The organism is Burkholderia sp. AU45388, assembly GCF_030481585.1.
GTDB classification, from domain to species: Bacteria; Pseudomonadota; Gammaproteobacteria; order Burkholderiales; family Burkholderiaceae; genus Burkholderia; species Burkholderia sola.
The window spans coordinates 55,176-111,645 of sequence record NZ_JAUJPV010000026.1; the positions used below are offsets into that span (position 1 = coordinate 55,176).

Annotated in this window: 54 protein-coding genes (2 of these 54 only partly in view); 23 read left to right on the plus strand and 31 right to left on the minus strand. The window is 68.1% G+C overall.

Annotated features, from left to right (window positions below; translation table 11 throughout):
- Positions 1–250 carry the 3' portion of a YciI-like protein gene (locus QZM72_RS30190; protein ID WP_089467505.1) on the plus strand. The gene continues 44 nt to the left of window position 1, outside the view, so the window shows 250 of its 294 coding nt (coding positions 45–294); its start codon lies off the left edge, out of view; the stop codon is at positions 248–250.
- Between the two features lie 7 nt (positions 251–257).
- On the opposite strand, the gene corA is transcribed toward QZM72_RS30190, so the two are convergent.
- The gene (gene corA / locus QZM72_RS30195) at positions 258–1,235 is read right to left on the minus strand and encodes a magnesium/cobalt transporter CorA (RefSeq protein ID WP_089467506.1); all 978 of its coding nucleotides are present in this window, start codon (positions 1,233–1,235) and stop codon (positions 258–260) included.
- A gap of 200 nt (positions 1,236–1,435) precedes the next feature.
- Between corA and cydX the strand changes: the two genes are divergently transcribed.
- Positions 1,436–1,582: a cytochrome bd-I oxidase subunit CydX gene (gene cydX, locus QZM72_RS30200; RefSeq protein WP_089467507.1), complete on the plus strand. Its 147-nt coding sequence runs from the start codon at positions 1,436–1,438 to the stop codon at positions 1,580–1,582.
- Positions 1,579–2,196 (plus strand): ATP-binding protein, encoded by a 618-nt coding sequence (locus QZM72_RS30205; protein WP_089467508.1) that lies wholly within the window; start codon positions 1,579–1,581, stop codon positions 2,194–2,196. The genes cydX and QZM72_RS30205 overlap by 4 nt, the downstream gene beginning before the upstream one ends.
- A 111-nt stretch (positions 2,197–2,307) precedes the next feature.
- Here the strand turns inward: QZM72_RS30205 and QZM72_RS30210 are convergent, their stop codons facing one another.
- Positions 2,308–3,408, minus strand: coding sequence for a saccharopine dehydrogenase family protein (locus QZM72_RS30210; RefSeq protein ID WP_089467509.1), 1,101 nt, complete (start codon positions 3,406–3,408; stop codon positions 2,308–2,310).
- A 501-nt stretch (positions 3,409–3,909) separates the two neighbouring features.
- Positions 3,910–4,374, minus strand: a complete 465-nt coding sequence (locus tag QZM72_RS30215) for an Lrp/AsnC family transcriptional regulator (protein WP_006481526.1) — start codon at positions 4,372–4,374, stop codon at positions 3,910–3,912.
- Between the two features lie 247 nt (positions 4,375–4,621).
- Between QZM72_RS30215 and QZM72_RS30220 the strand changes: the two genes are divergently transcribed.
- Both QZM72_RS30220 and QZM72_RS30225 read left to right on the plus strand, forming a co-directional pair.
- A complete protein-coding gene (locus QZM72_RS30220) occupies positions 4,622–5,173 on the plus strand; it encodes a Spy/CpxP family protein refolding chaperone (RefSeq protein ID WP_089467510.1) in 552 nt (183 codons plus the stop codon).
- Positions 5,174–5,300: 127 nt separating this feature from the next.
- The gene (locus QZM72_RS30225) at positions 5,301–5,732 is read left to right on the plus strand and encodes a PGDYG domain-containing protein (RefSeq protein ID WP_089467511.1); all 432 of its coding nucleotides are present in this window, start codon (positions 5,301–5,303) and stop codon (positions 5,730–5,732) included.
- A gap of 33 nt (positions 5,733–5,765) precedes the next feature.
- Here QZM72_RS30225 and QZM72_RS30230 read toward each other — a convergent pair whose 3' ends face one another.
- The 8 genes from QZM72_RS30230 to QZM72_RS30265 form a co-directional block, all read right to left on the minus strand.
- Positions 5,766–6,128, minus strand: coding sequence for a DUF3022 domain-containing protein (locus QZM72_RS30230; RefSeq protein WP_089467512.1), 363 nt, complete (start codon positions 6,126–6,128; stop codon positions 5,766–5,768).
- Between the two features lie 13 nt (positions 6,129–6,141).
- Positions 6,142–6,930 (minus strand): YhfC family intramembrane metalloprotease, encoded by a 789-nt coding sequence (locus QZM72_RS30235; protein ID WP_089467513.1) that lies wholly within the window; start codon positions 6,928–6,930, stop codon positions 6,142–6,144.
- Positions 6,931–6,985: 55 nt separating this feature from the next.
- A complete protein-coding gene (locus QZM72_RS30240; RefSeq protein WP_089467514.1) occupies positions 6,986–8,029 on the minus strand; it encodes a LacI family DNA-binding transcriptional regulator in 1,044 nt (347 codons plus the stop codon).
- A 332-nt stretch (positions 8,030–8,361) separates the two neighbouring features.
- Positions 8,362–9,327 carry an NAD(P)-dependent oxidoreductase gene (locus tag QZM72_RS30245; protein WP_089467965.1) on the minus strand — a complete coding sequence of 322 codons (966 nt, stop codon included), beginning with the start codon at positions 9,325–9,327 and terminating at the stop codon, positions 8,362–8,364.
- A 4-nt stretch (positions 9,328–9,331) separates the two neighbouring features.
- The gene (locus QZM72_RS30250; protein WP_089467515.1) at positions 9,332–10,612 is read right to left on the minus strand and encodes an MFS transporter; all 1,281 of its coding nucleotides are present in this window, start codon (positions 10,610–10,612) and stop codon (positions 9,332–9,334) included.
- A 112-nt stretch (positions 10,613–10,724) separates the two neighbouring features.
- On the minus strand, positions 10,725–11,717 hold the full coding sequence (locus QZM72_RS30255) for a sugar kinase (RefSeq protein WP_089467516.1): 993 nt from the start codon (positions 11,715–11,717) through the stop codon (positions 10,725–10,727).
- Positions 11,718–11,745: 28 nt separating this feature from the next.
- Positions 11,746–12,510, minus strand: coding sequence for a sugar phosphate isomerase/epimerase (locus tag QZM72_RS30260; RefSeq protein WP_301739905.1), 765 nt, complete (start codon positions 12,508–12,510; stop codon positions 11,746–11,748).
- Positions 12,511–12,672: 162 nt separating this feature from the next.
- On the minus strand, positions 12,673–13,566 hold the full coding sequence (locus tag QZM72_RS30265) for a LysR family transcriptional regulator (protein ID WP_089467518.1): 894 nt from the start codon (positions 13,564–13,566) through the stop codon (positions 12,673–12,675).
- A gap of 112 nt (positions 13,567–13,678) precedes the next feature.
- Here QZM72_RS30265 and QZM72_RS30270 point away from each other — a divergent pair, with 112 nt between their 5' ends.
- Positions 13,679–14,755: a YeiH family protein gene (locus QZM72_RS30270; protein ID WP_089467519.1), complete on the plus strand. Its 1,077-nt coding sequence runs from the start codon at positions 13,679–13,681 to the stop codon at positions 14,753–14,755.
- Positions 14,756–14,870: 115 nt separating this feature from the next.
- On the plus strand, positions 14,871–16,604 hold the full coding sequence (locus tag QZM72_RS30275) for a ClcB-like voltage-gated chloride channel protein (RefSeq protein WP_218828342.1): 1,734 nt from the start codon (positions 14,871–14,873) through the stop codon (positions 16,602–16,604).
- A 28-nt stretch (positions 16,605–16,632) separates the two neighbouring features.
- Here the strand turns inward: QZM72_RS30275 and QZM72_RS30280 are convergent, their stop codons facing one another.
- Positions 16,633–17,253, minus strand: coding sequence for a TetR/AcrR family transcriptional regulator (locus QZM72_RS30280; protein WP_089467522.1), 621 nt, complete (start codon positions 17,251–17,253; stop codon positions 16,633–16,635).
- Positions 17,254–17,441: 188 nt separating this feature from the next.
- Here QZM72_RS30280 and QZM72_RS30285 point away from each other — a divergent pair, with 188 nt between their 5' ends.
- From QZM72_RS30285 to QZM72_RS30300, 4 genes are all read left to right on the plus strand, one after another.
- On the plus strand, positions 17,442–18,551 hold the full coding sequence (locus QZM72_RS30285; RefSeq protein ID WP_089467523.1) for an efflux RND transporter periplasmic adaptor subunit: 1,110 nt from the start codon (positions 17,442–17,444) through the stop codon (positions 18,549–18,551).
- Entirely contained in the window at positions 18,548–21,694 is a 3,147-nt protein-coding gene (locus QZM72_RS30290) for an efflux RND transporter permease subunit (protein ID WP_301739906.1), read from the plus strand. The genes QZM72_RS30285 and QZM72_RS30290 overlap by 4 nt, the downstream gene beginning before the upstream one ends.
- Before the next feature lie 2 nt (positions 21,695–21,696).
- A complete protein-coding gene (locus tag QZM72_RS30295; RefSeq protein WP_089467525.1) occupies positions 21,697–23,265 on the plus strand; it encodes an efflux transporter outer membrane subunit in 1,569 nt (522 codons plus the stop codon).
- A 123-nt stretch (positions 23,266–23,388) separates the two neighbouring features.
- Positions 23,389–24,417: a MerR family transcriptional regulator gene (locus QZM72_RS30300; RefSeq protein ID WP_089467526.1), complete on the plus strand. Its 1,029-nt coding sequence runs from the start codon at positions 23,389–23,391 to the stop codon at positions 24,415–24,417.
- A 93-nt stretch (positions 24,418–24,510) separates the two neighbouring features.
- Here the strand turns inward: QZM72_RS30300 and QZM72_RS30305 are convergent, their stop codons facing one another.
- On the minus strand, positions 24,511–25,035 hold the full coding sequence (locus QZM72_RS30305) for a M949_RS01915 family surface polysaccharide biosynthesis protein (RefSeq protein WP_089467527.1): 525 nt from the start codon (positions 25,033–25,035) through the stop codon (positions 24,511–24,513).
- Between the two features lie 81 nt (positions 25,036–25,116).
- Entirely contained in the window at positions 25,117–26,499 is a 1,383-nt protein-coding gene (locus tag QZM72_RS30310; RefSeq protein WP_301739907.1) for a sigma-54-dependent Fis family transcriptional regulator, read from the minus strand.
- Positions 26,500–26,752: 253 nt separating this feature from the next.
- Here QZM72_RS30310 and QZM72_RS30315 point away from each other — a divergent pair, with 253 nt between their 5' ends.
- Genes QZM72_RS30315 through QZM72_RS30325 form a run of 3 tightly spaced genes read left to right on the plus strand, consistent with a single transcriptional unit; the run spans position 26,753 to position 30,156 of the window.
- The gene (locus QZM72_RS30315) at positions 26,753–27,637 is read left to right on the plus strand and encodes an MBL fold metallo-hydrolase (protein ID WP_089467529.1); all 885 of its coding nucleotides are present in this window, start codon (positions 26,753–26,755) and stop codon (positions 27,635–27,637) included.
- Positions 27,638–27,663: 26 nt separating this feature from the next.
- Positions 27,664–29,331: a bifunctional protein tyrosine phosphatase family protein/NAD(P)/FAD-dependent oxidoreductase gene (locus tag QZM72_RS30320; protein ID WP_089467530.1), complete on the plus strand. Its 1,668-nt coding sequence runs from the start codon at positions 27,664–27,666 to the stop codon at positions 29,329–29,331.
- A gap of 18 nt (positions 29,332–29,349) precedes the next feature.
- Positions 29,350–30,156: a sulfite exporter TauE/SafE family protein gene (locus tag QZM72_RS30325; protein ID WP_089467531.1), complete on the plus strand. Its 807-nt coding sequence runs from the start codon at positions 29,350–29,352 to the stop codon at positions 30,154–30,156.
- Positions 30,157–30,253: 97 nt separating this feature from the next.
- Here QZM72_RS30325 and QZM72_RS30330 read toward each other — a convergent pair whose 3' ends face one another.
- The 4 genes from QZM72_RS30330 to QZM72_RS30345 all read right to left on the minus strand — a co-directional run bounded on the left by QZM72_RS30330 (position 30,254) and on the right by QZM72_RS30345 (position 34,336).
- Positions 30,254–31,075, minus strand: a complete 822-nt coding sequence (locus QZM72_RS30330) for an ABC transporter permease subunit (protein WP_089467532.1) — start codon at positions 31,073–31,075, stop codon at positions 30,254–30,256.
- Positions 31,072–31,998, minus strand: coding sequence for an ABC transporter permease subunit (locus tag QZM72_RS30335; protein WP_089467533.1), 927 nt, complete (start codon positions 31,996–31,998; stop codon positions 31,072–31,074). The genes QZM72_RS30330 and QZM72_RS30335 overlap by 4 nt, the downstream gene beginning before the upstream one ends.
- Entirely contained in the window at positions 31,995–33,155 is a 1,161-nt protein-coding gene (locus QZM72_RS30340; protein WP_301739908.1) for an ABC transporter ATP-binding protein, read from the minus strand. Before QZM72_RS30340 ends, QZM72_RS30335 begins: the two co-directional genes overlap by 4 nt.
- A gap of 86 nt (positions 33,156–33,241) precedes the next feature.
- Positions 33,242–34,336 (minus strand): polyamine ABC transporter substrate-binding protein, encoded by a 1,095-nt coding sequence (locus QZM72_RS30345; protein WP_301739909.1) that lies wholly within the window; start codon positions 34,334–34,336, stop codon positions 33,242–33,244.
- Positions 34,337–34,697: 361 nt separating this feature from the next.
- On the opposite strand from QZM72_RS30345, the gene QZM72_RS30350 reads away from it, so the two are divergent.
- Positions 34,698–34,901, plus strand: a complete 204-nt coding sequence (locus QZM72_RS30350; RefSeq protein WP_006493160.1) for a DUF1289 domain-containing protein — start codon at positions 34,698–34,700, stop codon at positions 34,899–34,901.
- Positions 34,902–34,976: 75 nt separating this feature from the next.
- Here the strand turns inward: QZM72_RS30350 and QZM72_RS30355 are convergent, their stop codons facing one another.
- The 3 genes from QZM72_RS30355 to QZM72_RS30365 all read right to left on the minus strand — a co-directional run bounded on the left by QZM72_RS30355 (position 34,977) and on the right by QZM72_RS30365 (position 38,434).
- On the minus strand, positions 34,977–35,618 hold the full coding sequence (locus QZM72_RS30355) for an OmpW family protein (protein WP_301739910.1): 642 nt from the start codon (positions 35,616–35,618) through the stop codon (positions 34,977–34,979).
- A gap of 65 nt (positions 35,619–35,683) precedes the next feature.
- The gene (locus tag QZM72_RS30360; protein ID WP_089467536.1) at positions 35,684–36,874 is read right to left on the minus strand and encodes a nitronate monooxygenase family protein; all 1,191 of its coding nucleotides are present in this window, start codon (positions 36,872–36,874) and stop codon (positions 35,684–35,686) included.
- Positions 36,875–36,997: 123 nt separating this feature from the next.
- Positions 36,998–38,434, minus strand: a complete 1,437-nt coding sequence (locus QZM72_RS30365) for an aldehyde dehydrogenase family protein (protein WP_301739911.1) — start codon at positions 38,432–38,434, stop codon at positions 36,998–37,000.
- A 268-nt stretch (positions 38,435–38,702) separates the two neighbouring features.
- On the opposite strand from QZM72_RS30365, the gene QZM72_RS30370 reads away from it, so the two are divergent.
- Positions 38,703–39,068 carry a hypothetical protein gene (locus QZM72_RS30370; RefSeq protein ID WP_006488152.1) on the plus strand — a complete coding sequence of 122 codons (366 nt, stop codon included), beginning with the start codon at positions 38,703–38,705 and terminating at the stop codon, positions 39,066–39,068.
- Between the two features lie 115 nt (positions 39,069–39,183).
- A complete protein-coding gene (locus QZM72_RS30375; protein ID WP_089467537.1) occupies positions 39,184–39,762 on the plus strand; it encodes a polysaccharide deacetylase family protein in 579 nt (192 codons plus the stop codon).
- Positions 39,763–39,774: 12 nt separating this feature from the next.
- On the opposite strand, the gene QZM72_RS30380 is transcribed toward QZM72_RS30375, so the two are convergent.
- Positions 39,775–40,767 carry a phosphotransferase gene (locus QZM72_RS30380; RefSeq protein ID WP_179233390.1) on the minus strand — a complete coding sequence of 331 codons (993 nt, stop codon included), beginning with the start codon at positions 40,765–40,767 and terminating at the stop codon, positions 39,775–39,777.
- Between QZM72_RS30380 and QZM72_RS30385 the strand changes: the two genes are divergently transcribed.
- Complete coding sequence (locus tag QZM72_RS30385) at positions 40,766–41,455, plus strand: cephalosporin hydroxylase family protein (RefSeq protein ID WP_089467539.1); 690 nt, start codon at positions 40,766–40,768, stop codon at positions 41,453–41,455. The genes QZM72_RS30380 and QZM72_RS30385 overlap by 2 nt on opposite strands.
- Here the strand turns inward: QZM72_RS30385 and QZM72_RS30390 are convergent.
- The 6 genes from QZM72_RS30390 to QZM72_RS30415 all read right to left on the minus strand — a co-directional run bounded on the left by QZM72_RS30390 (position 41,412) and on the right by QZM72_RS30415 (position 48,145).
- Positions 41,412–42,620, minus strand: coding sequence for a glycosyltransferase (locus tag QZM72_RS30390; protein ID WP_089467966.1), 1,209 nt, complete (start codon positions 42,618–42,620; stop codon positions 41,412–41,414). The two genes, QZM72_RS30385 and QZM72_RS30390, sit on opposite strands and share 44 nt — an antisense overlap.
- A 7-nt stretch (positions 42,621–42,627) precedes the next feature.
- Complete coding sequence (locus QZM72_RS30395; protein ID WP_089467540.1) at positions 42,628–43,695, minus strand: asparagine synthase-related protein; 1,068 nt, start codon at positions 43,693–43,695, stop codon at positions 42,628–42,630.
- Complete coding sequence (locus QZM72_RS30400) at positions 43,692–44,570, minus strand: 4Fe-4S cluster-binding domain-containing protein (protein WP_089467541.1); 879 nt, start codon at positions 44,568–44,570, stop codon at positions 43,692–43,694. Before QZM72_RS30400 ends, QZM72_RS30395 begins: the two co-directional genes overlap by 4 nt.
- 1 nt (position 44,571) lies before the next feature.
- On the minus strand, positions 44,572–45,570 hold the full coding sequence (locus tag QZM72_RS30405; protein ID WP_301739912.1) for a phosphotransferase enzyme family protein: 999 nt from the start codon (positions 45,568–45,570) through the stop codon (positions 44,572–44,574).
- Complete coding sequence (locus tag QZM72_RS30410; protein WP_089467543.1) at positions 45,571–46,320, minus strand: FkbM family methyltransferase; 750 nt, start codon at positions 46,318–46,320, stop codon at positions 45,571–45,573. It lies immediately after the preceding gene.
- A gap of 232 nt (positions 46,321–46,552) precedes the next feature.
- Positions 46,553–48,145, minus strand: a complete 1,593-nt coding sequence (locus QZM72_RS30415; protein WP_006485248.1) for an ABC-F family ATPase — start codon at positions 48,143–48,145, stop codon at positions 46,553–46,555.
- A 170-nt stretch (positions 48,146–48,315) separates the two neighbouring features.
- On the opposite strand from QZM72_RS30415, the gene QZM72_RS30420 reads away from it, so the two are divergent.
- The gene (locus QZM72_RS30420) at positions 48,316–48,768 is read left to right on the plus strand and encodes a lipocalin-like domain-containing protein (RefSeq protein WP_089467544.1); all 453 of its coding nucleotides are present in this window, start codon (positions 48,316–48,318) and stop codon (positions 48,766–48,768) included.
- An 82-nt stretch (positions 48,769–48,850) separates the two neighbouring features.
- Here the strand turns inward: QZM72_RS30420 and QZM72_RS30425 are convergent, their stop codons facing one another.
- Positions 48,851–51,139, minus strand: a complete 2,289-nt coding sequence (locus QZM72_RS30425) for an AsmA family protein (RefSeq protein ID WP_301739913.1) — start codon at positions 51,137–51,139, stop codon at positions 48,851–48,853.
- A 152-nt stretch (positions 51,140–51,291) separates the two neighbouring features.
- Here QZM72_RS30425 and QZM72_RS30430 point away from each other — a divergent pair, with 152 nt between their 5' ends.
- Positions 51,292–51,990 carry an ATP-binding cassette domain-containing protein gene (locus QZM72_RS30430; RefSeq protein WP_089467546.1) on the plus strand — a complete coding sequence of 233 codons (699 nt, stop codon included), beginning with the start codon at positions 51,292–51,294 and terminating at the stop codon, positions 51,988–51,990.
- Positions 51,987–52,790, plus strand: a complete 804-nt coding sequence (gene fetB, locus QZM72_RS30435; protein WP_089467547.1) for an iron export ABC transporter permease subunit FetB — start codon at positions 51,987–51,989, stop codon at positions 52,788–52,790. The genes QZM72_RS30430 and fetB overlap by 4 nt, the downstream gene beginning before the upstream one ends.
- Before the next feature lie 411 nt (positions 52,791–53,201).
- Here the strand turns inward: fetB and QZM72_RS30440 are convergent, their stop codons facing one another.
- Positions 53,202–53,753 carry a DUF6013 family protein gene (locus QZM72_RS30440; protein WP_089467967.1) on the minus strand — a complete coding sequence of 184 codons (552 nt, stop codon included), beginning with the start codon at positions 53,751–53,753 and terminating at the stop codon, positions 53,202–53,204.
- A 163-nt stretch (positions 53,754–53,916) separates the two neighbouring features.
- Positions 53,917–54,933 (minus strand): zinc-binding alcohol dehydrogenase family protein, encoded by a 1,017-nt coding sequence (locus QZM72_RS30445; RefSeq protein ID WP_301739914.1) that lies wholly within the window; start codon positions 54,931–54,933, stop codon positions 53,917–53,919.
- 125 nt (positions 54,934–55,058) lie between these two features.
- Between QZM72_RS30445 and QZM72_RS30450 the strand changes: the two genes are divergently transcribed.
- Positions 55,059–56,009: a LysR family transcriptional regulator gene (locus QZM72_RS30450; protein WP_089467549.1), complete on the plus strand. Its 951-nt coding sequence runs from the start codon at positions 55,059–55,061 to the stop codon at positions 56,007–56,009.
- Between the two features lie 169 nt (positions 56,010–56,178).
- Positions 56,179–56,470: the 5' portion of a phosphoserine phosphatase SerB gene (gene serB, locus QZM72_RS30455; protein ID WP_089467550.1), read on the plus strand. The gene runs 554 nt beyond the window's last position; the window shows 292 of its 846 coding nt (coding positions 1–292); the start codon lies at positions 56,179–56,181; its stop codon lies beyond the right edge, outside the window.

The window sequence follows — 56,470 nt, forward strand, 5'->3', positions numbered from 1 at the left end:
GCGGCGCGACGCATTCCGTGCGGAGCATCTTGCGCTCGCGCAGGCCGCGACCGAGCGCGGCGAACTCGTGCTCGCCGGCGCGCTGGCGGAGCCGGCCGATCAGGCCGTGCTCGTGTTCGAAGGCGATTCGCCGGCAGCGGCCGAATCGTTCGCGCGCGCCGATCCGTACGTGCAGAACGGCCTCGTGAAATCGTGGCGCGTGCGGCCGTGGCGCGTCGTGGTCGGCAAGCACGCGCCGCGGCCGGCGTAAACAGGCCCTACAGCCACCCTGCCCGCTTGAAGCGCCACCACAGCGCGAGGTCGGCGATGGCCATCACCGCGATGCAGCCGTAGAACCCGTATTTCAGGTGCAGCTCGGGCATGTTCGCGAAGTTCATTCCGTAGATGCCGGCGATCATCGTCGGTATCGCGAACAGCGCGGCGAACGAGCCGAGCCGCTTGGTCACCTCGTTCTCCGCGAGCGAAATCATCCCGAGGTTGACCTGGATCGCGGTGACGACCATCTCGCGGCGCCCTTCGATCGTCTTCACGATCCGCTGCAGATGGTCGTACACATCGCGGAAGTAAGCCGCCATCCCGCTGCAGACCTGCGGCACGCGCCCGCCGGTGAGCTTCGCGAGCGGCTCCATCAGCGGCGCCGTGTGCTGGTACAGCAGCACGAGCCGGCGCTTCAGCGAATAGAGATCCTCGATGATCGCGCGCGACGACGCGGGTGTCGCCTTCGCGAAGATGCGATCCTCGAGTTCCTCGAGTTCGGCCCCAAGCGTTTCGAGGATCGGGAAATACCGGTCGACGACCTGGTCCATCAATGCGTAGAACACGAACGCCGAGCCCTCCCGCAGCAGATGCGGCTCCCGCTCGCAGCGCTTGCGCACGTCGCGGAAATCGTGCTCCGTATGGTTGCGAATCGACAGCACGTAATTCGGGCCGACGAACACGTTCAGTTCGCCGACCTTGAATTCCCCGTCGTCGTCGAGTTCGACGGTATGCAGCACCGCGAACAGCGAATCGCCGTATTCCTCGATCTTCGGCCGCTGATGGCCCTTGCGGGCATCCTCGAGCGCAAGCTCGTGCAACCCGAACTCCTCGCCCATCAGGTCGATTTCCTCGGGCGTCGGATCCTTCAGCGCGACCCATACGAAGCATTCGGGCTTCGACACGTAATCGCTGATGGCGTCGATGTCGATATCGGCCAGCTTGCGGCCATCCTGGTAAGCAGCGCAGTTGATCAGCATGTTGTCCACGATGTTGCGGTTTGCGCATCAGTTTACCGGGTTGCCGCACGAACGGCCCGGCTTGCGCGGCCCGCCGATATTGGTCATGATCGTGCTGCGTGCGCCGCGGCACGCGCGTCGGGGCACGCCGACAGGCCCGCCGGGCCTGCGTTGCGCAATGCACAACGGCCGTGCGGCCCCACCGTCAAGGAGACAGACCTATGTGGTATTTCTCGTGGATACTCGGCATCGGCGTGGCGCTCGGCTTCGGCATCATCAACGCGATGTGGCTGGAAGCGGAAGTGTTCTCGCGCGACGACAAGCGCGGCGACACGTCGCGCCGGGACGCGGGGAGCCGGTATTCGTGACGCATCTCGTGTTCTTCTGCGGTCACGCCGGCACCGGCAAGACCACACTCGCGAAGCGGCTCATCGGGCCGCTGATGCGCGCGACCGGCGAGGCGTTCTGCCTGCTCGACAAGGACACGCTGTACGGCCGCTACAGCGCGGCCGCGATGGCCGCGCTCACGGACGATCCGAACGACCGCGACAGCCCGCTCTACCTGAAACATCTTCGCGATCCCGAATACCAGGGCCTGCTCGACACGGCCCGTGAAAATCTTTCGCTCGGCATCGGCGCGCTCGTCGTCGGCCCGCTGTCGCGTGAAGTGCGCGACCGGCGCATCCTCGATCGCGCATGGCTCGGCATCGCGCCCGACGTCACGCTGACGGTCGTCTGGGTCCACACGTCGGAAGACGTCGCGCATCGGCGGATCGTCGCGCGCGCCAATCCGAACGATGCGTACAAGCTCGCGCACTGGGACGAATACCGGCAGCGCCGCTTCGTGCCGACCGGCCGCGAATGCGACGGTATCGTGATGTTCGACAACACCGCGCCGTCCGACGCGGACATCGACGCGCTGCTGTACCGCATCGTGCCGCCGCCGCAACCGGCGACGATCGTCCCGCCGCTGCCGGCCTGATCGCGCTTTCCCTTCCCGCAAAAAACGACGCCGGAAGCGCTGCTGCGCTCCCGGCGTCGTACGGCCCTCGTGCCGGAGACTGGCTGGCGAATCGTCTGGTAACGACGACAGTCAGGCAACCGCGTGCATGCGCTCCATCGTGCCGCCTTCGTACAGCTTGCCGAAACGGTTCGCCAGGAACGCCTTCAGCGACACCTTTTCCTGCGGGATGAAACCGCTCTGCGGCAGCTTCTTTTCGCGGAACAGATCGAGCACCGCGCACATCGCGCCGGCCGTCGTGATCTGGATCGCGCTCATGTGCATCCCGCACACGTCCTTCGCGAAGATCTTGCGCGTAAACACGTCCTGCACCAGTTGGCCGTCCTTCACGCCCGTCACCGTGACGAATACGAGCACGACGTCCTGCTTCGTCGACGGCACCGCGCGGCGCATGATCGACTTCAGCGTGTCGCGATCGGTCGACAGGCGCAGGTCTTCCAGCAGGAACTGGACGAGCTCGCGGTGGCCCGGGTAGCGCACCGACTTGTAGTCGAGCGTCTCGACCTTGCCCGACAGCGTCTCGCACAGCGTGCCGAGGCCGCCCGACGTGTTGAACGCTTCGTATTCGGTGCCGTCGAGCGAGAAGTGCTCGAGGCCTTCGAGCGGCTGCACCCACTGCTTGCGGCCGTCGCGGATCGCCTCGCACGGCTGGCAGTATTCGTTGATCAGGCCGTCGACGCTCCACGTCAGGTTGTACTTCAGCGCGTTGGTCGGATATTCCGGCAGCGCGCCCACGCGCATCTTCACATCGCGCACTTCGCTGAAGCCGTTCACGAGCTCGTGCGCGGCGATGCCGATGAAGCCCGGCGCGAGGCCGCACTGCGGCATGAACGCGCGGTCGGAGCCGTCGGCCAGTTCGCGGATCGCATGGGTGGCGCGCACGTCTTCGGTCAGGTCGAAGTAATGAACGCCCGCGGCCTTCGCGGCGGCGGCCACGTTGACCGCGAGGTAGTAAGGCAGCGCGTTGACGAGCGCATCGAAGCCCTTCACCGCTTCGCGAATCGCATTCGCGTCGGCCGAGTCGACCCGTTGCGTCGCGATGCCTTCGCGCGACAGCTTCGCGAGCGCATCCGCATCGCGATCGAACGCGACGACTTCGTAGTCGCCCGTTTCGCGCAGCATGTGAGCAATGGTGTGGCCGATCAGACCTGCGCCGACGATGGCGATTTTCATGCGCTTATCTCCTGATGATGGGTTGGTGTGGGTGTACGGCGTCGAGCCATGAACACAGTGTAGGGACGCTCAAAATCAGTTCCAAGACGAAGAATGATGCGAAACGACCTATAGTTTCGACGTTATGACGATATATTTCGACGAAACGACCAATCCATCTAGAAATCGCGTGGCAAGGCTGTCGCAAACCACCCGTTGGCGGACGGTTGTGCATTGCATGCGCGAAGACGACGTACGGCGTGGTTCCGAACGCACGAACTGCTCATGCGTCAGGTGCGACACGCCGGTAGAAGCGGAATACGGAAGGCGATTCGGGAGAGACGCGTGAAGTACGCGAAAGAATGGCGACGGGCGCCCGTGCCGATCATGATGTCCAGCGAAGGCCGATGCGAATACGTGCGGGCACCTACGCGACATTGATCCCGGCGCCCGTGACGCAACGAAGCCTGCGCCGCGCATGCGCTCGCGCCGTTCGTCATGCGCGGCGCGACGTACAACAACTCAGCCGCCGATCGTCCCGCGATCGATCTTGCGCGACAGGATGATCGACGTCGTCGTGCGCTCGACGCCTTCGAGCGTGCCGATCTGGTCGAGCAGATCGTTGAGCCGTTCGGGCGAATCGGCGCGCAGCCATGCGACGTAGTCGTACTCGCCGCTCACCGCGCACAGCAACTGGACTTCCGGCATCCGGTCGAGCTTGCGCAATACGTCCTTGCCGAACTTCGGCGTGAGGATGATGCCGACGTACGCATAGATGCTCGCGTCGAGCACGTCCTGCCCGAGCCGCACGCTGTACCCGGCGATCACGTTGGTGCGTTCGAGCCGCGCGATGCGCGCGACGACCGTCGTGCGCGCCACGTCGAGCTGGCGCGCGAGATCCGCGACGCTCGCGCGCGCGTCGGCTTGCAGCAGCGCGACGAGCTGCCGGTCGAGATCGTCGAGTTGGTCGAGGCGGGGTGGACGCATGACGCTGGGCCGGCACGCACGTGCCGACGGAGTGGAAAGTGACGCGATGATAGCGCCGAACGCGTGCACGCCCAACCGGTATGGCCCGGCTTCGACGCTTCGATTTCGATTCGTATCGGATGTAAGCAAGTGTCGCATTCACTGCCGCCCTGCAGGCAACGTGCTACTAATAATGGGCGACGCGAGATCCGCGCCGGCGGCGATGGCCGCCGCGCCCGCTCGCAAGACACCACCCCGGGAGCCAACCATGAAGAAAATCTCGCTCACCCTCGCTACGCTCGTCGTTGCAGCCAGCGCATTCGCGCAAACCCCGGCGCAGCCGCAAGCACCCGCCCAGGCGCCGGCCACGACGGTCGCGGCGTCGGCACCGAGCGCCGAGCAACGCGCGGCACGCCACGAAGCGCGCATCGAGGAGCGCATCAAGTATCTGCACGACCAGTTGAAGATCACGTCGGCGCAGGAGCCGCAATGGAAGACGTTCGCCGATACGATGCGCGACAACGGCGCCACGATGGGCCGCCTCTATAGCGAACGGATGGCCAAGCGCGACGTGTCCGCGCTCGACGACATCAAGCAGTATGCGGAACTGTCGCAGGCGAACGCCGACGGCGCGAAGAAGCTCGCCGACGCATTCGCGCCGCTCTACGAGAGCTTCCCGGCCGAGCAGAAAGCGCTGGCCGACACGACCTTCCGCAACTGGCTGCATCACGGCGGCGAGCACCGCGGCAAGGGCAAGACGAAGGGCAAGGAAGGCAAGGCGGCCGCCGCGCCGGCCGCGAGCGCGCCCGCGCAGCCCTGACGGCCTCCCTGCCGGCGCCGTGCGGGCCCGCCCGGGCCGAACGGCGCGATCGGCGACGGCGCGTCACACGGCGCGCCGAATTCGGGATAAGCTCCCGGCTTTTCCCGGTTTCCCGCCCTTCCCCGCCATGCTCGAACTCAAGCAACTCGATCTGCATACCGATCCGCAGGCCCGTCGCGTCGTCAAGGACGAAACCGTCGCCGTGTCGTTCGCGGATGCCGACGGCGAACTGATGAGCCTCGAAGGCCCGAACCGTTATGTCGCGGGCGACGCGCTGATCACCGGCTCGACGGGCGACCGCTGGGTCGTGTCGCGCGCGCGCTTCGACGCCAAATACCTGCCCGCCGATCCGGCGCTCGCGCCCGGCACGCCGGGTGCCTATCGCAATCGGCCGGCCGTCGTGCTCGCGCGCCGGATGGACGAACCGTTTACGATCGCCCGCTCGGAAAACGGCGACACGCTGCGCGGCGTGGCCGGCGACTGGGTGATGCAGTATGCGCCCGGCGACTACGGCGTCGTGCAGGCGCAGCGCTTCGCGCAGGTTTACCGCGACGCATAATGCACCGCGCCGGCCCGATGCCGGCGCCGCCGCTCACGCAAAATCTTCGTCGAGTTCGAGTTCCGCGTCGCGCTCGACGGCCTCGCCCGCCGCGTGCCGTTCTTCGAGCGACCCGAGCATCGCTTCCGTATACGCATGCAGCACCGCATGGCTGCGCGCGCGCTGCATCGGCTTGAGCGCCAGGTAGCGCGCGAGCGCGGCCGGCACGATCCGGATGTCGAGCGTCATCCGCTTAGGCACCGCGCCGAACCGCATCGCGAGCCAGTGCACGGACAGGAAGCGCCCGCGCGCGTCGCTGCTTTCGGCGAAGCGCGTCTGCTCCGGAAAGAGATCGCAGATCACGCGCGCGAGCGCGTCGAATTCCGCGCTCTGGCATTCGATCAGATAGTCGTCCATTCCGTCTCTCCCGTCAGGCCGCCGCACGCGACGGCCGGCACGTCTTCACCAGCACGACCACCAGGACTGCGGCCAGCACGAAATACGCGGCCTCGACCCACGCGGCCGGCAGCACGCGCACCTGGTACAGCAGCGTCGGCGTCGCCGCGAGCGCATGCAGCACAATCGCGAGCGGCAACACGGCGATTCGGCCGGCCTGCACGCCGCGCCACACCAGCACCGACAGCGCCAGTTGCACCGCGAACGCCGCGCAGCGTTCGAGCAGCAACAGCAAGATCGACTGGGCCGACAGCGTCGCGAGCATCATGTGCAGCCGCACCACGGTGTCGACCGGCAGGTCGGCCAGCTGCGTCTCGAGCTGGCCGCGGCTCGCGAGCCACGCGAGATACGACCACTGGCCCCACACGAGCACGCCGACGAACCACGCTTCGGCGCCGCCGTGGCCGATTCCGTAGCCGATCCCGCGACCGTCGCCGGCCGATGCGCCGTACCGGCGGTTCAGAAAACGCATCCCGAGATAGCGGCCGACTTCCTCGAATACGGCGGACGCGAGCGCGCCGTACGCGACGAACGCGAGCGGCTGCGTCAGCCAGCCGTCCTCGGGCGTGTGGCTCAGCACGAGCCCGTGGAATGCGCGCTCGAGGATCATCGCGAACAGCGTGAAGACGGCGACGCCGACGATCGTGTCGCGGCGGTTGAGCGCAAGCGGCTTGCGCAGGAAGCGGTAGAGAACGAGCGGCAGCAGCGCGATGATCAGCGTGGCGGCGATCAGCGCCGCCAGCGTGACGGGAGCGACAGTCATGTATTTCCTTGGTTCGAGGCAGCGCACCTGACGCGCCGCGTGCCCCGAATGATACTCAGCTTGCGGTCGACGCGCGCGCGATCAACTCGCCGGGCAGCATCGCGACGCGCACGTCGCCGGCCGCGCCGTCGATCCGCTCGTGCACGAATTCGACGGCCTTGTAGCCGATTTCATAGGTCGGCTGACGGATCGTGGTGATGCCGATCAGCTCGGCCCATTCCGGATCGTCGATCGACAGCAGCGCCGCCTGCTGCTGCCATGCGGCGCCGAAGCGCGCGCGCAGATGGCGCGCGATCGCCAGCGCGACCGGCGCATTCGCGGCGAACAGCGCGGCGCGCACGCCGCGCCGGGCCGCATCGTCGATGCGGGCATCGACGTCGGCGAGCGCCGCCGCGGCCGCGTCCGCTTCGTTCAGATCGAGCACGACCGTCGGCGGCGCCGGCAGCCCGCGCGCCGCCAGCGCCGCGCGGAACGCGGTCTCGCGCACGCGTCGCGAACTGACGTGCTCGAACGGCTGCACGACGAAATGGATCGCGTCGAAACCGTGTTCGACCAGGTGCCCGAGCGCCGTCTCGATCGCATCGGCGTTGTCGAGGCCGATCAGGTCGGCCTCGAAGCCCTCGACCGTGCGGTCGACGAGCACGGCCGGAATGCCGGCGCCGCGCAGCGGACGCAGCACGTCTTCCTCGGCACCGAGCGCGTTGACGATCAGCCCTTCGACGCGGTAGGTCGTGAGCAGTTGCAGGAAGCGGCGCTCCATCTCGACTTCGTTCGCGGCGTGACAGATGAGCGGCATATAGCCGAGCGCATGGCACGCGGCCTCGACGCCCTGCAGCACTTCGACGGTGTAAGGATTGGTCAGGTCGGCCGCGAGCATGCCGAGCAGCCGGTTGCGGCCGCGCTTGAGCCCGCGCGCCATCTGGTTCGGCCGGTAGTTGAGCCGCGCGATGGCCGCCTCGATCCGCTGGCGCAGATCGACGGACAGCACATGCGTCTCGCCGTTCAGATAGCGCGAAACGCTGGTCTTGCCCGTGCCGGCCTCGCGCGCGACGTCGCTGATCGTCGCCGGACGCGTCGTGGAAGGTTGCGAATCGGTCACTGTCGTGCCTCGCGACGTACGATCCGCGCCGCTTCTCGAGCAGACGGACCTTTGTTGTTGGAAACGTAAGCCAACCAGCGGCCTCCCCTGTCCTGGCGCGTGGGCGCCTGTACCGGCCCGGCGCTGCGCCGTCGAGCCGCGCCCGTCAGCCGCGCGCTACGGCAGCCGGCCGCACCGGACCTGGCGCGGATGCCCGTCGCGCGACGCCGCCGGCCGCGTGGCCGGCCGTCGATACGACGAGCGCGGGCGATCATAACGCAGCCAGCCCTCCGGCACCAAGATCATCGATTCTAACGGCGCCTGCGCCGCGTCGCGCCGGTTGCGGCGACGACTCAGGCGTGCGCCAGCGCATCCGGATTGACGAGATTCGTGCGCAGCGTGCCGGCCAGCGCGCCGACCAGGTTTTCCGCGGCGCAGCGCGCCATCGCATGGCGCGTCTCATGCGTCGCCGAGCCGATATGCGGCAGTGCGACGACGTTCTTCATCCGCAGCAGCGGCGAATCGGCCGGCAGCGGCTCCTTTTCGAACACGTCGAGCCCCGCGCCGCGGATCGTCCCCGCGCGCAGCGCATCGACCAGCGCGGCTTCGTCGACGACGGGCCCGCGCGACGCGTTGATCAGGATCGCGCCGCGCTTCATCTTCGCGAATTCGGGCGCGCCGATCAGGTGGCGCGTGTCGGGCGACAGCGGCACCTGCAGGCACACGAAATCCGATTGCGCGAGCAGCGCGTCGAGCGTCACGCGCCGCGCGCCGTACTGTGTCTCGGCCTCGGCATGCGTGGACCGGTTCGCGTACAGCACCTGCATGCGGAAGCCGAGCGCCGCGCGACGCGCGACCGCGCCGCCGATCCGCCCGAGCCCGACGATGCCGAGCGTCTTGCCCTGCACGTCGGTGCCGTACAGGTCCGGGCCGATGCTGCGATGCCAGTGGCCGGCCTTCACCCACTCGGCCAGTTCGACCACGCGCCGCGCGGAGGCCAGGATCAGCGAAAACACCGTATCGGCCGTCGACTCGGTCAGCACGTCCGGCGTATGCGCGAGCACGATGCCGCGCCGCGTGAGATCGGCGACGTCGAAGTTGTCGTAGCCGACCGAGATCGTCGACCACGCCTTCAACCGCGGCGCGCGATCGAGCATCTGCGGCGTGACCTTCAGGCTCGCGCCGATCGCGCCGTCGGCGTCGCCGAGCGCGGCGGCGAGCGCGTCGGCGCCGTCGGCCTGCACGACGTCCGCATGCTCGCGCAGGTACGCGAGAACGTCATCGGGCAGCGGCTTGTACGCGACGATACGGGGCTTCATCGTTTCATTTTCCTTGCAGCGGCGCGGCGAGCGGATGCGCATCGCGCGCCTGGGGTTTGACGGACAGCGTGAGGATCACCGCGGCGACGAGCGCGGCGCTCATGAACGCGTACGACGCGACGGGCGACCCGGTCGCGCCGTTCAAATAGCCGACGAAATACGAGCCGACGAACGAGCCGAGCGCGCCCATGCTGTTGATCAGCGCCATCGCGCCGCCGGCGACGTTCTTCGGCAGCAGTTCCGGCACGATCGCGAAGAACGGGCCGTACGGCGCATACATCGCGGCGCCCGCGACGACCAGCAACGCATACGAGATCCAGAAATGCGACGAGCCGAGCGCGTACGACGCGGCGAACGCGGCCGCGCCGACCAGCAGGAACGGCCACACGAAACCGCGACGCGAACCGACCTTGTCGGACGCCCACGACGCCGCGAGCATCGCGATCGTCGCCGCGAGGTACGGCAGCGCGGACAGCCAGCCGGTCGCGACCATCCCGAGGTCGGAGCCGTTCTTCACGATCGACGGCAGCCACAGCACGAAGCCGTACACGCCGATGCTCCAGCAGAAATACTGCGCGCACAGCTTGATCACGGCCGGCGAGCGGAATGCCTCGCCATAGTTGCGCACCGGCTTGATCGCCGCCTGCTCGGCCGCGAGCGCGGCGTCGAGATCGCGCTTTTCCTGCGCGCTGAGCCACGGCGAATCGGCCGGCTTGTCCTGCACGAGGACCCACCAGCACACGGCCCAGATGACGGCCGGCACGCCTTCGGCGATGAACATGTGGCGCCAGCCGAATTCATGCACGAGATAACCGGACACGATCGACATCCACAGCACGGTGACCGGGTTGCCGAGAATCAGGAACGTGTTCGCGCGCGAGCGCTCGTTCTTCGTGAACCAGTTGCTGATGTAGATCAGCATCGCCGGCATCACGGCCGCCTCGACGATGCCGAGCACGAAGCGGATCGCCATCAGCGACGGGATGTTGCTGACCACGCCGGTCAGCGCCGCGCAACCGCCCCACAGCACGAGGCTGACGAACACGAGCCTCTTCACGCTGCGGCGTTCCGCATAGATCGCGCCGGGGATCTGGAAGAAGAAGTAGCCGAGGAAGAACAGCGCGCCGATCAGCGACGACAGGCCCTTGCTGATGCCGAGATCCTGGTTGATGCCGGCCGCCGCCGCGAACCCGTAGTTCGCGCGATCGAGGTAGGCAAGACTGTACGTGATGAAGACGATCGGCATGATCGTCCACCAGCGTCGAGCTGCGAGATTGGCTGCCATCAGAGTGTCTCCTGAGTAGACCGGCATCGGCGCATCGTTGCGTCGTCCGGTCTCATGCAAAACCGTGCATGAAGCACGAAATGGATCCGCGGATCGTGCCGTGTCCGGCCTCTCATTGCGCGGTGACGGTTTCCTCTAGGCGATCGGCGCGATTGCTGACCTTTTCCAGCCGGTCGAGCGCGTCGCGCGTCGGCAATCCTTCCGAATCGCCGATCACCTGGATCGCGAGCGCACCGATCCGGTTGCCGCGCGCGACCGCCTGCTCGACGCTGCGCCCTTCGAGCAGCGCGCTGACCACGCCGACCGCGAAGCCGTCGCCGGCGCCGACCGTATCGACGACCTTGTCGACGCGCTCGCCTGCGATCGTGCCTTCGCGGCCGTCGGCCGTGCGGAAATACGCGCCTTGCTCGCCGAGCTTGATCACGACGCCGCGCGCGCCCTGCGCGAGATAGAAGCCCGCGATGTCGGCCGGCGTGTCGTGCCCGGTGAGCTGCCGCCCTTCGGCCAGACCCGGCAGCACCCAGTCGGCGAGCGTCGCGAGCGCATTCAGCGTCTTCGCCATCACGTCGGCGGACGGCCACAGCGTCGGACGCAGGTTCGGGTCGAACGAGATCGTCTTGCCGGCCGCACGCATCTCGCGCGCGAGCCGGAATGCGAGTTCGCACGACGTCGCCGAGATCGCCGGCGCGACGCCCGTCAGGTGCAGGTGACGCGCGCCGAGCACGTAGTCGGCCACGTAGTCGTCGCACGACAGGTAGCTCGCCGCCGAGCCCTTGCGGAAATATTCGACGGTCGGGTCGCTGCCGTCGTCGTTGCGCGACTTCAGCTGGAAACCGGTCGGGTAGCGCGGATCGACGGTCACGCACGACGCGTCGATGCCCTCGCGCGCCAGCGTGTCGAGCACGTAGCGCCCGAACGAATCGCTGCCGACCCGGCTCATCCAGCCGACCCGGAAGCCGAGCCGCGACAGGCCGATCGCGACATTGAGATCGGCGCCGGCGATCCGCTTCGCGAATTGCCCGGCGTGCGCGAGGTGGCCCGGCTCCGTCGCGACGAACATCGCCATCGCTTCGCCGTAGGTCACGACATCGAGTGCTGCTTTCATGACTGAACTCCTCAGGATCCTGCCGCCGTTACGCGGTCGCGAGCCACGCGACGCGCCGGCACGCATCGCCGGCCAGGTCGGCCGCGTCGAACGGGAACTCGATGCCGCGCGGCGCATGCTGCGGCAGCGCCGCGAGCACGCCGGTCACGAGCGGGTCGTTCGGCGCCGGCGCGGCGGCGAAACGACGCGCGCCCTCGCCTTCGGTGGCCTTGCAATGAATGTATTCCACATGCGGTGCGAGCACCTGCGCGCAATCGAGCGGCGCTTCGCCGCGCCACTGCCAGTTGCCGATGTCGAACGTCATGCCGAGCGCGTCGGGCAGGCCGGCATCGGCGAGCGCGTCGAACAGCCCGCGGAACTGCGCGAACGCGCCGCCGACCTCGAGCTGGCCGTTCTCCACCACCACGCGGGCCCGCGCGCCGCGCGACAGCGCGTCGATCTCCGCCGCGTGCGCATCGCCGGCGAAGCCGCCGAGCTGGAATTTCACGAAGCGCGCGCCGAGCGCGTCGGCTTGCGCGAGCGCGTCGCGCAATGCGTCGGCATCGAGCGCCCCCGTTTCCGTATACAGCGAATCCTGCGTCGAATAGACCGACCACAGCCCGTGGCCGGCGATCTGCGCGCCGAGCGCGGCCAGCGCGCCGGGCGCCGTGTCGTCGTCCGACGCGAACAGTTCGCGCCGCACTTCGAAACCGGCCGCGCCGGATGCCGCCACGGTCGCGATGAATGCACTGTGGCCCTCCTGGCGCACCCGGTCCATTCCGAATGCGCTCGCCACGATCACGATGTCTGCCATATTGCCCTTTTTCACCGGAATGGAACCGGTTCCATTTGCTTGAGACGGATGGTGCGCTTCGCTTCGGACACACGCCATAGAGGAAATCCCTAAGGCTCTGTCGTGACGCGAATACGCGCCCCGGCCGTATGCAATGCATGTTCCCGGCGCGGCTTCGAGCGCCTACGCGAGATCCTGCGCAAGACTCATTTCGAGGAATTGCACGGCGACCCGCGACGGCGCGCCGCCATGCGGTACGAGAATGGAAAAGTGCCGCGTGAGCGGCGCGGGCGCCAGCGAGCGCGGCACGAGCGCCGCATCCTCGTGCCGCAGCGACATCGCGGACACGAACCCGACGCCCATCCCCGCGCGCACGGCCTCCTTCACGGCTTCGACGCCGGCGATCTCGAACGCGACACGCATCGGCGCGCCGCCATGCGCGAACGCGCGCTCGACGAGCTGCCGCACGGCGGAGCCCGCCTCGCGCAGCACGAGCGGATGCATGGCCAGCGCAGCGAGCGTCACGCCCGCGTCGTGGCCGGGCGCCGCGAGCGGATGGCCAGCCGGCACGATCGCGACGATCTCGTCCTCGTGCCATGCATGCACGGCGGTGCCGGGCGGCAGCGCCTCGCCGGGCGGCCCTTCGATCAGCGCGATGTCGAGCGACGGCAGCGCCGCGACCACGTCGGCCGTATTGCCGCTCATCGTCTGGATCGCCACGCGGGGCGCACGCGGCTGGAACGCCGCGATCAGGTACGGCAGCAGATAGCTCGCGGGCGTCGTGCTCGCGCCGATGCGCAGCGTGCCGGCTTCCAGCCCGCGCACCGCATCGCGAAACGCACGCGCCTGCGCGAACGTATCGCGCTGCGCCTTCGCGTACTGCGCGAGCTGCTCGCCGACCGGCGTCAGGCGGATGCCGCGGCCGTCGCGCTGGTACAGCGGCTCGCCGAACTCGTCCTGCAGCAGCCGCAACTGGCCCGACACGGCCGGCTGCGACAGATGCAGCGCGACGGCGGCGCGGCTGATGTTCAGATGCTCGGCGACGGCGGCAAACGTTATCAGTTGATCCGGGGTCATGGGCAGAAATTATCGGCGTTCCTGATACTTTACGTCACAAATCACAATTTTTCATATCGATATAACGAAATTAGGATTACACCATCGCCACACGGTCCATCACGGTGCTTCCATGTCTACTGCTCCGACTTCCCCTATCAGCCACGCCGCGCCGTCGATGCGCGGCCAGTTGAACGGCGTGCTGTTCGTCGCGCTGTTCGCCGCCGCCGTCACGAGCCTGTCCGAGCTTCCCGCGATCGCGGGGCTCGGCCTGTCGCCGCTGATCGTCGGCATCGTCGCCGGCGCGCTGTACGGCAACGCGCTGCGCGACGGCATGCCGGCCAGCTGGGCGGCCGGCGTCAATTTCTCCGCTCGCAAGCTGCTGCGCATCGCGGTCGCGTTCTTCGGCTTGCGCGTGAGCCTGCAGGAAATCGCGCAGGTCGGGCTGCCGGGCCTCGCGGTATCGGCGCTGGTCGTCGTCAGCACGCTCGCGATCGGCACCTGGGTCGGCATGAAGCTGATGAAGCTCGACCGCGACGCCGCGCTGCTGACCGCCGCCGGCAGCGCGATCTGCGGCGCGGCCGCCGTGCTCGCGTTCGAATCGACGCTGCAGTCGAAGCCGCACCAGAGCGCGATGGCCGTGGGCAGCGTCGTGCTGTTCGGCACGCTGTCGATGTTCCTGTATCCGCTCGCCTATCACGCCGGGCTGCTGAACCTCGATCCGGCCGGCCTCGGCCTGTTCTTCGGCGGCACGATCCACGAGGTCGCGCAGGTGGTCGGCGCGGCGAGCGACATCAGCCCGCAGGTCGTGCACGTCGCGACGATCGTGAAGATGACGCGCGTGATGCTGCTGGTGCCGGTGCTGCTCGCGCTCGGCTGGTGGCTCGCCCGTTCGGCACGCTCGGCGCACGACGCGGCCGGCGGCACGCAACGCCAGCGCAAGGTGGCGGTGCCGTGGTTCGCGCTCGGCTTCCTCGGCTTCGTGATCGTCAATTCGCTGAACGTGCTGCCCGCGGACGTCACGCATACGCTGAACGTGCTCGACACCTTCGCGCTGACGATGGCCATGACCGCACTCGGCATCGAGACGCGCGTCGCGCAGATCCGCGCGGCCGGCCCGCGCGCGCTGATGACCGGCCTGATCCTGTACGTGTGGCTGATCGCCGGCGGCTACGCGATCACCTGGGCCGTGCAGCACTGGCTTGGCTGAGCCGCACGTCCGCGACGGTTCGCGCGCCGCGCCCTACGGGAAGCCCGACGGGGAAGACCCGCGGGCGCGGCGCAGTGCTATGCTTCGCGTCGTTTTCCATCGCCCCCTTTCAGCCGTGCTCTCGTTCCTGCTGAAGCTGCGCACTCGCGCCCGAACGCTGCTCCGCCTGTCGGACGCCCATACGATGCTGATCTGGTCGGCCATCGTCGGCGTCGGCGGCGCCTTTGCCACGATGGCGTTCCGCGAGGGCATCGACCTGATGCAGCGGCTGATCTCGGGGCACAGCGGCAGCTTCGTGCAGATGGCGAAAAGCCTGCCGTGGTACGTGCGATTCTGGATGCCGGCCGCGGGCGGCTTCCTCGCCGGCTGCGTGCTGCTGCTCGCGACGCGCGGCGACAAAGCGGCCGCCACGACCGACTACATGGAATCGGTCGCGCTCGGCAACGGCGTCGTGCCGGTCCGGCAGAGCCTGTGGCGCAGCGTGTCGTCGCTGCTGACGATCGGCAGCGGCGGCTCGATCGGCCGCGAAGGCCCGATGGTGCAGCTCGCGGCGCTCGCCGCGTCGCTCGTCGGCCGCTTCGCGCACTTCGACCCGCCGCGCCTGCGCCTGCTGGTCGCGTGCGGGGCGGCCGCCGGCATCACGTCCGCGTACAACGCGCCGATCGCCGGCGCATTCTTCGTGTCGGAGATCGTGCTCGGCACGATCGCGATGGAGAGCTTCGGGCCGATGGTCGTCGCGTCGGTCGTCGCGAACATCGTGATGCGCGAATTCGGCGGCTACCGGCCGCCGTACGAGATGCCGGTGTTTCCGGCCGTGACGGGCGCCGAGGTGCTGCCGTTCGTCGTGCTCGGCGCGCTGTGCGGCGTGCTCGCGCCGCAGTTCCTGCACCTGCTCGACGCGTCGAAGACGCAGTTCAAGCGGCTGCCCGTGCCGTTGCCCGTGCGGCTCGCGCTCGGCGGCCTCGTCGTCGGCGTGATCTCGGTGTGGATTCCGGACGTGTGGGGCAACGGCTACAGCGTCGTGAACCACATCCTCCATTCGCCGTGGACCTGGCAGGCGCTCGTCGCGGTGCTCGTGTTCAAGGTGATCGCGACCGCCGCGACGGCCGGCTCGGGCGCGATCGGCGGCGTGTTCACGCCGACGCTGTTCGTCGGCGCGGTGTTCGGCTCGCTGTTCGGGCTCGCGATGGGCGCGCTGTGGCCGGGCCATACGTCCGCGTATTTCGCGTACGCGATCGTCGGGATGGGCGCGTTCATGGCAGGCGCCACGCAGGCGCCGCTGATGGCGATCCTGATGATCTTCGAGATGACGCTGAGCTATCAGGTCGTGCTGCCGCTGCTGGTGTCGTGCGTGTTCGCGTATTTCGTCGCGCGCGCAACGGGCACGACGTCGATGTACGACATCACGCAGCACCACCACCAGGACGCGCAGGAGCGGCAGCGGCTGCGCACCACGCAGATGCGCGAGCTGATCCAGCCCGCGCAGACGGTCGTGCCGCTCACCGCGAGCGTCGCCGACATGACGCGCGTGTTTCTCGAATATCCGGTGAAATACCTGTACGTGACCGACGACACCGGGCGCTTTCGCGGCGCGGTCGCGTTGAAGGACATCACGTCCGATTTGCTCGACAAGCGCGACACGACCGACAAGACGGCCGCGCACTACGCGCACACGCCGTTTCCGCTGCTCACGCCCGACATGCCGCTCGCGACCGCGCTCGAGCGCTTCATGGCGTTCCAGGGCGAACGGCTGCCGGTGATCGAAAGCGAAGCCGAGCCGACGCTCGCGGGCGTCGTCTACAAGACGTCGTTGCTCGACGCGTACCGGCGGATGACCGGCGAGCGCTGACGCGCATCGCCCGCGCCGCCTGCCGTGTTCAGTCCGGCGCGCGCCCCAGCACGACCCGCGCGAAGAACCCCGCGAGCACCGCTTCGGCCACGTCGGCCGACACGTGCTGCGGATCGGCCGTGTAATACGACTGCACGCCGTCGCACAGGCACATCAGCCCGAACGCGAGCGTGTCGGCCGGCAGCAGCAGCGGCGTGCCCGCCCGTTCGGCGAAGCGCTCGATGAATTCGGCCATCTGCACGCGCTTGCCGTGCAGGAACTGGTTGAAGCGCACGCGGAACTTCGCGTCGCGCGCGGCCTGCAGCTTCGCCTCGCCCCACAGCAGCGAGTATTCGTCGTCGCGAAACAGCGTCCGGTAATACGCGAGCGCCATCGATTCCATCTGCTCGCGCGTGCCGCCCCCTTCGAAAATCGCCTCGAAGTCGGCCCGCACCTCCTCGTGGTTGCGCTCCAGCAATTCCAGCAACAGATCGGACTTGCTGCGGAAATTCGAGTAGAACGCGCCGCGCGTATAGCCGGCCGCCGCCGCGATGTCCTCGACGCTCGCGGCCACATAGCCTTTCTTCAGAAAAATGCGATGCGCGGCTTTCAGCAGACGTTCGCGCGTCTGGTCCCTGCTCTGCTCGCGGGTTAAGCGCTGTGGTTTCATGCCGCGCAGTCTAGCATCCCTTCCCTTTCGGATTCATCTTTGCATTCAAATACAGGCGTGTATTAGAATCCGCCACAGTTTCCGAAGATGTCGTTCGTCTGTCCGTGTGCGCCGCTGCCGGCGCCACTTGGGGCAAGCGCCCGCCGCGCTTGCCGGCCTCGTTCCGCTCCACCTCACCTGGGGGTTTCGTGAATCGCTCCGGTTCCCGCGCCGCGCTGCTGATCGGCGCCGCGCTCGTCCTTGCCGCCTGTCATCCGAAAGAATCCGCGCCGCCCGCCCCGCGCCCCGTCGTCGCGCTGCCCGCGCGGGCCGACACCGCCGCCGCCGCGCGCACGTTGCCCGGCGACATCCAGCCGCGCTATGCCACCCCGCTGTCGTTCCGCATCGCCGGCAAGCTCATCGAGCGCCGGGTGCGGCTCGGCGATACGGTGAAGGTCGGCCAGGTCGTCGCGCTGCTCGATCCGTCCGACGTCGAAAAGAACGCCGCGAGCGCGCAGGCGCAATTCGATGCCGCGTCGCACAGCCTCGCGTTCGCGAAGCAGCAGCTCGACCGCGATCGCGCGCAGGCCCGCGAAAACCTGATCGCCACCGCGCAGCTCGAACAGACGCAGAACAGCTACACGTCGGCGCTCGCGCAGCGCGACCAGGCGCAGCAGCAGCTCGCGCTCGCGAAGAACCAGCTCCGCTACGCGACGCTCGTCGCCGACCATGCGGGCACCATCACCGCCGAACAGGCCGATACCGGCCAGAACGTGTCGGCCGGCCAGCCGGTCTACCAGCTCGCGTGGTCGGGCGACGTCGACGTCGTCAGCGACGTGCCCGAGGCGGCGCTCGCGTCGCTCGCGCCCGGTCATGCGGCCACCATCACGCTGCCGGCGCTGCCGGGCCGCCAGTTCTCCGCCAAGGTGCGCGAAATCGCGCCGGCCGCCGATCCGCAAAGCCGCACCTATCGCGTGAAGCTCACGCTCGGCGTGCCCGATCCGGCGATCCGGCTCGGGATGACCGCGGACGTCGCGTTCGACGGCGCGCCGGCCGCCGGCAATACGCAGCCGATCACGCTGCCCGCGACCGCGCTGTTCCACGACGGCGCGCAACCGGCCGTGTGGGTCGTGCGCACGAAGGACGACACGCTCGAGCTGCGCCGCGTCGAGGTCGCGCGCTTCAACGAGCGCACGGTCACCGTGTCGCACGGGCTGCAACCGGGCGAGCGCGTCGTGCTGCAAGGCGTGCACACGGTCAGCGCGGGCGAGAAGGTGCGGGCGATCGCGCCGCTGCATCCGGAGGACTTCGCATCGTGAGCGTCTCCCACGAAGAAGGCCGCTTCAACCTGTCCGCATGGGCGCTGCGCCACCAGGCGCTGGTCGTCTACCTGATCGCGCTCGCGACGCTCGCGGGCATCCTCGCTTACACGCGGCTCGCCCAATCCGAAGACCCGCCGTTCACGTTCCGCGTGATGGTGATCCGCACCTTCTGGCCCGGCGCGAGCGCGCGGCAGGTGCAGGAACAGGTGACCGACCGGATCGGCCGCAAGCTGCAGGAAACGCCGGCCATCGACTTCCTGCGCAGCTATTCGCGCCCCGGCGAATCGCTGATCTTCTTCACGATGAAGGATTCGGCGCCCGTGAAGGACGTGCCCGAGACCTGGTACCAGATCCGCAAGAAGGTGGGCGACATCGGCTACACGCTGCCGCCCGGCGTGCAGGGCCCGTTCTTCAACGACGAATTCGGCGACGTCTACACCAACATCTGGACGCTCGAGGGCGACGGCTTCACGCCCGCGCAACTGCACGACTACGCGGACCAGTTGCGCACCGTGCTGCTGCGCGTGCCGGGCGTCGGCAAGGTCGACTATTTCGGCGACCCCGACCAGCGGATCTTCATCGAGGTCAACAACGCGCAGCTCACGCGCCTCGGCCTCTCGCCGCAGCAGCTCGGCCAGGCGATCAACGCGCAGAACGACATCTCGTCGGCCGGCGTGCTGACGACCGCCGACGATCGCGTGTTCGTGCGGCCGAGCGGCCAGTTCGACAACGTCGACGCGATCGCGAATACGCTGATCCGCATCAACGGCCGCACGTTCCGGCTCGGCGATCTCGCGACCGTGAAGCGCGGCTATGACGATCCTCAGGTCACGCAGATGCGCATGAACGGCAAAGCCGTGCTCGGCATCGGCGTGACGATGCAGCCGGGCGGCGACGTGATCCGGCTCGGCAAGGCGCTCGACGCCGAATCGAAGGAGCTGCAGGCGCAATTGCCGGCCGGCCTGAAGCTGACCGAGGTGTCGAGCATGCCGCACGCGGTGTCGCATTCGGTCGACGACTTCCTCGAAGCCGTCGCCGAAGCGGTCGCGATCGTGCTGGTCGTGAGCCTCGTGTCGCTCGGGCTGCGCACCGGGATGGTCGTCGTGATCTCGATCCCGGTCGTGCTCGCGGTCACCGCGCTGTTCATGTACCTGTTCGACATCGGGCTGCACAAGGTGTCGCTCGGCACGCTCGTGCTCGCGCTCGGGCTGCTCGTCGACGACGCGATCATCGCGGTCGAGATGATGGCCGTGAAGCTCGAACAGGGTTACAGCCGCGCGCGCGCCGCCGCGTTCGCGTACACCAGCACCGCGTTCCCGATGCTGACGGGCACGCTCGTCACGGTGTCGGGCTTCCTGCCGATCGCGCTCGCGAAATCGAGCACCGGCGAATACACGCGCTCGATCTTCGAGGTATCGGCGATCGCGCTGATCGCATCGTGGTTCGCGGCCGTCGTGCTGATCCCGCTGCTGGGCTATCACATGCTGCCCGAGCGCAAGCGGCACGCGCACGAGGCGCACCTGCCCGACGATCACGAGCACGACATCTACGACACCCGCTTCTACCGGCGGCTGCGCGGCTGGATCGACTGGTGCATCGAGCGGCGCTTCGTCGTGCTGCTGATCACGGGCGCGCTGTTCGTCGTCGCGATGATGGGCTTCTCGCTGGTGCCGCAGCAGTTCTTCCCGAGCTCCGACCGGCCCGAGCTGCTGGTCGATCTGCGGCTGCCCGAAGGCGCGTCGTTCGCGGCGACGCTGCGCGAGACCGAGCGGCTCGAGAAAGCGATCGACAAGCGTCCCGAGATCGACCATGCGGTGAACTTCGTCGGCAGCGGCGCGCCGCGCTTCTACCTGCCGCTCGACCAGCAGTTGCAACTGCCGAACTTCGCGCAGTTCGTGATCACCGCGAAATCGGTCGAGGATCGCGAGAAACTCGCGACCTGGCTCGAAACCACGCTGCGCGACAGATTTCCGGCCGTGCGCTGGCGCCTGTCGCGGCTCGAGAACGGCCCGCCGGTCGGCTATCCGGTGCAGTTCCGCGTGAGCGGCGACAGCATCGCGACGGTCCGCTCGATCGCCGAGAAGGTCGCGGCGACGATGCGCGGCGATGCGCGCACGGTCAACGTACAGTTCGACTGGGACGAGCCGGCCGAGCGCTCGGTGCGCTTCGAGCTCGACCAGAAGAAGGCGCGCGAGCTGAACGTCACGTCGCAGGACGTGTCGAGCTTCCTCGCGATGACGCTGTCGGGCACGACCGTCACGCAGTATCGCGAGCGCGACAAGCTGATCGCGGTCGACCTGCGCGCGCCGCGCGCCGACCGTGTCGATCCGGCGAAGCTCGCGGGCCTCGCGCTGCCGACGCCGAACGGCCCCGTGCCGCTCGGCTCGCTCGGCCGCTTCACGCCGACGCTCGAATACGGCGTCGTGTGGGAGCGCGACCGCCAGCCGACCATCACCGTGCAGTCGGACGTGCGCGCCGGCGCCCAGGGCATCGACGTCACGCATGCGGTCGACGCGAAGCTGAACGCGCTGCGCGCGCAGCTGCCGGTCGGCTATCAGATCAACATCGGCGGCTCGGTCGAGGAAAGCGCGAAGGCGCAGACGTCGATCAACGCGCAGATGCCGCTGATGGCGATCGCCGTGTTCACGCTGCTGATGATCCAGCTGCAGAGCTTCTCGCGCGTGCTGATGGTCGTGCTGACCGCGCCGCTCGGGCTGATCGGCGTGGTCGCGACGCTGCTGCTGTTCGGCCAGCCGTTCGGCTTCGTCGCGATGCTCGGCGTGATCGCGATGTTCGGGATCATCATGCGCAACTCGGTGATCCTGGTCGACCAGATCGAGCAGGACATCGCGGCCGGCCACGGCCGCGTCGACGCGATCATCGGCGCGACCGTGCGGCGCTTCCGCCCGATCACGCTGACGGCCGCGGCCGCGGTGCTCGCGCTGATCCCGCTCTTGCGCTCGAACTTCTTCGGGCCGATGGCGACCGCGCTGATGGGCGGCATCACGAGCGCGACCGTGCTGACGCTGTTCTACCTGCCCGCGCTGTACGCGACGTGGTTCCGCGTGAAGCGCGACGAACGCGACCCGCAGGACGGGCCGCCGCCAGGCGCCACGCCTGCCGCGCCGTCGGGAGTCTGACCATGGATCGATCGATGACCCTGAAAAAGAAAGCCGTGCGGGCGCTCGCCGCGGCGAGCGTCGCCGGCCCGCTCGCGGGTTGCGCATGGTTCGCGCCGAGCGGCGAGCCGCCCGCGATGCCGTCGCCCGCGCACTACGGCGCCGCGCCGCAAATCCAGCAGACCGTATCCGCGCAAGGCGTCGCGCAGCAGTTCGAAGTTGGCGCGCAGCCGGTGCCGGACTGGTGGAAACAGTACCGCTCCGACGCGCTGAACGCGCTCGTCGACGAAGGGCTGCGCAACAGCCCGACGCTGAGCGCGGCGTCGCATTCGCTGGACGCCGCGCGCGAACAGTTGCGCGGGCAGATCGGCAGCTCGATGCTGCCGTCGATCGACGCGGTCGGCCAGGCCACGCGCCAGCGCGCGCTCGGCGTGCCGATTCCCGCGCTCGGCGCGCCGACGCTGCTGTACGACACGTTCGTCGGGCAACTGCAGGCGAGCTATACGGTCGACCTGTTCGGCGTGTCGCGCTTCGCGAACCGCGCGCTCGCGAAACGCGTCGACGTCAGCGCGTTCCAGCTCGAATCCGCGCGGCGCGCGCTGGCCGCGAACATCGTGACCGCGTCGATCACCGTGTCGGTGCTCAATGCGCAGATCGACACGACCGAGCGGCTCGTCGCGCTCGCGAACGACCAGGCGCACGACGCCGAGCGCCGCCATGCGCTCGGTTCGGCCTCGCGCAGCGACGCGCTGAATGCCCGGCAAAGCGCCGACACGTTCGCGGCTGGCTTGCCCGCACTGCGCCAGCAGCGCGACTCGGCGCGCCACGCGCTCGCGGTGCTGGTCGGCCGCACGCCCGACCGGCCGCCGGCCGATCTCGCGCTGACCGATCTGCACCTGCCCGAGCAGGTGCCCGTCGTCGTGCCGTCCGATCTGCTGCAAAGCCGTCCGGACATCCAGGCCGCCGACGCGGGGCTGAAGGCCGCCGCCGCCGAGGTGGGCCTCGCGACCGCGCAGATGTTTCCGCAACTGTCGCTGTCGGCGGCGATGGGCAAAGGAGGCTTCAGCTGGCCGGCGATGCTGTCGGGGGCGGGCGCGATCTGGAACGTCGGCGCGTCGTTGAGCCAGCCGATCTTCCACGGCGGCGCGCTGCTCGCGCAGCGCCGCGCGGCGAAGGCGACCTACGAGGCCGCGGTCGACCAGTACAAGCAGGCGGTGCTCGGCGCGTTCCAGAACGTCGCCGATTCGCTCGCGGCGCTCGAGCACGACGCGGAGGCGCTCGATGCGTCGTCGCGCGCCGCGCTGTCCGCCCGTGGCGCATACGACGACGCGGCCGCCCGCGTGCGGCTCGGTGCGCTGCCGCCGTCGGCCGCGCGCGCGAGCGAGTTGCAGTACCGCAATGCACGGCTCGACGAGATTCGCGCGACCGGCGCACGGTTCGCGGATACCGCGCGGCTTTACCAGGCGATGGGCACGCCGCCGGCCGGCAACGGCGACACGTCCGGTAAAAACGCCCAAGCCGCCGGCGACGGCACGGCCAGCACGCAGGCCCGTGCCGCCGCGCCCGCCCCTTCGGCGCAATCACCGCAGTAACCACCCCTCCGATCGGACGCGCGTGCGAACTTCCGCCACGCCCGTCCGATCGCCGATCTTCCGCTTGACCCTCACGTAGCGTAACGTTCGAGACTCCAGTGTGCGCACCGAACGGAGGAACGAATGCGGCTGAAAGTGGGAGACCTGGCGAAACGCAGCGGGCTGACCGTCCGCACGCTTCATCACTATCACGCAATCGGTCTGCTGACGCCTTCGGCGCGCGCCGACAACGGCTACCGGCTGTACGACCGCGACGACATCGCCCGGCTCCACCAGATCCAGGCCCTGCGTCGCTTCGGACTGTCGCTCGCCGAAATCGGCGACTACCTGAACCGGCCCTGCACGCCGCTCGTCGATCTCGTCGCGAAACAGATCGCGTCGCTCGACCGCCAGCTCGCGCAAACCGCGCAGCTGCGCGAGCGGCTCGCGAGCCTGCATGCACAGCTCGCGGCGGGCACCGAGCCGGAACTGGCCGATTGGCTCACCACACTGGAGTTGATGACCGTGTACGACAAATATTTCTCCGAGGAAGAACTCGCGCGCCTGCCGATGTACCGGAAGAGCCAGGCCGGCGACGCGGAATGGATCGCGCTCGTCGACGAGGTCCGTACGCTGCACGAGGCGGGCGTGCCCGCCGAGGACGAACGCGTGCGGGCGCTCGCCGCGCGCTGGATGGCGCTGCTGGTGCGCGACACGAACAACGATCCGCGCTTGCTCGCGAAGTTGAACCTGATGCACGCGCAAGAGCCGTCGATGCAGTCGAAGATCGGCATTTCAACCGCGTTGCGCGACTACGTGCTGCGCGCTTCGGCGGAAACGAAAATGCGGATCTTCGAGCAGTACCTCGGGCCGGACGAGATCCGTTTCATGCGGGCGCACTACCGGGAACGGGCGATGGAATGGCCGCAACTGATGGCCGACGTGCGCGACGCGATCGATGCGGGCGCGCAGCCCGATTCGCCGCGAGGCCGCGCGCTCGCGCAACGCTGGCTCGAGCTGTTCCGCAGCTACGCGGGCCACGATCCGGCCACGCACGCGAAATTCCGCCAGGCGCTGATGAACGAGCCGGCGCTGACGAAGGATTCGTGGACCGACGAGACGCTGCTCGGTTTCATGCGCGAGGCGATGGCGCAGCTGGCGCCGGCGCGCTGACCGCATGATTCCCGGGCGGCACGCGGGTTTCCCGTGCGCCGTCCGTTTCACCAAGGGCAGCAGGAATCTCACGCCCAATGGCCAAGCGCCCGCCTAGTCGTTACGCAGGCTGATCCCGCGCCAGCGCTTCATCATGTAACGCAGAAACGCGGGCTGCCCCTTCAGGTCCGCGTTCGGCACGGGCGCCGCGCCGCCGTCGACGAACTTGCCGTTGATCGTCACGGTTTCCTCGCCGCGCAGCACGTATTTCGTGCCCGCGTCGATCAGGAAGTACTTGACCTGATCGGCGCTCACGTCGCCGCGGCAACCGATCTTGTACGCGAACAGGAACTGCTTGCGGCCGTTGCCGAGCAGGTCGCGCATTTCGATCGACTTCGGCACGACGTCGAGAATCACGTCGACCGGGCATGCCTTCACGTAGTCGCGCACCATCCAGTCGGGGCGGCCGTCGAGCGTCGCGGACACCTTGAGTTCGACGTCGTCGCCGGACTCGGTTCTGGCGAGCGTCACCGCATGCGCACCGGCCGCATCGGTCCACGTGTAGTCGGCGGCGTGCGCCGGGCTGGCCAGTGCCGCGGCTGCAAGCAACAGGCAATGCAAGAGGGCATGTCTTTTCATCGGCGATGGAGAAAACGGGAATCGAACGCGCCATTATCGACAAAGCCGCCCGCCGCCGCCAGCCGCGCGCGCGACGCCCGCTCAGCGCTCGCGCGTGCCGAGCCCGAGCGCCTTCATCCGGCGATACAGCGTCCGTTCGCTCAATCCGAGCTGCGCGGCCAGCGCCTTGCGCGTGCCGTCGAACGCGCGGGCGACCCGGACGAGCTCCGCGTCCGACACGCCGCGCGCATCCGCTGCCGGCGAGTGCGGCGCCGCCGCGGCCGCGACGAGCTCGGCCGGCAGATGTTCGACGCGGATCGTGCCGTCATCGGCGAACAGGCACGCGCGTTCGAGCACGTTGCGCAGCTCGCGGATGTTGCCGGGCCATGCATACGCGTCGAGGCACGCCCGCGCGCGCTCGGTCAGCGTGAACGGCCGGGCATTCGCGTCGCCCGCCTTGCCGCGCGCGTTCGCGATCCGCCGCAGGATCGATTCGGCCAGCAGCGCGACGTCGCCCTGCCGTTCGCGCAGCGCCGGCAGCGGAATCGGAAACGCGTTGATCCGGTAGTAGAGATCCTGCCGGAACCGGCCGTCGTCGATCATCTCGCGCAGCGGCTTGTGCGTGGCCGCGACGAGCCGGAAATCGGCGCGCAGCGCCTCGACGCCGCCCACGCGCCGGAACGTGCCCGATTCGATCAGCCGCAGCAGTTTCACCTGCATCGGCAGCGGCACGTCGCCGATCTCGTCGAGAAACAGCGTGCCGCCCTGCGCGGTTTCCACGAGGCCCGGCTTGCGCTGGTTCGCGCCGGTGAACGCGCCCTTCTCGTAGCCGAACAGTTCGCTCTCGAACAGCGTCTCGGCGATCCCCGAGCAATCGACGACGACGAACGGCCCCATCGCGCGATCGCTCGCCTCGTGCAGCGCGCGGGCGAACAGCTCCTTGCCCGTGCCCGATTCGCCGAGCAGCAGCACCGGCAGCGTCGAGGGCGCCACGCGCTGCAGCGCGCCGAGCGCCGCGTTGAACGCGTCCGAGCCGCCGACGAGCCCTTCCGCGCTCGGCTGCGCGGACGCGCTGCGTACCGTCGTCAGCCGCTCGACGTACGCGATCACGTTGCCGTGTGCATCGAAGATCGGCCGCAGCTCGACGTCGACATGCTCGGGGCCGCGCGGCGTGTGATGGATGTGCAGCACGCGGTTCAGCCCGCGCGATTCGAGCGCCTGCTTCATCGGGCAATGCTCGCCGGCCTGGTCGCACGGCACGTCGTAGTGATGCGATACCTGGAAACAGTGCCGGCCCACGTGCTCGACGCCCGCCACGCCGAACTGGCGCCGGTACGCATCGTTCGCCGCGAGGATCCGGTAGTCGGGGTCGACGACGATCATCGGCAGCGGGTCCTGCTCGAGATACGCGACGAGCGCGCGGACGTCCGGCATCGCGTCGCGGCGCGGGACGGGGACGATCGGAATGGTGTCGTGCGGATTCATGCGGCGGCTCGCTCGGCGAAGGGGCGCCCGGACGGACTGCCAGGCTGACTGCCAATTCTGCCACGACACTGCCAGTTGTGGCAGCCCCCGTCCGCCACCGGATGTCGCCGCCGCCTTCTCGACGCCGCCAATGCGCCGAAAACCCGAGCCGAATCAAGTCGTTGCCACATCAACCGGTGCCGCGCCGCCGGCTGGCATGCTTCTTGAGGTAAAGATCGCGATTGCAGATGCAGAACCCGATCGAGGACACCCCGTGAGCAACGCCCCCGCCCTGGCGGTCGAAGGCTTTTTCGACCCGGCCACCCACACCGTCAGCTATCTCCTGCTCGATACCGCGAGCCGCGCGTGCGCGCTGATCGACAGCGTGCTCGACTACGACCCGAAATCCGGCCGCACGCGCACCGCCAGCGCCGACCGGCTGATCGCGCGCGTCGCCGAACTCGGCGCGACCGTGCACTGGCTGCTGGAGACGCACGTGCACGCCGACCACCTGTCGGCCGCGCCGTACCTGAAAGCGCAGGTCGGCGGCCAGATTGCGATCGGTTCGCACGTGCGCCGCGTGCAACACGTGTTCGGCACGCTGTTCAACGCAGGCCCCGGCTTCGCGGAAGACGGCCGCCAGTTCGACCGGCTCGTCGACGACGGCGACACACTCGCGCTCGGCGCGCTGACGATCCGCGCACTGCACACGCCGGGCCACACGCCCGCGTGCATGACCTACTGCGTGGAAGACGCGACGCAGCGCGCGGCGTTCGTCGGCGACACGCTGTTCATGCCCGACTACGGTACGGCCCGCTGCGACTTCCCCGGCGGCGACGCGCGCACGCTGTACCGTTCGATCGCGCGCGTGCTCGCGCTGCCGCCGGACACGCGCCTCTACCTGTGCCACGACTACCAGCCGGGCGGGCGCGACGTGCAGTTCGTGACGACCGTCGCCGAGCAGCGCCGCGCGAACGTGCACGTGAAGGACGGCGTGACCGAGGACGATTTCGTCGCGATGCGCACCGCGCGCGACGCGACGCTCGACATGCCCGTGCTGATGCTACCGTCGGTGCAGGTCAACATGCGCGCCGGCCACCTGCCCGAACCCGAGAACAACGGCGTGCGCTACCTGAAGATTCCGCTCGACGCGATCTGAGCCGCGCGCCCCACCGGAGACCCGACATGACCATCCGCAAGCTGACCGACACGCTGTCGGTCTCGCCGCAGATCGCGGCGGCCGACCTGCCCGCGCTTCACGCGGCGGGCATCCGCGCGATCATCTGCAACCGACCCGACGGCGAAGGCGCCGACCAGCCGACCGTCACCGAGATCCGCGCGGCCGCCGCGCCGCTCGGCATCGACGTGCACTACCTGCCGGTCGATACCGGCAAGGTGACCGACGACCAGGCCGCGCAGTTCGGCGCGCTCGTCGCGTCACTGGACGGGCCCGTGCTCGCGTACTGCCGCAGCGGCACGCGGTCGGCCACGCTGTGGGCGCTGTCGCAGGCGGCGCTGCGCCCGCTGGACGACCTCGTCGCCACCGCCGGCGCGGCCGGCTACGACCTGAGCGCGCTCGCCTCGCGTATCGCGCAGGGCGGCCGCCGCGCGGCGCCGGCCGTGGACGCGCGGCACGACATCGTGATCGTCGGCGCCGGTGCGGCCGGCATCGCGGTCGCGTCGAGCCTGCTCGCGCGCGACGCGTCGCTCGACATCGCGGTGATCGATCCCGCCGACGTCCACTACTACCAGCCCGGCTGGACGATGGTCGGCGCGGGCGTGTTCCGGCCCGAGACGACCGCGCGCCGGATGACCGACCTGCTGCCGCGCGGCGTGCAGCGGATTCAGGCCGCGGTCGCGGGCTTCGAGCCCGACGCGCACGCGGTCGTGCTCGACGGCTGCCGGCGCATCGGCTATCGCAAGCTCGTCGTGTGTCCGGGGCTCAAGCTCGACTGGCATGCGATCGACGGCCTCACCGCCACGCTCGGCCGCAACGGCGTCACGTCGAACTACCGCTACGATCTCGCGCCGTACACGTGGGAGCTCGTGCGCGCGTTCCGCGGCGGCCATGCACTCTTCACGCAACCGCCGATGCCGATCAAGTGCGCGGGCGCGCCGCAAAAGGCGATGTACCTGTCGTGCGACCACTGGCGGCGCACGGAGCGCCTCGACGCCGCGAACGTCGAATTCCTGAATGCGGGCGGCGCGCTGTTCGGCGTCGCCGATTACGTGCCCGCGCTGATGGAGTACGTGAAAAGCTACGACATCGCGCTGTCGTTCGGCCACAACCTCGTCGCGATCGACGGGCCCGCACGCCGCGCGACGTTCTCGCGCGCGCTGCCGGACGGCGGCAAGGAAACCGTCGAGCGTGCGTTCGACATGATCCACGTCGTGCCGCCGCAGAAGGCGCCCGATTTCGTGCGCGCAAGCCCGCTCGCCGACGCGGCCGGCTGGATCGACGTCGATCCGGCGACGCTGCGGCACAAGCAGTTCGCGGACATCTACGCGCTCGGCGACGTCACCAACACGACCAACGCGAAGACGGCCGCGGCCGCGCGCAAGCAGGCGCCCGTCGTCGCGCACAACCTGCTCGCGTCGCTCGGCCGCGCGCACGGCGACGCCGCGTACGACGGTTACGGCTCGTGTCCGCTCACCGTCGAGCGCGGCAAGATCGTGCTCGCCGAATTCCTGTACGGCGGCAAGGTCGCGCCGACCTTCCCCGCGTGGCTGATCGACGGCAAGCGCCCGTCGCGGCTCGCGTGGCTGCTCAAGGAGCGCGTGCTGCCGCCGCTCTACTGGAAGGCGATGCTCAAGGGCCGCGAATGGCTCGCGAAGCCCGCGATCGCACGTTGACCGGAGCGCGATGACGTCATGCTGATTTCCCTCGTACTCGGCGGCTTCGTCGGCGCCGTGCTCGGCCTGACCGGCGCCGGCGGCGGCATTCTCGCGGTGCCCGCGCTCGTCGTCGGGATGAGCTGGCCGATGCAGCAGGCCACGCCCGTCGCACTCGTCGCGGTGGCCGGCAGCGCCGCGCTCGGCGCGCTCGAAGGCTTTCGTCGCGGGCTCGTGCGCTATCGCGCGGCGCTGCTGATGGCGGTGGCCGGCGTGCCGCTGACCACGCTCGGCGTGCGGCTCGCGCACGTGCTGCCGCAGCGCCTGCTGCTCACGCTGTTCGCGCTGACGATGCTGGTCGTCGCCGGCCGCCTGCTGCGACAGGCGCTACGGCAGCAGGCGACCGACGCGGATGCGTCGCCGCTGTGCGTCGGCCGCGTGAATCCCGATACGGGCCGGCTCGTGTGGTCGTGGCCCGTGGGCATCGCGCTGGCGTCGACCGGCGCGGTCACGGGCTTGATGACGGGCTTGCTCGGCGTCGGCGGCGGCTTCGTGATCGTGCCGATGCTGCGCAAGTTCACGAACGTGTCGATGCATGGGGTGGTCGCGACGTCGCTGATGGTAATCGCGCTGGTGGGCACCGGCGGCGTGCTGGCGACGCTCGTGTCGGGCACGCGCGCGCCGCTCGACGTGACGCTGTGGTTCAGCGTCGCGACCGCGCTCGGCATGGCCGCCGGCCGCAGCGCGTCGCGCCACCTCTCCGCACGGCACGTGCAGGCCGGGTTCGCGGCCGTGCTCGTCTGTGTCGCGGTGGGGTTGCTGGCGAAGGCGGCGTTCGGCGCGTGAACTCTCGGCGCACGAGGACACGCGCCATCAAAACAAAACGCCCGGCCCGACTCGTCGTCGGCACCGGGCGTTTTTCATGACGGCCGCAACCGGCGTATCAGGCCGCGAACCCCGCCATCCGCTTGCGCTCCTGACGCAGCATCACGAAGTTCGCGATCACGACGCCGGCCGTCACCGCGATGATGAACAGCGTCGCGAGCGCGTTCATCTCCGGGTTCAGCCCGAGGCGCACGCGCGAGAACACGACGAGCGGCAGCGTCGTCGAGCCGGGGCCCGACAGGAACGCCGACAGCACGAGGTCGTCGATCGACAGCGTGAACGACAGCAGCCAGCCCGCGACCAGCGCCTGCGAGATCAGCGGCAGCGTGATCGTGAAGAACACCTTCAGCGGCGTCGCGCCGAGATCGAGCGCCGCTTCTTCCAGCGACGGATTCAGCTCGCGCACGCGCGACTGCACGATGATCGCGACGTACGAGATGCACAGCATCACGTGGCCGAGCCAGATCGTGAACACGCCGCGCTCAGCCGGCCAGCCGATCCACTTCGCGAGCTCGATGAACAGCAGCAGCAGCGAGATCCCCTGGATCACCTCGGGGATCACGAGCGGCGCATTGATCATCCCGCTGAACAGCGCGAAGCCGCGAAAGCGGCCCATCCGCGCGAGCACGAAGCCGGCCCACGTGCCGATGAACACCGACGCGAACGCGGTCAGCACGCCGATCTTCAGCGACAGCCACGCGGCCGTCAGCAGTTCGTCGTCCTCCACGAGCGCCGTATACCAGCGGAACGAAAAGCCCGACCACACGGTGACGAGCTTCGACTCGTTGAACGAATAGACGATCAGGCTGATGATCGGGATGTACAGGAACGCAAAGCCGACGAACAGCGCCGCGAACTGCAGGTAACGATTCGGCTTCATCGACGGCCTCCCTGTTCCTTCGCCTGGAAGTGCTGGAACATCGCCATCGGCACGAGCAGCAGCAGCACCATCGCGCAGGTCACGGCAGACGCCATCGGCCAGTCCGCGTTGTTGAAGAACTCGTTCCACATCACGCGGCCGATCATCAGCGTATTCGCGCCGCCGAGCAGCTCCGGAATCACGTACTCGCCGACCGCCGGGATGAACACCAGCAGACAGCCCGCGATGATCCCGTTCTTCGACAGCGGCAGCGTGATCCGCACGAACGCCTTCCACGGCTTCGCGCCGAGGTCGTACGCGGCTTCGAGCAGGCGCAGGTCCATCTTCACGAGGTGCGCGTAGAGCGGCATCACGAGGAACGGCAGGTACGAATACACCATCCCGATGTATACCGCGTAGTTCGTGCGGTACAGCTCGATCGGCGTATGGGTGAGCCCGATCCACATCAGGAAGTTGTTCAGCAGCCCGTTGTTCTTCAGGATTCCGATCCACGCGTATACACGGATCAGGAACGACGTCCAGAACGGCAGCATCACGCCCATCATCAGCAGGTTGCGGGTGGCCGGGTTCGAGCGCGCGATGTAGTACGCCATCGGATAGCCGAGCAGCAGGCACAGCAGCGTCGTGATCGCGGCGACCCACACCGAGTTCACGTAGGTCGCGAAATACAGGCTGTCCGTGAACAGGAACGCGTAGTGCGACAGGTTCAGCGCGATGTGCACGACGCCGTCGGTGTACGACGCAAGTTCCGTGTACGGCGGAATGCCGAGCTGCAGCTCCGCGAAGCTGATCTTCACGACCAGCACGAACGGCACGAGGAAGAACAGCACGAGCCACGTGAACGGGCCAGCCACGACCGCCGTGGCGCCCGTCAGGTTGAAGCGCCGCACCGGCCACTCCAGCAGGGACTTGAACGCGTTCATGACGTCAGCACCACGCCGGCGGTCGCGCTCCAGCGCACGTAGATCTCGTCGCCGAGCGACGGCGTGTCGAGTTCGGAAATCGCGAGGCTCGACACGTTCGCGATCACCGTCTTGCCCCCGTCGAGCTTCACGTGATACAGCGAATAGCCGCCCATGTACGCGACGTTGCCGATCCGGCCGCGCGCCCAGTTGAACGCGCCTTCGGGCGGCTTGCGCGTGAGCGCGATCCGCTCGGGGCGCACCGACACCGTGACCGGCATCCCGAGCGGGCCCGAGATCCCGTGGCTCACGTACAGCCGGCTCGGCAGTTCGGGCGATTCGATGTACACGTGATCGGGTTCGTCCTCGACCGTCAAGCCGTCGAACAGGTTCGTCGAACCGATGAACTCGGCCGAGAAGCGGCTGTTCGGGTATTCGTACACCTCGTTCGGCGAGCCGATCTGCACGATCTGGCCTTCGCTCATCACCGCGAGACGGTTCGCCATCGTCATCGCCTCTTCCTGATCGTGCGTGACCATGATGCAGGTGACGCCGACCTTGTTCAGGATGTTGACGAGCTCGATCTGCGTACGCTGGCGAATCTGCTTGTCGAGCGCGGACATCGGCTCGTCGAGCAGCAGCAGCTTCGGGCGCTTGACCAGCGAACGCGCGAGCGCGACGCGCTGCTGCTGGCCGCCCGACAACTGGTGCGGCTTGCGCTTCGCGTACTTGCCCATCTGCACGAGTTCGAGCGCGGACGCGACGCGCGCCTTCAGCTCGGCCTTCGGCGTGCCTTCCTGCTTCAGCCCGAACGCGACGTTCGACTCGACCGACATGTGCGGAAACAGCGCATATGACTGGAACATCATGTTCACGGGCCGCTTGTACGGCGGCATCTGCGCGAGATCCTCGCCGTCGATCAGGATCTTGCCCGACGTGACCGTCTCGAGGCCTGCGAGCATCCGCAGCAACGTCGACTTGCCGCAGCCCGAGCTGCCGAGCAGCGCGAACAGCTCGCCCTGGCGCACGGTCAGGTTGACGCTGCGCACGGCTTCGGTGTCGCCGAATTTCTTGACGACGTCGACGATCTGGACAAAGTTCTCGGCGCGCGCATCGGCGCCGGAGGAGGAAACGGAGAACGGCGCGCCTGCGACCGGCGCACCCGACTGGCTATTCATGATGTGCTGCTTCTCTCCTGCGTTAGACGAACAAAGCCCCCGGGGGCACCAGGGGCTTCATGACTACGGGTTCACTTCGGCTCGCGTCAGCGGCCCGACTTCAGCTCGGTCCACAGACGCGTCTGCAGACGCTGGATTTCAGGCGGCAGCGGCTTGAGCAGGAACAGCGTCTTCACGACGTCGGCCGGCGGGTACACGGCCGGGTCGTTCGCGACGTCGGGCCGCACGTACTTGCGTGCCTCGGTGTTGGCGCTCGGGTAGTACACCGCGTTCGTGATCGCCGCGTGCACCTTCGGATCCTCGATGTAGTTGATCCATTGCAGCGCGGCTTCCTTGTTCTTCGCATCCTTCGGGATCGCCATCACGTCGAACCACACGGGCGCGCCGCCCTTCGGAATGTAGTACTCGATCTTGTACGGCTTCTTCGCCTCGATCGCGCGATGCTTCGCGATCACGACGTCGCCCGACCAGCCGTACGCGAAGCAGATGTCGCCGCCGACCAGGTCGTTGATGTAGCCCGACGAGTTGAATTGCGTGATGTACGGACGGATCTTCTTCAGCACGTCCATCGCGGCCTTGTAGTCGGCCGGGTTCGTGCTCATCGGATCCTTGCCGATGTAGTGCAGCGTCGCCGCGAACATCTGGTCGGGCGCGTCGAGCACCGACACGCCGCAGGTCTTCAGCTTCGCGAGGTTTTCCGGCTTGAACAGGATGTCCCAGTTGTCGAGCGGCACCTTGCCGAGCACCTGCTGCGCCTTCGTCAGGTTGTACGCGAGGCCGGTGGTGCCGTATGCCCAGGGCACCGAGTACTTGTTGCCCGGGTCCGCGCCGGCGACGAGCGCCATCAGTTGCGGATCGAGGTACTTGAGGTTCGGCAGCTTCGACTTGTCGAGCGGCGCGAAGATGCCGGCGGCGATCTGCTTGCCCGCGTAGTTGCTGGTCGGCACGACGATGTCGTAGCCCGAGCTGCCCGTCAGCAGCTTCGCCTGCAGCGTGTCGTCGCTGTCGTAGTTGTCGTAGCGAACCTTGACGCCCGTCTGCTTCTCGAAGTTCGGGATCGTGTCCTTCGCAATGTAGTCCGACCAGTTATAGACATTGAGCTGCGTATCCTTCGCCGCTGCCGCCGAAGCCCCCACGCACAGCGCGAGCGCTGCGAACCGGCCCACTACCTTTGCTTTCATCCCGTTCTCCCTTCGGCCGGACGCGTTGCCCGGCTGCCGTCTGCCTCGTCATGGCGGCGCATTCTGGTGTGCCGCCCCTCGAAAACCCCGAAAACTACCATCATTCGCGCCCCGTCACAAAAAAATCGTGCCGGTGTCGCGCAAACGGAACAGATTCCCGCCGCCGCTCGGTCGAGCCGCCCGTGCGGCGGGGCGTTCCGGGGGAATTCTATCGGGTAATCGGCGGCTGTCCACCGGGAAAAACGGGCAGCGGCGACGCGGCGTCCGGATGGCGGGCGGCGGCGCCCGGCCCCGGCGGCCGGCCGGGGCGCCGCGATGCATTAAAATGGCGGCTGACGATTCAACTGCGCGAACCCTTCCGATGGCCTCCAATCTTCACGACCTCCCCGACAGCCCCTGCATCGGCGTGTGCTCGACGCTCTTCGACGAAGTCTGCAAGGGCTGCGGCCGCACGGCCGCCGAAGTGTCGAACTGGGTGTTCCTGAGCGACGACGAAAAGCGCGCGGTGTGGGAGCGCATCACGCGCGAAGGCACCGCGATGCGTTTCCAGTACGACAAGCTGTAAATCCGCCGCACAAAAAAAGAGCGGCATGCCGACCGCCATGCCGCCAACCCCAACTCTGTTCTTGTTTCGTCGCGCCTAGAATTTCATCCCGACGCCCACGCCGACGATCAGCGGATCGATGTGCAGCGTGCCGATGCCCTTGTCGCCGAGCGTCGCATCGGTGCTCATCCAGATCTTCTTCACGTCGACGTTCATGAACACCTTCTTCGTCAACTGCACGTCCACGCCGAACTGCAGCGCGGGGCCGAAGCTGCTCTTGTTGATCGACACGCCCTCCCCGCCGACGTTGAGCCCGTTGTTGTAGAAGTACGTGTAGTTCAACCCGGCGCCGAAGTAAGGACGCACCTTGCCCGCATGGTTGAAGTGATACTGCAGCAAGAGCGTCGGCGGCAGCACGCCCACGCCGCCGAGATTGCCGAGGCTCAACGTCAGTTGATGCCGCGACGTGCCGAGGATCAGCTCGACGCCAAGGTAGTCGCGGATCATGTACGTGAAGTCGAGCTCGGGCACGATCGCGTTGTTCACGCCCGTGTTGATCGCGCCGAGCGTGTCGCTCGCGCGTTCGTTCGGCTGGATGCTGATCGCGCGAAGCCGGACCAGTACGTCACCCTGGTTGATGCCGTCGCCCGGCGACGCCGCGTGCGACAGCGACGGCATCGCGACGAAGCTGGCCGCGACGGCGGCTGCGGTGACACAAGTTCGAATCGTTTTATGCATGGTACGGACCCCCAAAGAATGGTTTCCATTCTCCCTGTAGGGTCTTTTCGTCATCTTGATATTGGTCAAGCCAGCGTAAACGTGGGACGGTTTGCCGCAGGCTCGGTCGCACTGCCCGTCAGCAGCAGGTCGAGCAGATCGCGCACGCTGCGGATCGCGCGGCCGAACGGCAACGCTTCGCGGCCGCGGAAGAACAACCCGTTCGCGACGTCGCCGCGCAGCGCGGCCGCGAGCCGCGTGTCGATGCAGAAGTGGCCGAATTTCTCGATGCCGTCGCGCAGCCCGCATACGCTCAGGCATTCGAGCGCGGTCGGGCAACGCTGCTTGAACGCGCCGAGCTTGTTGCGAATGCGCGTCTCGTTGCGCAGGTAACGATCGAGCCACGGCGTCTTCACCGCGCGTGCCGGCAGCCCCGTCACGCTGACGAATTCGACGATGTCGTCGGGCGTCGCATCGGCGAGCACGCGCTTGAAGTGCGGATGCGCATCGCCTTCTTCGGTCACCGCGAACGGCGTCCCGACCTGCACGCCGTTCGCGCCGGCCGCGAACGCCGCGCGCACCGTGTCGTGACTGTTGATCCCGCCCGCGACGATCAACGGGATCGTGTCGCGGGCGAGGCCGAGCGACGCCATCACCTGCGCGGTCTCGTCGAGCACGCGCGCGAAATCGAAACGACCGTCGTGCATGTCGTCGATCTGCGTCACGCCGAGGTGCCCGCCCGCGTGCGCCGGATGCTCGATCACGATCGCATCGGGCAGGCGCCCCTTTTTCATCCACTTCTTGAGCACCAGCGCGATCCCGCGGCTGTCCGACAGGATCGGGATCAGCGCGATGTCGTGCCCTTGCGTGAGATCGGGCAGATCGAGCGGCAGGCCCGCGCCCATCACGATCGCGTCCGCGCCCTCGTCGCACGCGACCCGTACGTAGTCCGCATGCGCGCTCACCGCCTTCATCACGTTGACCGCGATCATCCCGCGCCCTTCGCTGTACGTTTTCGCGAGACGGATCTCGCGCGCGAGCGCGTCGAGGTTCGCCGCTTCGAGCGTCGCGCGATCGGGTTGCGCGCGGCAACGCGCGAGCAGATCCGCATGATGATGGCGCAGGTCGATGCTCGCGATCGTGCCGACCGCGCCTTCGCGCGCGACGCTGCCCGCCAGCCGGTGCGCGGAGATACCGACGCCCATGCCGCCCTGCACGACGGGCAGCAAGGTGCGGCCGCGGATCGTCAGCGGCGGAAAGGAAGTGCGTACGGTCATCTGAAACCTCGTCGGAACATCGAAATCGCGATGATCGACGATCCACCGCCGCGCACCTTGACGGCCGTCAATAAAAAAACGGCACGCGAGCGTGCCGTTGCGCGGTCAGGCGGGACGAAACGCTCAGGCCGGCTTCGCCGGCTTCAGCTGCATCGACTTGTATTCGAGGTATTCCTCGAGCCCGTACACGCCGTTCTCGCGGCCGTGCCCCGACTGCTTGAAGCCGCCGAACGGCGCGGCGCCGTTCCACGCGCCGCCGTTGATGTCGACCTGCCCCGTGCGGATGCGGCGCGCGACGCGCATCGCGCGTGCGTCGCTGCCGGCCCACACCGCGCCGCCGAGCCCGTATGGCGAGTCGTTCGCGATCCGCACGGCCTCGTCTTCGTCGCGATACGTGATGATCGACAGCACCGGCCCGAAGATCTCTTCCTGCGCGATCGTCGCTTTCGGATCGACGCGGCCGAACACGGTCGGCTTCACGAAGAAGCCCTTCGCGAGCCCTTCGGGCAAGCCGGTGCCGCCCGTCACGAGTTCCGCGCCTTCGTCGATCCCGCGCTGGATGTAAGCCTGCACGCGCTGCTGCTGCGCGGCCGACGCCAGCGCGCCGAGGCGCGTCGTCTCCTGCCGCGGGTCGCCCGCGACGTACGTCTCGGCCGCGGCCTTCGCGATCTCGCGCGCTTCCTCGTAGCGGGCTTCCGGCACCAGCATCCGCGTATGCGCGGAGCAGGTCTGGCCCGCGTTCAGGTAGCACGCGTTGACCGTGCCCTTCACCGCCGTCGCGAAATCGGCATCGTCGAGGATCACCGACGCCGACTTGCCGCCCAACTCCAGCGCGACGCGCTTGACGCCCGCGGCCGCCAGCTCGGCCACGCGCTTGCCCGCACGCGTCGAGCCGGTGAACGACACCATGTCGACGTCCGGATCGGTGGCCAGCACCTCGCCGACGACTGGGCCATACCCGCACACGAGGTTGAACACGCCGGCCGGCAGCCCGGCCTCGTGGATCGCTTCGGCCAGCATGAACGCGTTGAGCGGCGCGACTTCCGACGGCTTGAGCACCACCGTGCAGCCGGCCGCGAGCGCCGGCGCGACCTTCAGCGTGATCTGGTTGAGCGGGTAGTTCCACGGCGTGATCGCCGCGACGACGCCGACCGGCTCGCGCACCACCAGCGAATTGCCGACCCGCGCCTCGAATTCGAACGATTCGGCGAGCTTCGCGTACGCCTTCCAGTTGTAGACCGGGCCGCCGACCTGGATCGCGCGCGACAGCTTGATCGGCATGCCGACTTCCCCGGTGATCGACTGCGCGAGTTCCTCGCTGCGCGCCTGCAGATGCTCGACGATCTTGCGCAGGTAGCCCGCGCGCGTCGCGGCCGGCGTGGCCGCCCACGCGTCGAAGGCCGCGCGCGCCGCGCGGATCGCGTCCTGTGCGTCGGACGCGACGCCCTCGGGAATCCGGCCGATCACGGCTTCGGTGCCCGAATCGATCACGTCGATCGTGCCGGCGCCGGCCGGTTTGCGCCATGCGCCGTCGATGTAGAACTGGTCGTAGATTTTCATCGCTTTCCGCCTCCAGGGAAGCCGACATTCTAGCGAGCGTTTCGGCGGCTGGTGTGACGAATGACAGCCATCCGAAAGGGCGGCGCACCCTCGCGCCGAATGCTCCGCCGGGTGACGCGCATGGCCGGCGCGGCGTTCGTCGGGCCGCCGCCGCGTCAGCATCCGCCCGGGTGCGCGGCCGGGCCCGCATCGTGCTATGTTTTTACTATCGGCATCGGCCCGTCGCGGCCGGCGCCGCCCGGAATCGACGCACTTCGTGAGCGCTGCCATGTCCGACGCATCCCATACCCTCGGCTCGCAAGACCGCCTGGAGCTGCTTTGCTGGCTCACCTGCGGCAACCTCGGCGCGTTTTACCTGAACGAATCCTGGCCGGACGCCGCGTTCCAGGTCCAGGCCGCGCACCGCTGGCTCGACCGCCATCACCGCCAGGCCGACTGGCTCTCGGTCGCCCGGCTCGCGGCGCTCGCGCAGGACATCGCGAAACGGCATGCGGGGTTCGTGGACGCGTCGTGGGCACGCGACGCGGTCGAGGAAATCGTCGATACCGACGATCTCGACTATCGGGCCAAACTCGTGCAGTGGGTGTACGAAGACTGCTGCAAGGCGCTCGCCGACAAGCGGCTGGCCGATTGAGCCGTGCCGGCGAAAACGGCCCGGTTCTTCTACGAATGGACCGGCACCCGGCTGCGTCCGGTCGGCACGTGTCCGCTGGCCATCGAGCCGGTTCGGTAACCGACCCGGGCGACCCATGACATCCATTCACCTCAGTTTCGACGACGGCCCCGGCCCGTCGACGCCCGCGCTGCTCGACGTGCTGCGCGATGCGTCGTGCTCGGCGACCTTCTTCGTGCTCGGCAAGCACCTGGCCTTCGCGCACGACGTCGCGACGCGAATCGCGCGCGAAGGCCACCGGCTCGGCAATCACACCTATTCGCATGCGAAGCCGGGCGCGCTCGCGGACGCCGCCTTGATCGACGAAATCGACACGACCGATGCGCTGATTCGCGACGTCTATCGCGGCGCCGGCCTTGCCGCACCGGATGCGATCCCGCTGCGGCTGCCGTACGGGTTGATGCCGCACGACGATCGCGCCGACGTGCTCGCACGCCTGCGACGCGAACACACGGGCTGGACCGCGATACTGAACGACTGGCAACGGCCGGCGCCATCGCCGCAGGCGCTGCTCGACGCGATGTGCGCGCATGTCGACGCGTGCATGGCGCAGCATCGCGACGTGCTGTTCTGTCTGCACGACGGATCGCGGCACGGCGACGCGCGCCCCAACACGGTCGAAGCCGTGCGGCTGTTCCTGAACCGGCAGCGCTGACGCGACGATCGGCTAGCCCGCGGGCGCCGCCCCGTCCAGCAACCGGCGCCAGCCACCGAGGAATCCGATGCCGGGCCCCGGCATCCACAGGCCGCGCTGCGCGGCTTCGAGATGGATCAGCGTCTGGTCCGCGCAGAACAGCGCCGTCAGCGTGTCGCGGTTGTCGCGCAGCCAATCGGGCGCCGCATCCGGCCGCGTCGCGGCATAAACGTGCAGGCAGGCCGTCCATCGCCCGCGGTCGAACACGAAGCTGTCGTCCCGGCCCGCATCGCGCGACAGCGCGAACGACGCAAAGGCCGCCTCGAGCCATTGCGCGCCCTGCCCCACATCGTCGAAATCGAGCACGCCGTTCACCGCGTTGCCGACATACAGCAGGTTGCCCGCGTGATAGTCGCCGTGCAGCCAATGCACCGGCCCCGCGAGCCACGACGCCGCCGCGTCGAGATGCGCGCCGATCCGCCGGATCACCGTGTCGTAGTCGTCGTGCAAGTCGGCCGGCAGCGACGGCATCGCGCGCGCCGCCACCCGTGCATGACGTGCGGACAGCCATGCGAGCGGCGCCGCTTCGCTGGCGGGTATCGCGGCCAGCGCCATATGCAGATGCGCGAGCGTGCGCATTGCGTCGGTCGCCCCTGCGTGCGCGTCGTCCGGCAAGCCGGGGCGGCCGTCGATATGCTCGAACAGATGCAGCCAGCGTCCGTCCGGCATCCGCACGCCGGTTCCTGCATCGGCGGTCGGCCGTAGCCGCGGCAGCGCGGGCAGCCGCGACGCGGCGCGCGCCTCGCCAAGCTGACCGAGTATCGACGCCTCGCGCCGCATCTGTCCGACCGGCTTGCCGGACCACGACACGCGCAGCACCGTGCGCGCCGCATCGCACTCGATGAGATAGGTTTTGTTAGTATGGCCCGACGCCAGCGCGTGCAGGCGCGCCGGCCCGATGTTCCAGTACTGGTGTAGCCACGGCTCCAGCGTTTTCACGTCACTCCTACTCGTTGCATCGACCATGTCAGAGCGTCCTTCGGCCCGCATGCGGGACATCAACATCGAATGGCTGACCCGCGCCGCCGAATTCGGCCATCTGTTCCAGACCCGCTGGCTCGGCGAGCGCTTCTTCCATCTGCCCGGCGACATGCTCGCGCTGCAGGAACTGATCTGGCGCGAGCGCCCCGACTGCATCGTCCAGACCGGCATCGCGGCGGGCGGCGGCGTGGTGTTCACCGCGTCGATGCTGGAACTGGCCGGCAACCCCGGCCGCGTCATCGCGATCGAGCCGCGCCTGCGCGACGAAGTCCGCCAGCGCCTGCAATCGCACCAGCTCGCCCATCGCATGGTGCTGATCGAAGGCGAATCGTGCGCGGCCGACACGCTCGCCTCGGTGCGGGCGCAGATTCACGACGGCGCGCGCGTGATGGCGATCCTCGATCTCGCGCATACGCACGCGCACGTGCTGCGCGAACTCGAATGCTATGCGCCGTTCGTAACGCCCGGCAGCTACGCGATCGTGATGGACACCATCATGGAGTACCTGCCGGAGTCGATGTTCGACGGCAAGCCGTACGGCCGCGGCAACAACCCGGCCACGGCCGCACGCGAATTTCTCGCCCGCGACGACCGGTTCGACATCGATCACGACATCGAGGACCGCGTCCTCATGACGCTGTCGCCAGGCGGCTTCCTGAAGCGAGTGCGCTGATCAGGCGGGCGGCTTGCGCGGAGCCGTCGTGCGCGGCATAGCTGTCGCGGATTCGCGCCGCCTGCTCACGCAACGATCCGGCACGCAACAGACGTTCGAGCGCATCGGTAACGGCCGCGACGCCGGCCTGCTGCAGATCGAGCACGCAGCCCGCGCCGGCCCGCTCGACGAAGTGCGCCGAATGGAACTGGTCGTTGCAGAACGGCGACAGCAGCATCGGCACGCCGCACGCGAGCGACTCCATCACCGAATTCGCGCCGCCGTGGCTGACGAACGCGTGCGTGCGCCGCAGCAGCGCCAGTTGCGGCGCGTAACGCACCGCGATCACGCGTTCGTCGCCGGCCGGCAGCCGATCCGAATCGACCAGTTCGCCGACCGACAGCACCAGTTGCGCCGACGTCGCGCGCGTCGCGTCGATCACCTTCGCGAACACCTCCGGGTGGTAGTAAAGCTGGCTGCCGAGCGACATGTAGACGAGCGGACGATCCGTGTCGACGCGTTCCCACGGAAATGCCGTCTCGTCGCCGCGCGGGCCCGACGGCATGGCAGGGCCGACCAGTTCGACACCGGGCGGCGGCGTGCCGACCAGCGCGTCGGTCGTGAATGCGAGCGTCAGGTGAGGCGACAGCACGTCGCAACCGCGAAAGCGTGCGTCGAGGCCGTAGCGCGCGAACAGGCGCGTGCGTTCCGGTTCGAGCCAGCGCACCGTGCGCAGCAACTCCGAATCGAGATCGTCCGGCAGCACCGGATTCAGCGAATTCGACATCGACACCCACGGCAGCCCTTCCAGCTCGGCCGCAATCGCCGCCGCATACAGCAGCGGGTCGATCACGACCACGTCGGGCCGCCATTCGCGCAGCACCGCGCGGATACCGTCCACCTGCGCGGGCGCGAGGTCGATCAGCAGCGTCCGGATCCAGTGCCGCAGCCAATCGGCGTCGCGAATGTTCGCGGCGAAGCTCGCGCCGCGCGACAGGTCGTGGCGCTCGGGCGTCTCGCGCGGCCCGACGAACGCGAAGTCGCCGGCGCCGTCGAGCTGTGCGCTGATGTCGGCCGGCGCATAGAACGCGACGTCGCAGCCGGCGGCGCGCAACTGCTGGGCCGGGCCGATGCACGGATTGACGTGGCCCTTCTCGGGCACCACGCAGAACAGGATGCGTTTCATGAGCGGCTCAGGCTGGGCGATGCGCGACATCGGGGTGAAGACGATCGAGATGATCGAGGAACAGTGTCAGCGTCGTCCACAGCACGCGTTCGGTATCCGTCTGCAAAGCGGGGGCGCCAACGCCGAACGTATCGGCCAGCGCATGCGTGCGGTCGCGATCGAGCAGCGTCGCGAGATCCATCGCCGGCGCGAGGCGCCCGCGCTTCGGGCCGCGCACGAGACGCTCCGGCAGGTTCAGGCGCGCACCGAGCTCGCGCAGGCACCGCTTGTCCGGGTCGGGCGCGAGGCTCGTCAGATGCGCGACGACGGCGGCGTCGACGAACGGCGGATGCAGGTCGACCGACGCCTCGTCGAACAACGCGTGGCACAGCGGCAGATAGTTGGCCGACCGGTCGCGGCGCAACACCTGATCCGCGCCGTCACCGGTAATCGCCACCTCGACGCCGTCCGCCGCCATCGCGTCGGCCAGCAGCAGTTTCGCGACCGGATGCAGGTTGAACATCGGCTCCTCGACCGCATACGTCGTTCTCGGCAGCGCCGCGATGAAATCGGCCTCGTTCGCGCGCACGATCTTCACGCTCGCCTGCATCTGCGCGGCGAGTTCGAGCGCCGCGTCGCGTTCGCAGTAATCGGGCATGTCGGTCGCGAGGATGTAGGCCGTCACGTGCCGCAGCGCGCCCAGTTCGCGCAGCAACGCGAGCAGCAGCGCCGAATCGAGCCCGCCGCTCAGCGCCAGCGCAACCCGCTTGCCGCTGTCGAGCACACGTTGCAGCGACGCGCGCAGCACGGTGTCGAGATCGGCAGGCTGCGGCCGCTCGGGCGCCGGCTGCGCCGTCAGCCCTTGCGGCGACCGGATCAGGGCGTGGCCGGGCGGCACCGCGCGCACGTCGCGCAGCACGGTGCGGCCGACGAGGCGCTCGCCGCTCAGGTAGCCCGCGATGGCAGCCGTATCCGGCGCGCCGGCCGGTTGCCCCGCCGCCCGCAATACGGCGCGGATGCCGGACGCCGACACGCCACTGCGCGGATGGTAGTGCAGACGATCGAAACCGAACGGGTCGCGCGTGCCGACGATCATGGATAACGAGCCTTCAAGGTGTCCACTTCAATGCGTTTGAGGACGCGATGCGGCGCCACCGGTGCGCTGCCGCCCTGGCAATGCAGGCACGCTTCGAGCGGCGTCTCGCGTTGCAGATAGGCAAGCATCGCGTCGAGCATGCCCGCGTCGTCGCGCAGCGCCAGGCCGTCGGCCTGGAAATCCTTCTCGCCCTTGTACAGCGTATGGAAATGCGCGGGCCGCGTGCACGTGTAGAACATGCCGTCGCGAATCATATGGCAGCGCTCGCGAATCCAGCAATCGTGATACAGGCGCCGGGCTTCGTCGCGATCCGTGCCGGGCTGCGCGCGGTTCATCGTCGTGAACACGTCCTGCACCTTCCAGTTCAGCCGCACGTCGAAGCGCGCGGCCTGACGCTCGACATGCGCGATCAGGTCGGCGGAAAGCGCGGGTTTCGGATAGCGCGAGATCGTCAGCGCATCCACTGCCTGCCAGAACGCGTCGGGCATCTCGCCGAGCTTCAGGCCGTTCGTCGTGACCGAGATCACGGGCGCGATGCCGGTGCCGCGCACGCGTTCGACGAGCTCGACGAGCGCCGGATGCAGCAACGGTTCGCCGCCGACCAGCTTGAACATGCGCGGGCGGAGCACCTTCGCGGCCTTGCGCAAATCGGCTTCGATCGATTCGGGGCTCGCGTACCACTCCGGCAACAGCGGTGACAGCGAGCAGCATTCCGCGCAGGTCAGATTGCAGTGATCGACGATATGCGCTTCCAGCGAGCGCGTCTGGACGCGCCCGTCCTCGACGCGGTAATCGCGATCCAGCGGCGGCGGAAACACGTGCTGCCGCTCGCCGGCTTGCGGCGGATTCGGAATCTTGTTCGGGTTCGCACTCACATCAGCTTCCTGTTTCCACGCAACGGGAAAAGAAATCTATCAGAAGGCCACGCGCGTCCGCCATCGCGGACGCCATCGTCACCGCGCCGTTCAGGTGCGACGCGAAGCGCGACGGATCGTCGAGCCAGCCCTGCACGATCCACAGCTTGAGCGCGTGCTGCACGCATGCGGCATCGACCGCCCATGCGATGTGCGCCGGGTTCACCGGCCGCACGCGTCGGTACGCGCGTACGAATGCTTGCGCGAGGTGCGGCGCTTCCAGCGGCAAATGATTCAGGCAGCGCACCAGTTCGTATTCGCGCGGCGCGCCGATCGACGCTTCCCAGTCGACGATCAACGGCGGCAGCGTGCCCGTGAACAGATAGTTGAACTGGTTGTAGTCGTTGTGGATCGGATGCTGCGGATCGTCGGCCGGAAACGCATCGACGCTGCCGGGATAGTAGCGGTCGAGCAGGCGCAGCGCGAGATCGACGTAGCGGCGCAGGTTCGCGGAGGCAGCGGCGTTCGCATCGGCTCGATCGAGTGCGTCCAGCAAATTGCGGCGTACCGCATCCGCATCGATCGAGGTCAGCCGCGCGCCGATCGTATCGAGCGACGGCAGATGCAGTCGTTCGACGCTCACGTGCAACGCGGCCAGGCTCGCACCGAGCGCATCCCATTCGGCTGGCGAGAACGTATCGTAGGTCTTGAATTGCCCGGCTTCCCAGCGCGTCAGCATCGCATGGGAATTTTGTCCCGACCAAAGCGATTCGCCGGACGTCGTGCGCTTCAGCGTCTGCACATGGAAACGGGTATCGCCGTGCGTTTCGAGATGCGTGAGGACGGCGGTTTCCTTGAGCGCGCGCGCATGGTGTTCAAGCGCATAGAGCTTGACCGCCACGCCCGTGCCGCTGTTGGTCGGCAAATGCCATACCCGTTCGCTGACCTGCGTCGGCGGCCCGCCGCGACCGAACCCGTAGGCGTCGCGAATCTCGTCGAAGGTGACGGCGAGCGCATCCATTCAGATGTGCTCGGCCGGCCCGTGCCGATACGGGTGACCGGTCAGGAACGTGTTGTGTCCGACGTAGCGCAGCTTGTACATCGCCGGCCGGAACAACACCGACGGAGCGTTGTTCGCGATGCCGAGCAGCGGGTACAGGTCATGTCGCACGAAGAACGCGTTGTTGCCCATGTCGTCGCAGCAGACGAGCTCATAGCCTTTCCGGCGGCCGAGGTGCACGAGCGATTCGAGGCTCGCGCCGTAATAGGTCGAACCGTCCCATTCGTGGTCCGGATTGAAGCACATGACCCAGCGCTCGGGCGGCGTGTAGTACGGGTTGTATTCGATCACGACGATGCGCGGCTGGAACGCCTGCAGGCCGCGCCACACCCAGTAGTCGTTGCCGTCGATGTCGATCGACAGCAGGTCGAAGTCGGTCGGTACGTTCGCATCGGCGAGCAATTGATCGACCGTATCGGGTTGGACGCGATCGTGATGCAGGCGCACGCGCTCCACACCCGCGTAGTGGGCGGCGAGCTTGCCGAACCGGTATGCGCTGCCTTCCACCAGTACGCCGGCCCAATCCTGTTCGCGCAGCAATCGCGCGGTATTGCTGTTGCGCAGGCCGTCGCTCGCGCCGATGTCGACGCAGAAACGGTTGGTCGGCACGATCCGCTCCATCAGGCGGGACAGGATGCCCTCCTCGGTGCCCTGCGCGTACAGGCTGGGCGCAAGGCCGGACAGGTCGAGCGGGCGAGGATGGTCCTGCATCGAAGGCGGCTCCGGGGCGAAATGGGGAATGATGGGGGTATTGGGTGGGTAATTTACCTGAAGTCGATTCAGCAGAGGAAACTGGAATGCGCGGCGCGGACGGTTTTGCCGCGGCGACATGAAAAAGCCCGCAGCGACATGGCTGTCGATGCGGGCCTGTAGCGCTTCCGGCGGTTCGCTCCGTGCGGCGATGCCTAAGCTCGACTCACGGCCGGAGGAAACCTGAGGACACTTACTCCTGCCCCTGACTCGTCAGGAACTCCTCGTAATTCCCGCCGAAGTCGAACAGCGTGCCGTCCGTCTTCACTTCGATGATCCGGTTCGCCAGCCCGCTCACGAACTCGCGGTCGTGCGACACGAAGATCAGCGTGCCTTCGAACTGCTCGAGCGCGATCTGCAGCGACTCGATCGATTCCATGTCCATGTGGTTGGTCGGCTCGTCCATCAGCAGCACGTTGTGGCGGCCCAGCATCAGCTTGCCCCAGATCATGCGGCCCTTCTCGCCGCCCGACAGCACCTTCACCGACTTCTTGATGTCGTCCGACGAGAACAGCAGGCGGCCCAGCGTGCCGCGCACCATCGTTTCGTCGTCGCCGTCCTTGCGGTACTGGTCGATCCAGTCCATCAGCGTGATGTCGTTCGGGAATTCCTCGTACGTGTCCTGCGGCATGTAGCCGACATTCGCGTTCTCGGACCACTTCACCGTGCCGTGATCGAGCGGCAGCGCGCCGAGCAGCGAACGCAGCAGCGTCGTCTTGCCCGCGCCGTTCTCGCCGATGATCGCGATGCGCTCGCCCGGCTGCACCGACAGGTTGAAGTTCTGGAAGATCGTGCGCTCGTACTTCTTCGTGATCTCTTCGGCGACCACCGCGACGTTGTGCAGCTTCTTCTCGAACTCGAAGCGGATGAACGGGTTCTGGCGCGACGACGGCTTGAATTCCTCGATCTTGATCTTGTCGATCTGCTTCGCGCGGCTGGTGGCCTGACGCGCCTTCGACTTGTTCGCCGAGAAGCGGCGCACGAAGTCCTGCAGTTCGGCCACGCGCTCCTTCGCCCGTGCGTTCGCCGCGGCCTGGCGCTCGCGCGCCTGTGCCGATGCGAGCATGTAGTCGTCGTAGTTGCCCGGCCAGACCTTCAGCGTGCCGAAGTCCATGTCGGCCATGTGCGTGCACACCGAGTTCAGGAAGTGACGATCGTGCGAGATGATGATCATCGTCGAGTTGTACTCGTTGAGCGTGTGCTCGAGCCAACGGATCGAGTTGATGTCGAGGTTGTTGGTCGGTTCGTCGAGCAGCAGCACGTCCGGCTTCGAGAACAGCGCTTGGGCGAGCAGCACGCGCAGCTTCCAGCCCGGCGCGACGTCGGCCATCGTGCCGTTGTGGAACTTCTCCTCGATGCCGATGCCGAGCAGCAGCGCACCCGCGCGCGCTTCGGCGTCGTAGCCGCCGTATTCGGCGAACTTGCCTTCGAGTTCGGCCGCGTGCATGTAGTCGTCGTCGGTCGCTTCCGGGTTCGCGTAGATCGCGTCACGCTCGGTCATCGCGGCCCACATCTCGGTGTGGCCCATCATCACGACGTCGAGCACGCGCACGTCTTCGTACGCGAACTGGTCCTGGCGCAGCTTGCCCAGGCGGACGTTCGGCTCCAGCGCGACGTTGCCGGCGCTCGGCTCGAGGTCGCCGCCGAGGATCTTCATGAAGGTCGACTTGCCACAGCCGTTCGCGCCGATCAGACCGTAGCGGTTGCCCTCGCCGAATTTGACCGAGATATTCTCGAACAAGGGCTTCGGCCCGAATTGCATCGTGATGTTGGCAGTAGAAAGCACGGCAGGTCCCGTTAAGAGAGAAATCGACGGAAAACCGTGTATTTTAGCAGGTGTCGGAGAAACTGCCGACCGCCCCGGCCCGGCGGCCCATTCGCGGCTCTCGCACCCGCCGCCGGGCGGCCCGTCAACATGACGGCACGCGTCTCACCGCCGTCTCACCGGAACGCCGCATGCTCGCCAGCCAGCTTCGCGAACAACTCGTCGGCGCATGGCGCCTCGTGTCGTACGAAATCCGCCCGCGCGACGGGAGTACCGTCACCTATCCGCTCGGCCGCGACGCGCGCGGCTGGATTCTCTACACGCCCGACGGCTACATGTCCGCGCAGCTGATGGCGGCCGGCCGCCCGCCCTACGCGGACGGCGACCTGCAGGGCGGCAGCATCGAGGAGCGCGCGGCCGCGGCGCACGGCTACATCGCGTATTCAGGCCCCTTCAACGTCGACGACGACGGCACGTTGACCCATGAAATGGACGTCAGCCTGTATCCGAACTGGATCGGCAACGTCCAGCAGCGTGTCGTCAGCCTGGACGGCGACCGGCTGCAGCTCGGCACCGCCGGACCGGTGCGGATCGCCGGCCGGGAGGTCGAACCGGTGATCGTCTGGGCGCGCGCCCGCCGCTGAGCACAGCGCGGCCGACGCCCGGCCAGGCGCGGCAACGACGCCAAGCCCGCCCGGCAGCGCATGCCGCTCTCGCGGCTGCGCGTCACTTGCCGGCTTTCTTGGCCGCCTTCTGCGCCGCCGGCGCCTTCATCTGCCCGAACAGTTCCGAGCACGGCACGTCGCGGTTGTTGCTCGGCGCGATCAGCGGGATCAGCGCCGCGAACGGGTTGACCAGCCCGAGCCCGACCATCGCGCCGGCGCGCAGCGCGAGCGCGCCCGCATCGACGCCGACCTTCGGGTTCTTGAACGTGCCCTTCGCATACAACGGCGAGCGCAGCGAGAAGATCCGGAAGCCCTTCGTGTGCGGATGGATCTTCAGGTCCAGCGATTCGTCGCGCAGGTTGATCGGGCCGTCGACGTTGATCAGCGCATCGTCGGTATCGAGCGCGAACACCTTCGGGTCGAGCATGCCGTCGTTCGCCACAAAGTCGATCGCCGCGCAGTTGATGTTGACGTCGCGGTTGCCGAACAGCTTCTCGTAGACGACGTTCGCGACGTTCAACCCCGCCGCCTCCATCAGCAAGCGGCTGATGCGGCCGTTGGTGATCAGCGCCTTCACCTCGCCGGTCGACGTCCCGGCGAGCGCGGCCGGCGAATTGCCGGTCGCCGACAGCGACGCGTCGCCGTTGATCTCGCCGAGCGCCGTTTGCATCACCTTCTGCGTCGGGAACAGTTGCTTGAGCTTCAGGTGGCGTGCGCTCAGCGTGAAGCGCCCCTTGAGCGGCGTGCGGCTGCCGTCGAGACGCGCGTTCGTCGCGAGCGTGCCGCCCGCCACGCCGAACTGCAGCGGCTCGAGCGTCAGCACGCCGTCCTGCAGCAGGATATGCGTGTACAGGTCGGTGATCGGCAACTGCGGGCTCTTGATCAGCTTGCGGCCGGTGAACTTCACGTCCGCATCGATCGCGCTCCACCGTTCGGTGCGGAACGCCGCGACCGGCAGCACGCGGTCGGGCGGCTGGCGCGTCGTGTCGCCACGCTTCTTCTTGCTCGCGGCCGAATCGGCGCCGATCACCGGCGCGAGGTCGGAGAACTGCAGCAGGTTCGACACGAGTTCGCCCGACAGCTTCGGACGCGGCTCGCGCTGCGCCCACGTGAGCGTGCCGCCGAGATCGCTGCCGCCCACCCGGCCGTTGAAGTTCTCGTAGCGGAACGTGCTCGCGTTCGGCTTGAGGTTGCCGATCAAGCGCCCTTCGGTCGCGTAAGGCGGCGTATCGGGCAGCGTGATGCCGGTGAGCTGGTAAAGGTGCGACATCGACGTGCCCTGCAGCCACAGCCGCAGGTCGAGCGCCGCGAGATGCGTCGGGTCGGTCAGCGTGCCGACGATCGCGAGCCGCGTATCGCCGGCCTTCACGTCGGCCTGCAGCGGGAACGGCCGCGTCGTGTCCTGGATCGCGAGCACGCCGCCGACCTTGCCGGTGCCGCTGATCGGCACGTTCTTGTAGCGACCGTCGAACTTGAGTCCGAATGCATAGGTCGGCCCGGACGGCTTCGCGGGCGCCGCGGCTCCGCTCGCGCCGGACGCGGTGGAGGCCGCCGACGCGGAAGACGCGGACGAAGCGGATGCACCCGACGAACCGGAAGCCGCCGAAGCAACGACGCTCGCAGCCGCCCCCCCCGAGGCCGCAGCCGCACTCGCCCCCGACGCGGCTTGCGCATCGGCCTTCGCGCCCAGTTGCGCGGCGCCGTGCTTGCCCACGCGCTGCGCCGACGCCGCACGCGACGTCTGCTCCTGTTCCTTCAGCACGTCGCCGAGCGGAATCGGCTGGCCAAGCGTATCGATCGCGACGGTCAGGTCGGCCTTCGTGATTGCGTCGCGATACGTGACGGTGCCTTTCGCGAACCCGAAGCTGTCGAGCCGCACCTTCCACCGCGAAGGCTGCGACGATTGCTTGAACTGGAAGGTCCACGTATTGCTGCCGTCCGCGCGCCGTTCGAGATCCACGGCGGGATTGACGACGTCGATCGACGGGATGACGATCTCATGCGCAAACAGCGGCAGGATTGCGAGATCGAAGTGCGCGGCATCGAGCGTGACGAACTTGGGCGCCTGTGCCCAGTCGGGATTGCCGATCTCGAGTTGCGTGGCCGAGAAGCTCGGCCAGGGCACCCATGCACGCCAGCCGGTCTCGCCATCGGGGCGACGCCAGCCGACCTTGAGATCGCCGTTGATCGCAAACGGGCGACCGAGCGCGGTACTCACCTGTTCGTTGACCCACGGTTTCGCGCGGTTCCAGTCGAACGTGACAATAAAGATGCCGGCCGCCGCGATGAGCACCGCGACGATACCGACGATCCATGCAGCCGATTTGCCGATGGCTCGGGTTAGCGTCATGGCGGTTCCGTTGTTGTTCTGAAGCGTTGCCGCACCATGCCGGGCCGCTAGCGTGGACGAACGGCGCACGACAACTGCGGCTTTTCACTCGGTATTATGGCGCACGACATGGCGGCCTTTCGGCGCCATTAACGCTTTTTTTCACTTTTGCCATGACCTCTCCCACCGGCCTCATCGACGCACAGCACATCACGCGGCGCGACGCCAGCAGCGGCAAGACGCTGCTCGCCCCGACCGATTTCAGCCTCGCCGCGGGATCGCGAATTGCTATCACCGGACCATCCGGATCGGGCAAGAGCGTGCTGCTGCGCGCGCTCGCGCTGCTCGATCCGCTCGACGGCGGTCACGTCCTGTGGCGCGGCCGCCGGATCCGGCGCAGCGCGATTCCGCGCTATCGGCGCAGCATCGCCTATGTCCGCCAGCGCCCCGCGCAGATGGACGGCACCGTCGAATCGCAGTTGCGCTACCCGTACTCGCTCGCGATCTATCGCGACGTCGCGTTCGATCGCGCCCGCGCCGAAGCGCTCGCCGCGCAGGCCGGCCGCGGCGCCGATTTTCTCGACAAGCGCGCGAGCGACCTGTCCGGCGGCGAAGCGCAGATCACCGCGCTGCTACGCGTGCTGCAGCTCGATCCCGACGTGCTGCTGCTCGACGAGCCGACCTCCGCGCTCGATCCCGAATCGGCGCGCGCGATCGAAGCGCTCGTCGAGGCATGGTTCGACGCGGCGCCCGATGCCCGCGCCTACATGTGGATCTCGCACGATCCGGCCCAGGCCGCGCGAATCGGCACGATGCGGCTCGTGATGCAGGCCGGCGTCCTGCATGCGGCCAACCCGACGGAGGCGCAATGAGCCCGGCCCTGCAGGATCTGAGCCTCGTCGACGTCGGCATCGCCGCCGCGCTCGTCGCCGTCAACGGCGCGATCTCGGCGGCGCTGTCGCTCGGCCTCGGCCGCAAGCTCGCGCTCGCGGCGGTGCGCACCGTCGTGCAGTTGCTCGCGATCGGCTACGTGCTCGGCTGGGTGTTCGGCCATCCGCACTGGTACGTCGTGCTGCCGCTCACCGCGCTGATGACGCTGATCGCCGGTTTCGCCGGCGCGGGGCGCGGCAAGCGCACGTACCGCGGCCAGCGCATCGACAGCATCGCGTCGATCTGGTTCAGCAGCTGGTTCGTCGCGGCGGTCGGGCTGTTCGTCGTGATCCGCATCCATCCGTGGTTCGCGCCGCAATACGCGATCCCGATTCTCGGGATGATTCTCGGCAATACGCTGACGGGCGTGTCGCTCGGCGTCGAGCGGATGATGGAAGAACTCACGGCGCGCCGCGATCGCGTCGAGACCGCGCTCGCACTGGGCGCGACGCGCTGGGAAGCCGCGCAGGACGCCGCGCGCCAGGCCGTGCGGGCGGGCATGCTGCCGACGCTGAACCAGATGGCGGTGGTCGGCGTCGTGAGCCTGCCGGGGATGATGACGGGCCAGGTGCTGGCCGGCCAGTCGCCGCTGCAGGCCGTGCGCTACCAGATCGTGATCATGTTCCTGATCGCGGCGGCCTCGGCGCTGGGCACCGTCGGCGCGGTGCTGATGACCTATCGCCGGCTGTTCTCCGCCGATCACCGCTTTCTCGCGTCGCGGCTCGAAGAGCGCGCGCACTGACGCGCGGCGGCGGCACATCGGGCAACCGGCGCGATCAATGCGCGCGGCGTCGCTTGCCGATTGCCTGTCGAAGGGCGGCCGCGATATCCGCGTCGGGCGCGAGCCGTCGACCGATGCGACGAGCCGCACCGCGCGCGGCGTCGTCACATAGGCCTGCGCGCCGACGTAGCCGCCGCTGCGGGCCAAGCGCGGAATGTCGTGACGGAAAGGAAAGGATGCGGGCGAGCATAACGTGACATCCGCAGACGTCACGCATCGCCTCTGCACGGTCGGCGCACCATGCCGCGAAACGGGTGGCGCAAGCGCATTGCAACGGCGGCGCCGCACGACGCGCTCGCGTGCGGCCCTGCCCGGCCGCCCACCGAACCGGTTGCGCGCGCACCGGACGAAACGCCGGCCCGCGCGCGCCGCTCAATGCTTGATCGACACCGTCACCTTGGTGCCTTCGCTCATCGTCACGGCCTTCGACCCGCCGTTGGTCGGAATCGACACCCACTTCACCTGGCTCACCGACACGACGTCCGGACACTGCAGCGACTTGCCGCCGGCCGTCACGCTGCGCGTGCCCTTCGGCGCGGCCGCCTGGAAGCTCAACTGCACGTTCGCGATACCCTTCGCGTCGACCGACGGCGCGAGCCGCACCTGGGTCTGCCGCACCATCGCGCCGTTCGCGTCGCGCGGCAGGTTGTCGGCGTTCGGGCAACCGTCCGGCATCGCGACCGCACCGCTCGGCGGTACCGACTTCCAGTTGAAATCGTCCGTCTCGCCCGAGCGGATCTTGCGGGTCTCCTGCGTATTGCCGAAGGTCTTCGAGTCGACCTTGACGGTGTATTCGAGCTGTCCCGTCCCGCCGCCCTTCAGGCTGCCCTTGACCGGCGGCGCCGCGAATACGCTCGCGCTGACGCACGCCGCCGCGAACACGACCGACCACGATGCGGCGACCGACAAGCTGCGTTGGCTCATGCTGACCTCCTTGTCAAGCGACGGCACGCGCGTGCCGCGCGGTTTTAGATGCATGATGCGTTGCCAGTCTACCGCCAAGCAGGATGCAATGCGCCGCAAACGCATCGGGTGTTACCCCGCTTGCGTTCGCGGCGCCGTCACCTTATCGACGCGCGTTGCCGGCTCAGAAGCCGCTCAGCACGAGCTTGCCGATCGCACGGCCGCCCTCGAGCATTCGATGCGCGCGCCGCACGTTCTCGGCATTGATCGTGCCGAGCTGTTCGCCGAGCGTCGTGCGCAGCGTGCCGGCGTCGATCAGCCGCGCGACTTCGCCGAGGATCTTGTGCTGCTCGATCATGTCCGGCGTCTCGAACATCGCGCGCGTGAACATGAATTCCCAGTGAAACGCGGCGCTCTTCGCCTTCAGCAATTCGACCGGCACCGGCTTCGCGTTCTCGACGATCGTGCAGATACCGCCCTGCGGCCGGATGACTTCCGCGGCGGCCGGGAAATGATGGTCGGTATCGTTGAAGATCAGCACGTAGTCGACGCTCGGATGGCCGGCCTCGCGCAACTGCGCCGGCAGGTCGCCGAAATGGTCGACCACCGCATCCGCGCCCAGCGTGCGCACCCATTCGGCCGATGCCGGCCGCGACGCGGTCGCGATCACGTGCAGCTTGCCGAGCGTCTTCGCGAGCTGGATCGCGATCGAGCCCACGCCGCCCGCGCCGCCGATGATCAGCACCGACTTGCCGGCGTCCGCGCCCTGCGGCGACACGCGCAACCGATCGAACAGCGCTTCCCACGCGGTCAACGCGGTGAGCGGCAGCGCGGCCGCCGCCGCGAAGTCGAGCGTGCGCGGCTTCAGCGCGGCGATTCGCTCGTCGACCGCGTGGAATTCGCTGTTCGCGCCGGGCCGCGTGATGCTGCCCGCGTAGAACACTTCGTCGCCGGGCCGGAACAGCGTGACGTCGGCGCCGACCGCGACGACCGTGCCGGCCGCATCCCAGCCGAGCACGCGCGACGTCTCCTCGACCTGTGGCTTCGGCGCACGCACCTTGGTGTCGACCGGGTTCACGGAAATCGCCTCGACTTTCACGAGCAGGTCGCGCGGGCCCGGCACCGGCTGCGGCAGTTCCACGTCGAGCAACGCTTGCGGGTCGTCGATCGGCAAATAACGGGTCAATCCAACGGCTTTCATCTCGATACTCCTTTCAGGGGGATCCGGCAGGCTGCGGCGCAACCTCCATGCGTGCCATCGTAGGCAACCCGATCATTCGAGAAAACCGCTATATTTCCTGAAACATTTTCAGGAATTTCAGAATAATGACGTCCGATCCCGAGGCTGGTCCGATTCCCGCGCCCGACAAGCCGCTCGACCTGCTCGACGTCGCGCTGTTCGTGCGCGCGGCGCTGCTCGCGAACGTCAGCGCGGCCGCGCGCGAATTCGGCGTGTCGGCCGCGGTCGCGAGCGCGCGCATCGCCCAGCTCGAACGCCAGCTCGGCGCGCGGTTGCTGCACCGCACCACGCGCCGCATCAGCCTTACGCAGGACGGCGAAATCTTCATGGCACGCGCGGACGCGCTGCTCGCGGCCGCCGACGCGGCGCGTGCGTCAGTCGGTCGCGGTCGCAACGAGCCGTACGGGCGGCTGAAGGTGTCGATGTCGTCGTCGTTCGGACGCCAGCACGTCGCGCCGGTGATTCCGGCGTTCCTGCGCCGCTACCCGTCCGTGTCGCTCGATCTGCGGCTGTCCGACGAGATCGTCGATCTGGTCGACGACGGCTACGACGTCGCGGTCCGTCTCGGCGCGCTGAAGGATTCGACGCTCGTCGCCCGCAAGCTCGCCACCAACCGGCGCGTGCTGTGCTGCTCGCCCGCCTATCTCGCCGAACACGGCACGCCGCGCCATCCGGCCGACCTGACGCAGCACGAATGCGTGATCCTCGGCGACCAGCGCGACTGGTCGTTCGCGACGCCGCAAGGCGCGCTCACGGTGCGGGTCGGCGGCCGGCTCGTCGCGAGCAACGGCGAGGCGATCCGCGAAGCGCTCGTCGACGGCTTCGGGATCGCGATCAAGTCGACCTGGGACGTCGGCCCGCTGCTCGCGAGCGGCGCGCTCGTCACCGTGCTCGACGACTACCCGTTCGCGGACGACGTCGCGATCTGGGCCGTCTATCCGAGCCGCGCGCACGTGCCGCTGAAAACGCTCGCGTTCATCGCGTTCCTGGCCGAGCATTTCGGCGATCCGCCGTACTGGGATCGCGCAAACGGGTGACCACCGCCATCCCGCGCACGGTTTCGCGCCCGCGCCGGCCGCCACGCGCGGCCAACCGGCTACAATGGCGCGTTCGCGACGCACTGGCCCGCCGCCGCACGGGGCCCGCGCGCGCAGGCGGCCGCCCGTGGGCCGCGCACGTCATTCATTCGCTTCCCAACCACTCGTCATGACCCACAATCTCGTCATCCAGAGTCTTGCGCCGCTGTCGGACGCCCATCACAAACCGCTGCTCGCGCTGTCGCGCGGCACCCGCGTCGTGCAGACCGACGATCACGCGCTGCGCATCGAAAACGCGAGCCCGGCGCAACGCCTCGACATCGATGCGTACTGCGGCACGCACGCGCTCGACTTCGGCTTCGTCGAGGCCGGCCGCACGCTCGGCGATTTCGGGCTCGCGGTGATGGACATGGATTCGACGCTGATCACGATCGAATGCATCGACGAGATCGCCGATTTCT

Coding starts and splice junctions, on each gene's coding strand:
- QZM72_RS30385 (WP_089467539.1), top strand. CDS start 40,766: ATGTCAGAGCGTCCTTCGGCCCGCATGCGGGACATCAACATCGAATGG.
- QZM72_RS30215 (WP_006481526.1), bottom strand. CDS start 4,374: ATGCGTCCACCCCGCCTCGACCAACTCGACGATCTCGACCGGCAGCTC.
- QZM72_RS30220 (WP_089467510.1), top strand. CDS start 4,622: ATGAAGAAAATCTCGCTCACCCTCGCTACGCTCGTCGTTGCAGCCAGC.
- QZM72_RS30350 (WP_006493160.1), top strand. CDS start 34,698: ATGGCCTCCAATCTTCACGACCTCCCCGACAGCCCCTGCATCGGCGTG.
- QZM72_RS30345 (WP_301739909.1), bottom strand. CDS start 34,336: ATGAAAGCAAAGGTAGTGGGCCGGTTCGCAGCGCTCGCGCTGTGCGTG.
- QZM72_RS30445 (WP_301739914.1), bottom strand. CDS start 54,933: ATGAAAGCCGTTGGATTGACCCGTTATTTGCCGATCGACGACCCGCAA.
- QZM72_RS30450 (WP_089467549.1), top strand. CDS start 55,059: ATGACGTCCGATCCCGAGGCTGGTCCGATTCCCGCGCCCGACAAGCCG.
- QZM72_RS30370 (WP_006488152.1), top strand. CDS start 38,703: ATGTCCGACGCATCCCATACCCTCGGCTCGCAAGACCGCCTGGAGCTG.
- QZM72_RS30255 (WP_089467516.1), bottom strand. CDS start 11,717: ATGAAAGCAGCACTCGATGTCGTGACCTACGGCGAAGCGATGGCGATG.
- QZM72_RS30395 (WP_089467540.1), bottom strand. CDS start 43,695: ATGATCGTCGGCACGCGCGACCCGTTCGGTTTCGATCGTCTGCACTAC.
- QZM72_RS30280 (WP_089467522.1), bottom strand. CDS start 17,253: ATGAAACCACAGCGCTTAACCCGCGAGCAGAGCAGGGACCAGACGCGC.
- QZM72_RS30405 (WP_301739912.1), bottom strand. CDS start 45,570: ATGGATGCGCTCGCCGTCACCTTCGACGAGATTCGCGACGCCTACGGG.
- QZM72_RS30365 (WP_301739911.1), bottom strand. CDS start 38,434: ATGAAAATCTACGACCAGTTCTACATCGACGGCGCATGGCGCAAACCG.
- QZM72_RS30270 (WP_089467519.1), top strand. CDS start 13,679: ATGTCTACTGCTCCGACTTCCCCTATCAGCCACGCCGCGCCGTCGATG.
- QZM72_RS30430 (WP_089467546.1), top strand. CDS start 51,292: ATGACCTCTCCCACCGGCCTCATCGACGCACAGCACATCACGCGGCGC.
- QZM72_RS30420 (WP_089467544.1), top strand. CDS start 48,316: ATGCTCGCCAGCCAGCTTCGCGAACAACTCGTCGGCGCATGGCGCCTC.
- QZM72_RS30235 (WP_089467513.1), bottom strand. CDS start 6,930: ATGACTGTCGCTCCCGTCACGCTGGCGGCGCTGATCGCCGCCACGCTG.
- QZM72_RS30440 (WP_089467967.1), bottom strand. CDS start 53,753: ATGAGCCAACGCAGCTTGTCGGTCGCCGCATCGTGGTCGGTCGTGTTC.
- QZM72_RS30340 (WP_301739908.1), bottom strand. CDS start 33,155: ATGAATAGCCAGTCGGGTGCGCCGGTCGCAGGCGCGCCGTTCTCCGTT.
- corA (WP_089467506.1), bottom strand. CDS start 1,235: ATGCTGATCAACTGCGCTGCTTACCAGGATGGCCGCAAGCTGGCCGAT.
- QZM72_RS30300 (WP_089467526.1), top strand. CDS start 23,389: ATGCGGCTGAAAGTGGGAGACCTGGCGAAACGCAGCGGGCTGACCGTC.
- QZM72_RS30250 (WP_089467515.1), bottom strand. CDS start 10,612: ATGGCAGCCAATCTCGCAGCTCGACGCTGGTGGACGATCATGCCGATC.
- QZM72_RS30320 (WP_089467530.1), top strand. CDS start 27,664: ATGACCATCCGCAAGCTGACCGACACGCTGTCGGTCTCGCCGCAGATC.
- QZM72_RS30225 (WP_089467511.1), top strand. CDS start 5,301: ATGCTCGAACTCAAGCAACTCGATCTGCATACCGATCCGCAGGCCCGT.
- QZM72_RS30380 (WP_179233390.1), bottom strand. CDS start 40,767: ATGGTCGATGCAACGAGTAGGAGTGACGTGAAAACGCTGGAGCCGTGG.
- cydX (WP_089467507.1), top strand. CDS start 1,436: ATGTGGTATTTCTCGTGGATACTCGGCATCGGCGTGGCGCTCGGCTTC.
- QZM72_RS30425 (WP_301739913.1), bottom strand. CDS start 51,139: ATGACGCTAACCCGAGCCATCGGCAAATCGGCTGCATGGATCGTCGGT.
- QZM72_RS30295 (WP_089467525.1), top strand. CDS start 21,697: ATGGATCGATCGATGACCCTGAAAAAGAAAGCCGTGCGGGCGCTCGCC.
- QZM72_RS30305 (WP_089467527.1), bottom strand. CDS start 25,035: ATGAAAAGACATGCCCTCTTGCATTGCCTGTTGCTTGCAGCCGCGGCA.
- fetB (WP_089467547.1), top strand. CDS start 51,987: ATGAGCCCGGCCCTGCAGGATCTGAGCCTCGTCGACGTCGGCATCGCC.
- QZM72_RS30265 (WP_089467518.1), bottom strand. CDS start 13,566: ATGACCCCGGATCAACTGATAACGTTTGCCGCCGTCGCCGAGCATCTG.
- QZM72_RS30310 (WP_301739907.1), bottom strand. CDS start 26,499: ATGAATCCGCACGACACCATTCCGATCGTCCCCGTCCCGCGCCGCGAC.
- QZM72_RS30330 (WP_089467532.1), bottom strand. CDS start 31,075: ATGAAGCCGAATCGTTACCTGCAGTTCGCGGCGCTGTTCGTCGGCTTT.
- QZM72_RS30260 (WP_301739905.1), bottom strand. CDS start 12,510: ATGGCAGACATCGTGATCGTGGCGAGCGCATTCGGAATGGACCGGGTG.
- QZM72_RS30390 (WP_089467966.1), bottom strand. CDS start 42,620: ATGAAACGCATCCTGTTCTGCGTGGTGCCCGAGAAGGGCCACGTCAAT.
- QZM72_RS30375 (WP_089467537.1), top strand. CDS start 39,184: ATGACATCCATTCACCTCAGTTTCGACGACGGCCCCGGCCCGTCGACG.
- QZM72_RS30230 (WP_089467512.1), bottom strand. CDS start 6,128: ATGGACGACTATCTGATCGAATGCCAGAGCGCGGAATTCGACGCGCTC.
- QZM72_RS30325 (WP_089467531.1), top strand. CDS start 29,350: ATGCTGATTTCCCTCGTACTCGGCGGCTTCGTCGGCGCCGTGCTCGGC.
- QZM72_RS30355 (WP_301739910.1), bottom strand. CDS start 35,618: ATGCATAAAACGATTCGAACTTGTGTCACCGCAGCCGCCGTCGCGGCC.
- QZM72_RS30335 (WP_089467533.1), bottom strand. CDS start 31,998: ATGAACGCGTTCAAGTCCCTGCTGGAGTGGCCGGTGCGGCGCTTCAAC.
- QZM72_RS30360 (WP_089467536.1), bottom strand. CDS start 36,874: ATGACCGTACGCACTTCCTTTCCGCCGCTGACGATCCGCGGCCGCACC.
- QZM72_RS30245 (WP_089467965.1), bottom strand. CDS start 9,327: ATGAAGCCCCGTATCGTCGCGTACAAGCCGCTGCCCGATGACGTTCTC.
- QZM72_RS30410 (WP_089467543.1), bottom strand. CDS start 46,320: ATGCAGGACCATCCTCGCCCGCTCGACCTGTCCGGCCTTGCGCCCAGC.
- QZM72_RS30210 (WP_089467509.1), bottom strand. CDS start 3,408: ATGAAAATCGCCATCGTCGGCGCAGGTCTGATCGGCCACACCATTGCT.